Source organism: Methylocystis sp., assembly GCF_050246715.1.
GTDB lineage: Bacteria > Pseudomonadota > Alphaproteobacteria > Rhizobiales > Beijerinckiaceae > Methylocystis.
On sequence record NZ_JBFWVN010000001.1, the window covers coordinates 112164 to 166186 of the forward strand.

Genomic DNA, 54023 nt, shown 5'->3' on the forward strand with positions numbered 1-54023 from the left:
GAGCAATGTCGGAATGCGCCAGCACGCGCTCAGGGGGAATGGCGTGGCGCCGGCAGATGTCCTTGGCGAGCGCCGCCGTCGCCTCGATCTGCGCCGCCGTATAGGGACGCGGGTCGAGGTAACCGGGATGAACGACTTCGATTCCGATCGACGCGGAATTCATGTCCGTTTCGCCGGCCCAGAAGCTTATTCCCGCGTGCCAGGCGCGCCGCGACTCGGGCACGAGCTGCAGCACGCGGCCATCTTCCTCGACGACATAATGCGCCGAGACCTTCGAGTGGGGGCTGCAGAGAAGGGCGAGCGCCGATTCTCCGGTTTGCATTCCGGTGTAATGGAGCACCAGAGACGAGATCGGCCGCAGCCGCGGCCCGTGATTGGGCGAAGGGCATATGCTCGCGCCGGCGAAATCCGGCGCGAAGAAGCCATCGCCAACGCGCCAGGGCTGCGTCGCGGAGAGCCATTCCTGCGTGCGCGCCTCTGGCTCAGGGCTGCGCAAAATATCGGTGACGACGCAGGCGCTGTCGGCGCCGGCGGCGAGCGCGGCGATGGCGCGCTCGGGAGTCAGTCCGCCGATGGCAACCAGCGGCGTGTCCCCGATCGCCGCCTTCCAGACGCCGATCCGGGCGAGCCCCTGGGGCCCAAATTCCATCTGTTTAAGAAGCGTCGGATAGATCGGCCCGAGCGCGACATAGTCCGCTGCGAGGGACAGCGCGCGGTCGAGCTCGGCTTCGTCATGGGTCGATACGCCGATCCTTACGCCGGCGCGGCGCAGCGCTGGAATATCCGCCCCGTCGAGATCGCCCTGGCCGAGATGGACGAAGTCGCAGCCTTCATCGATCGCGAGCCGCCAATGATCATTGACGACGAGCTGCGCGCCTTGTCGCGCACAAATGTCCCGCGCCATCGCGATTTGCGCGCGCGTCTCGGCCTCGTCGCGGTCCTTCACGCGAAGCTGCACAAGGTTGGCGCCCTGCGGCAACAGGCGGAGAAGCCAGTCGGCGTCGTCAACGATGAGGTAGAAGGGATCGAGTTTAATCGCCGCCACTCGCCGGTTCCCTCAGGCCAATCTGTCGAAGGGACGGCCGATCACGGGCGTTGAAGGCTCGGCCATGTCGCGCGGGGTCATCGGCTCGGCGCGGAAACCGGTCCTTCCCGCTTCGATCGCGAGGGCGAAGGCGCGCGCCATTAAGACGGGGTCGCCGGCGCGCGAAACAGCGGTGTTGAGCAGCACCGCGTCATAGCCCATTTCCATGACCAGCGCGGCGTGGGAGGGCGCGCCGATCCCGGCGTCGACGATGAGCGGCGTGTCGGGAAAATGGGCGCGCAGCGCCCGCAGCGCGAAAATATCGTTGACGCCTCGCCCCGAGCCGATCGGCGCCGCCCAGGGCATCAGCACGCGACAGCCGGCGTCGAGCAGTTTTTCGGCGACGACGAGATCGTCGGTCGTATAGGGGAAGACCTTGAAGCCGTCGTCGACGAGAACCCGCGCCGCCTCGAGGAGCCCGAAGACGTCGGGCTGGAGCGTATCCTCTTCGCCGATCACTTCGAGCTTGATCCAGTCGGTCGCGAAGACTTCTCGCGCCATCTGCGCCGTGGCGATCGCCTCCCTGGCGGTGCGGCAGCCGGCGGTATTGGGCAGCACCCGGACGCCGATGTCGCGAATCAGGCTCCAGAACGCCTCGCCCGCCCGCGCCCTGCCGGCCTCGCGCCGCAGCGAAACCGTGACGATTTCACAGCCTGACGCGCGAATGGATTCGGCGAGGATCGCGGGCGACGGATAGCGCGCCGTCCCGAGCAGCAGCCGCGAGGACAACGCGATGTCATAGAGCCCCAGGGGGTCGTTCATTCAGGCTCGCTTACCCGCCCTGTCTCGGAGTCACGATTTCGACGGTGTCGCCTTCGCGAAGAGGCGTCTCGGCGCGGTCCTTGGCGCGCACGAACTCCTGGTTCAAGGCGGTGCCGACCGTCTTTTCGTCATACCCCAGTTCCTGCAGCAGCGTTTGCAACGTCGTGGCGCGGACGTCCTGCGGTCGTCCGTTGATTTGAATCAGCATCCATCACCTCTGGGAAGAGCTCGTCGTTCAAGACGACCTCAGCAGCACGGCGCGCCAAAGCTGGCGCGAGCAGGAACCCGTGGCGGTAGAGCCCATTGATATAGAGCGTGCGATCCCTTTTCAAAAGACGGGGCAGATTATCGGCGAAAGCCGGCCTCAGATCCGACCCCGTCTCGACGATTTCGGCCTCGGCGAAGGCCGGGTGGATGGCGAAGGCCGAATTGACCAGTTCGACGACCGAGCGCGCGGTGACCCGCGCCCGCTCCTCATTCTCGATCATCGTCGCGCCGACCATGAACAGTCCCTCGCCGCGCGGAACGACGTAAACCGGCCGGCGCGGATGCAGCATACGCACCGGACGCGAGAAAGAAATCTCTTCGCTGCGCAAGATCAGCATTTCGCCTTTAACGCCGCGAAGGCCGGGAAGCGCGTCGCGCGCGGCGAACCCGCGGCAGTCGACAGACCAATCCGCCACGGGCGCCGGCTCGGCGCCGTCCTGCGCAAAACGAAAAACCACATTCGGCATTCGCGTAAGACGCTTGGCGAGCGCGGACATCGCCGCGCGGGGATCAAGATGCGCTTCCTTGGGAAAGAACAGCCCCGCCTCGAAGCGACGGGAAAGCTCCGGCTCCAGAGCCGCGATTCCCTCGCCGTCCAAAGTTTCGAACTGGCGGGTGCGCCGGGCGAAATCAAAAATTTCGGCCCGCTCGCGCCAGGGCGCCACGACAAGGCTGCCGGCGACCGTCGCAACGCCGATTTCGCGCGACCAGAAATCGAGCGCTTCTTCGCCCAATGTCGCAACCAGGGGCTCAGCGCTTTCCAATTCGCACCACGGCGCGATCATGCCGCCAGCGAAGCGCGAACACCCCAGGCCAGGCCCCGGTTCGCGTTCGACGATCTCGACGTCGACGCCCCTCTTGGCAAGCGCATAGGCAGCGCACAGGCCGGCGACGCCGGCGCCGATCACGCGCGCGGGCATGAACGACGCCCATCTACGGAATTTGTCGACACCATCCCTCCGCCAGTCTCAACTGGATCAGGTTCAAAGGGTCGCCGCTCCTGCGCCTCCTGGCGCATCTTGCGGCCTCTCAGCCCCTTGGCGGCGGCTTTGACGCGCGCCGCCGGGCGGGGCTCCCCCGGCGCTCACAGGCTCGCGCGAAAACGTGGCGGCAGTCAAGCGTTGCGCGCCCGGCATCTCGTTACGGCGCAGCGCTTCGGCACTTGCCAGAATTCAATCGATAGCCCAGTTTGATCGAGAAAAGCGCATGGAAAAGCGCTGCATATGGGGAGAGAAATCATGAACTTCCGTCGCAAAACGGCCGGCCTCCACGGGACGTTGGCCCTCTTTGGCCTGATCGCCTGCGCGACTTGGCTTGGCGCAACTGTCGCCACGCCCGCCGCCGCCGCGCAACTTGGTCAATACTTCCCCATTCCGAATTCCTTAAGCATCAGCGGGGTGCCGCGCGACTCGCTTCTCAAACTCCAGTCGAAATGGCTGCAGAACGGCCTCGACAATCTCAAGAAGGCGCACGCCGAGGCGGAAGCGGCAGTGGAAAAGGCGAAATCCGGCGCAGCCGACCAGCTCGCCGCCGCTGAAGAAAACCTCAAGAAGATCGACGGAATGATTGAGCAGACCCAGGAAGAACTGGCGCTGTCCGACAACAATGATTCGTCGCATGAGATTCAAAGAGAGCGCAAACGGAAGCTGATGCTCCATCTCAATCAATGGATCAATGAGCTCAATCGTCTCGCCACCGAGCAGATGAAGATCGCGATCATGTCGGACGGCGCCGAGGCGATGACGGCGCAGCATCTCAATTTTCAATTGTCCGAACAGGCGGACAATCTCGAAAAGGCCAAGACCGACCCGAGCATTATGGACTGGGCGGCGAAGTAGTACGGATTCCGGTTGATCCGTTTGATTGGACCATGTCATTCCCGGCGGGCCAAAGGCCCGACCGGGAATCCAGTGCCGTGGCAGGAATGCTGGTTTTGCTCTGGATTCCCAATCGCGCGCATTGCGCGCGTCGGGAATGACAGCCGAACCGATCAAACGGATATCGTTTAATTCAAAAGGCCTATTGAAAACCCTTCTATAGAAGATCGTCCGCCGGCGCGGCCGGCTTCGACAGATCGCCGTTGAGCTTTGCGAGCCGGCGCGCCGCGTCCTTGAGCGCCTCGGACGCCCGCGCCGACAGCGCGTCATTCGCCTTGCGCGCGGCGTCGAGTTCGGCGCGCAATTCGGCGAACTCCGCTTCCACCGCCTGCGCTTTGGCGCGTGCGTCGGACGCCTCGTCGGCGATGGCGAGCGCCGCCATCACGATGATGCGCTGCTCGCCGATTTCGCCGAAATTCGCGCGCATCGACCCGATCTTACCCTCGAGATAATGGGCAAGCGCTTCGATGCGCTGCTCCTCGCCGTCCTCGCAGGACATGCGATACGTGCGGCCGGCGATGGAGAGGACCACGGAGCCCATGTCAGTCCTCCCGAACCGGCGCCGCGACCGCCGCGCCGAGCGCGGCGGCGACGCCTTCGCTCGCGGCATCGAGCCGCCGCAACACTTCGTCGCGGCTTTTCTCCAACGCGTTTTGCCGCGCCAGGGCGGCGTCGAGATCGAGCGCGAGTCGCGAACGGTCGTCCTGCATGATGGCGAGTTCTTCTAAAAGTTCGGCGTTGGAGAGCTCGTCTTCGAGCTTGTCGGCGACAATGCGCTCCAATTGCGCGATCGCCATCTGCAGTTCGGCGATGTCGGCCTCTATCCTCTTGGCGTTTTCGTTGTCGCGCTTATCTGAGTGGTTCATCGCCGGTCGCCGGAGTCGCAAGGCTTTTGGTCGCGACGAACCGCGCCGGGCGATTCGCGCGCCTGCCTGTTCCTATCATGAATCAAGCAATTCGAAACCGCTCGCAATGGCGCGGCCTCGGCGCGTTGACAGGGGGGCGCGAGGTGCTATCACACCCCGGCCTTCGATGCCCCAGGGCACGAAAAGCGAAAGCCGCGCAAGTTTGCCGCGGCGCAAGGAGAGTTATGAAATGACGGTGAGAGTGGCGATCAACGGCTTCGGGCGCATTGGCCGCAATATCCTGCGCTTCATCATCGAGACCGGGCGCACGGACCTCGAAGTCGTCGCCATCAACGATCTCGGCCCGGTCGAGACCAATGCGCATCTGCTGCGATATGATTCCGTTCACGGCCGCTTTCCGCATGAAGTGAAAGTCGCCGGCGACACGATCGACGTCGGCCGTGGCCCGATCAAAGTGACCGCCATCAAAAATCCGGCCGAGCTTCCTTACAAGGAGCTCAAGATCGACATCGCGCTGGAATGCACCGGCCTCTTTACCGCGCGCGACAAGGCGAAGCTGTTGCTCGACGCCGGCGCGAAGCGCGTGCTGGTCTCGGCGCCGGGCGACGGGGCCGACATCACCGTCGTCTATGGCGTCAATCACGACAAGATCACGAAGGACCATCTTGTCATTTCCAACGCCTCATGCACGACCAACTGCCTCGCGCCGGTCGCCAAGGTGCTGCATGAGGCGATCGGCATCGACAAGGGGATCATGACGACGATCCACGCCTATACGGGCGATCAGCCGACGCTCGATACTATGCACAAGGACCTTTATCGCGCCCGCGCGGCGGCGCTGTCGATGATTCCGACTTCGACCGGCGCGGCGAAAGCCGTTGGGCTGGTGCTGCCCGAACTCAACGGCAAGCTCGACGGCTTCGCCATGCGCGTGCCGACGCCCAATGTCTCGGCGGTCGATCTGAAGTTTTTGGCGAAACGCGCGACGACGAAGGACGAGGTGCACGCCGCGATCAAGGCCGCCGCCGACGGCCCGCTCAAAGGCGTGCTCGGCTATACGAGCGAGAAACTCGTGTCGATCGATTTCAATCACAATCCGCTGTCGTCCTGCTTCCATCTCGACCAGACCAAGGTGATGGACGGCAATCTCGTGTCGATCCTGTCCTGGTACGACAATGAATGGGGCTTCTCCGGCCGCATGACCGATGTGGCGGCGACGATCGGCAAGCTTCTGTAAGCTTCGCCAAACATGCCGGCGCGGACCTTGCGGTCCGCGCCTCTTTTTCAAGCCGCGATTGGACGCTTCCTATGACCGCCTTCCGCACTCTCGACGACGTCGACGTCAAAGGAAAGCGCGTGCTGCTGCGCGTCGATCTCAACGTGCCGATGGAGGACGGCCGCGTCGCCGACGCGACGCGCATCGAACGCGCGCTGCCGACGATCGACGAGATCACAAAAAAGGGCGGCAGGGTGATTCTGCTTTCGCATTTCGGCCGGCCGAAAGGCCAGCGCGTCGAGGAGGACTCGCTGCGCCAAGTGCTCCCGGCGCTCGAACATGCGCTCAAGCGCAAAATCGCTTTCGCCGACGACTGCGTCGGAGAGAAGGCGGCGCGCGTCGTCAACGCGCTCAAGGACGGCGACGTCGCGCTGCTCGAGAACACGCGCTTCCACAAGGGCGAAGAAAAGAACGCTGACGATTTCATCGCGGCGCTCGCGGCGAATGGCGACATTTTCGTCAGCGACGCATTTTCGGCGGCGCATCGCGCCCATGCCTCCACCGAAGGAATCGCACATAAACTCCCGGCCTTCGCCGGCCGCGCCATGCAGGCGGAACTCGAAGCGCTTGAATCGGCGCTCGCCCATCCGCAGCGCCCGGTCATGGCGATCGTCGGCGGCGCGAAGGTTTCAACCAAGCTCGAACTCCTCGGCAATCTCGTCGCGAAGGTCGACTATCTCGTCATCGGCGGCGGCATGGCGAACACTTTCCTCGCCGCGCAAGGCAAAGCCGTCGGCAAGTCGCTGTGCGAACATGATCTCGCCGGCGCCGCACAGGAGATTCTCGCCAAGGCGGAAAAGGCCGGCTGCGAGATCGTGCTGCCGATCGACGCCACGGTCGCGCAGAAGTTCGAGGCGCATGCGCCGTCGCATATCGTCTCGGTCGATCATGTCGGCGAAAGCGACATGATCCTCGACGTCGGGCCGAAGTCGATCGCCCATGTCGAGGCGCTTCTCGCCAAATGCAAGACGCTGGTGTGGAACGGCCCGTTCGGCGCGTTCGAACTACCGCCTTTCGACGAAGGCACCAACGCTGTGGCGCAGACGGCGGCGCGGCTCACTGTCGAGGGGAAGCTGCTCTCGGTCGCCGGCGGCGGCGACACGGTCTCGGCGCTCAATCAGGCGCATGTCGCCCAGGAATTTTCCTATGTGTCGACGGCGGGCGGCGCCTTTCTCGAATGGCTCGAAGGCAAGATTCTGCCGGGCGTCGCCGCGCTGATGCGCTAGATCACGCTGCGTTTAGGCGGAATCGTCTAAACGCAGCGTGATCGATTCAAAAAGTTTGGAGCGCGCTCTATGCGAAAAACCGATTCCCGCTTTTTCGCGAGCCGCGCGCTAGTCGCGCGACCGCCGTCAAGCGCCCACCAGTTTTTTCCGGTCAGTGGATATTTGAACGCACGCGCCGCGTTGGACAGCAAGCTTCGGCCGCATTAGTTAAGAATGCGGTCCCATCTTGGCCCTGCTGTCGCGGTAGGCGGCGGGGGCGAGGAAAGCGTCATCCCCGGAGGCGGATTTGCCCGGCAGCCCAATCCCTATGGTCCCCAAGGACATCGAGCACGAAAATCTCAGCCGCGAGGAATTGCTCGCGCTCCTGCGCGATGTGACGGAGCAGCGCGACAACTTACTTACTAAATATGAGGCCATGGCGCTGCAAGTCGACGAGTCGGTTAGAGAAATCGCCGCCGATGTGCTGATCGCGCAGCGCAGCGAAAAAAAGGCCGAGGCCAGCGAGCGCCATGCGGAGCAGGAAGCGACGCACGCCAGCGAGCTTTCTCGCCAACTCGATGAAGAGCGCCGCAAGGAGTCTGAGATTGCGGCCGAGTTCGCTCGTTTTCGCGACGCGGTGGCGCGCGCGCCGGTTGAAGATCCGTGGGGCGTGTTGGGGCGCGCGGCGTCGCAGATCGGCAACGACTGGGTCGCCTGGGCGCGGGCGAAAATCCCGCCTGACAGCTGGTTTTTGCCATGGTTCGACCGAGCGGTTGAATTGGTGAAAACCGTCAGCCGCCTGGCGTTCAAAAGCGCGAAGGCCCTCTTCGAATGGGCGAGGCCGCACGTCATCGACTTATGGAAGCGGCTGAAAAGCAAACTCTAACGGCAATAGGTCATCTGCATTTGCGCGATCGCGCCCAAATGCAGCGTGAGCTACCGGTTCGTGAACGCCTTTTCGCCACAACCGCCGAGCGCGACGCAACAGTCGAGACACAGTCACGAAAAATGGCGGCGGCGCCGTCGTGCTATGACGCGCCAACCACTCAAGGTGGGAACTGATAGCAGGCGTCCGTCCCCCCGTTTTCAGGCGTCAGCTATCGACTAGCGGCGGACTTTAACGAGGCCGCCGCTTTTCGTTGGAAGCAATCGCATTTCACTCGAAGCTGTCGCTTCTCACACAAAAATTCCCAGTTGCGTCAGCTTTGCGTGGTATCGGCGGCCCTTTCACGAACGCCTTTTCGGCGCGGCTGCTCGAATGCGCGCAACATTCGCGACACACTCGCGAAAAAGGGCGAACACGCCGATTTGCTATGAGAAGCGCTCCACTCGTATTCGGACTGGTCGCGGAACCTTCAACTCTACGATTTATAGAGGTCATGCGGGATTATAGGCCCGCCGCTTTTCTCGCGACGATCCGGTTTCGAAGACGCATAATTCACCGCCAAGGAGCAGGCATGTTGCAATTGCTGGATCTCGCCGTCGGCGAGATTGATCCGCCGACAACGCATTATCGCGATGGCCGGGCCTATTATTTTTGGGAAGCGCAGTACGGCGCCCAATTGGTCCGCGTCTATGTCAGCCGCACGGCGCTGGAACACAGGTTCAGCCTCGCGCCCGGCGAGGGGCTTCGCCATGTGCTCTTGAGATCGCATCGAAGAATTCAGGATGCGGCAAACACCAAGTGGCGGCCTCAAGAGTGCAACGTGTTTCTCGAAGACGATGATTTTTGATGGCGGCGCGCAGGCGCAAAGCGCCCGCGCAGCGCCTCATTGAGCGCCCGGCGTCGCGGTTGCGTCCCTGATGCATTTCTTGGTGAAGCTCGCCTTGGCGGCGCCGGCCAATTTCTTCTCGGCCGCGGCGGCTTCGCAGGTAGCGGCGGCGGCATCCCTGTCGCACTTTTTCATGAAACTGTTCAGCGCCGCGCCATGCAGCTTCTTTTCCGTCGCCCGCGCCGCGCAATCCGGAGCCGCCGGCGGCGTCTGTGCGAGTGCGACGGTTGAACATGCCGCGACGGCGGCGAAGATCGTAAGAGCGACTGGCCATTTCAACATGTCATTGTCCTCAAAAAACGCGCGCCATTACGGCTAAAAGAGCCAAAGAAGCGCGACCAGCGACGCCATGCCGATGGCGTCAAACACAATTCCTTCCCAAGTCGGTCCAATCCAAATTCCCAGCGTCAGAAGGCCAACGCCGGCAACAAGAGCAATAAAGGATCCCTGGATTCCGCGGCGAGTCGGGGGTTCGGCCATGACATCCTCTCCATCATTGCAAGATGGCGATAGGCGGCCTCCCGATATCGCTGTCGTAAATCCGCAAGCGCCTCCATTGTTGAGAAACCGTGACCTCATCCGAGCGGCGGGCGAGCCGCAGAAAACCGCCGCTCGTCGCCGAGCGCAGAGAGCGGCAGGCGCAGGCTTACCTAGGAGCGGGTCTGGAAAGGGCAAGCGGCTGCGCCCATTACGGGCGTCATGAACAAGCCGCCGATGGGCTTCCCAATCGCGCTCGCGAATTCGCGCATCGGAGCCGTGCCCCCGTCGAGCCGACGCCGCTCGATGAATTGAAGAGCGAAGCTGCAGAGGCTCGCGACCGCCAAATTCATGATCGAACCGACAAATCGCCGCCGACGCTGGGCTTAGGTCATTTCAATCTCGATCGCAGGGCGCGTCTCCCTCTCGAAGCCTCAGGCGTTCCAGCGTGTCCTTAAGTCGCGGGGTGACGAAGTCGAGAAAAGCCCGCAGTTTGGGCGCGATCAGCCGGTTTTGCGGATAGACGAGATGAACCGGAACGGGCGGCGGCGCGAGGTCATCGAGCACGGTCACAAGGCGGCCCTCCCGGATGTGGTCTGCGACCATGTAGGACAGCGCGAGGGTGATCCCGTCCCCCATCTCAGCCGCCGCGATCGCAGCCGCCGCATCATTGATCTCGAGGCGCGGCGCGATGGAGACGGCGGCGCCGCTTCTCCCATCAAGAAAACGCCATTCTCGATTGGGCGTCAGCCCGGTGAAGGCGATCATCGAATGCAGGCGCAGATCCGCCGGCAATGCCGGCGCGCCGCGGCGAGCGAGATAGCCAGGGCTGGCGACCAAGACGCGTCGAACCGTCCCGACTCGCTTGGCGACGAGACTGGAGTCGGGTAGCGGTCCGATGCGAATGGCGAGATCGATGCCTTCTTCGACCAGATTGGCGATCCGATCGAGGAGCACGACCGAGATCGAGACGCGTGGATGCTGGGCGAGGAAGCTGCAGACGATGGGCGCCAGCGCCAATCGGCCGAAAGTGATTGACGCCGTCACCGTGAGGTGTCCCTGAGGCGCGCCCGTTTCCCCAACCGCCTCCTTTTCCGCGCTCTCCAGATCGATCAGGATACGCCGCGCGCTTTCCAGAAACCGTTGCCCGACATCGGTAATGGCGAGGCTGCGCGTGGTCCGGTTGAAGACCCGCGCGCCCAACCGATCCTCAAGCGCCGAGATGGCTCGCGTGACAGCCGGCGGCGAGAGCCTGAGACGAGCGCCGGCCTTCGCAAAGCTACCGGCGTCGGCGACCGCGACAAAGACCTCAATCTCGTGCAGACGATCCATACTGTTCCGATCGACGGAATAATGAATTGCATATGTCGCATATTCTTTCAAACAGCGCGATGAACCACAGTGAAATCGAGCGATGCAGAGCGCATCGCCTGACCAATCAGTTGAGGATGATCCCATGGCTCGTGTCGCCGTTATCGACCCTCAGACCGCCACCGCCGAGGCCAAACAGCTTCTGGACGCCGTCCAGAGCGGACTCGGGTCGGTTCCCAACTTCATCCGGGCGCTGGCAAATTCGCCGGCCGCCCTGAGCGCCTTCCTCGGCATTCACGGCATTGCCGGCGCGGGCGTTCTCGACCCGAAGACGCGTGAGCGCATCGCGCTGACGGTGGCCGAGCAGAATGCCTGCCAATATTGCGTTTCGGCTCATACGGCCATTGGCCGCAAGGTCGGTCTCGACAACCAGGAGATGCTCGCCAATCGCCTCGGCCGCTCTTCGGACGCCAAGGCGGAAGCGGCGCTCTCCTTCGCGCGCGCCTTGGTCGAGCATTCAGGCGAGGTGACCAAGGCTGAGTTCGATGCGGTGCGCGACGCCGGTCACTCGGACGCGGAAATCGTCGAGATCATCGCCCATGTGGCGATGAACATCTTCACCAACCTTCTCGGCAAGGCGACGCAGATCGAGATCGACTTCCCGAAAATCGATCTGAACAATGCCGCCTAATCCTCGACCTCCATTCAGACGGCGCGGCGTAAACTGCGCCGTCGATCACGCGCAAGGACAAATCTTATGATCGACTCGACGACATCTGCAGCGCGCCCGCCATTGCCGCCCTTCACGCGGGAGACGGCGATCCAGAAGGTGCGGATGGCCGAGGATGCGTGGAACACACGCGACCCAGAACGCGTCTCGCGCGCCTATACGGAAGACAGCCGCTGGCGCAATCGCGCGGAATTCCCGACCGGACGGGCGGAGATCGTCGCTTTCCTGCAGCGCAAATGGACGCGTGAGCTCGATTACCGTCTCATCAAGGAACTATGGGTCTTCGCCGAGAACCGGATCGCGGTGCGCTTTGCCTACGAATGGCGCGACGACGCCGGCAATTGGTTTCGATCGCACGGCAACGAGAACTGGGAATTCGACGAGCGCGGCCTCATGCGGCTGCGCTTCGCGAGCATCAATGATCAACCTATTCGCGAAGGCGACCGCAGGTTCTTCTGGCCGTTAGGGCCGCGGCCGGCGGATCACCCGGGCCTGTCGGATCTGGGCCTGTAAGGCGCGGACGAATATCCGCAGGAGGAACGCATGTCGCATCATTTCGCGGACATCGCCTTCACGTCGACAGTGAAGAAGGTCCAGGAAGAACAGGGAAGCCGAAAGGCCTATGCGCGCATGGAAAGCGTGACGCAGGCGACAAACCGTCATCTGACGCAGGCGGAGGCCGGCTTCCTTGCGGCGCGCGATTCGCTTTACATGGCGACCGTCAGCGAGACGGGTTGGCCCTACGTCCAACATCGCGGCGGACCCACCGGCTTCGTGCGGGTTCTTGACGAAGGCAGGATCGGCTTCGCGGATTTTCGCGGCAATCGGCAATATGTCAGCGTCGGCAATCTCATGGCCGACGATCGGGTTTCGCTGTTCTTTATGGATTACCCGAACAAAACGCGCCTGAAGCTGTTCGGCCGGGCGAAGATCATTGACCTTAAGGACCAGGAACTGCTGTCGCGCCTCGAAATCCCCGACTATCGGGCGCGGATCGAGCGTGGTTTCATCATCGCGGTCGAAGCCTTCGACTGGAACTGCCCGCAGCACATCACTGAGCGATACACGCTGGATGAGGTGCGCGCATTGACGACGCCGCTGACCACCCGGATCGCCGAGCTTGAGGCCAGACTCAGGCAGCATACCCAATAGATGCGGTCAGAGCTTCATGAGTTACGATCTGGGACTCGTCGATCTCGAGCAGAAAACGCGCGCCTCTCGATGACCCATTCGGCGTGACGTTGTCGCCCCCGTCTTGGGAACAATCCGTCACCTATGTCCTGAGACCGGACAGTTCCGAACTGGCGGCGCGTAGCAAACGAATTTCGAACCTGCCTACCGGATTTCGCTAAAATTATAAGCCACAAAATCAATTACGTCAGCAGCGATATTATTCAGCAATTAGCGGCTTTTTAGTTTATGCCATTCCTGCTTGGTAAGTTCCCAAACTTCGCGCTGCTCGTATTCGGGGTTTACATATTCTGCTGGCTCAAGGCGGAGCAATCGTGCCCCTGTCTTTTCTTTAACACGACGAGAACGTTTATTTCCTGCTGCGTTGGCAAAAATGAGTTTTTCGAATCCGAGTGAGTCAAATGCATAGTTCATTACTGGCGTTACCGCCTCGGTCATAATGCCTTGGCCCCAGTATTTTTTACCAAGAAAGAACCCTCTATTTTCAGGTTTGCCTTCTCTCCATAAATCTATAACGCCAATAACTTCGTCAGGGTTCTCTTTGAAAGTAATGCCCCATACCCATCTATCTTTGCCTTATTTAGGAAGTATCTCAGTTCTGATATATTCTAAAACGCCACCTTTAGGATAAGGCCAAGGAACAGTCTTTGTTAATTGGCTAATGACATCGTAAGTGGCGAAATTTTCTTCGTAAGAAGGCGCATCTGCCTCGGTAATTTCACGGAGAATTAAGCGCTCAGTTCGAAATGTAGGAAATTCGGATTCTTTCATAATTTTGACTTTTCGAACCTATCGAACCCTTGGATGAGATTCGAACTCCGAGTATTCAATCTCGTTTCGTTTCAAATGGCGGAGAGGGAGGGATTCGAACCCCCGATACAGTTGCCCGTATGCCGCATTTCGAGTGCGGTGCTTTCAACCACTCAGCCACCTCTCCGCAGCCATGGGCTGCCGCAAATAGCATGCGCCGGAAGCGGCAATCAAGTCGACTGCGGCTGTTCTGGAAAGCGGCGAACCAAGTCAACGAGCGCCTGGCTTTCTGCATCATGGCCGCGCTGATCGCGTCGATCCTCGCCGGGACGAATGACGCCTATGGCGCCGAGACCAGTCGGCCGGCGCAAGGCCGGCCATGACGGCAACCTCTGCACTATTGACAAATCGGACTTGGAGCCTTCCGAAAATATATACGTAGATTGACACATCGGGATTCTGGCGTCACATTTGCGTCATGAGCGCGACTCGCATTTTCAAGTCCGGCAATAGTCTCGCGGTCAGACTGCCGCGCGGCATCGCCTTCGAGGAGGGGGCCGAAGTCGTCGTGCGCCGCCAGGGCGGGAGTCTCGTGGTGACGCCGCTGCGGCTCGACATGGCCGAACTCGTGGCGCAGCTGAGAATTACGCCGCCTCCGGTCGCCATCGCGCGCCCCGAGTTCAAGCCGCCCAAGCGCCTGTTCGAACCACGCTAGCGCGATGGCCCGCTACCTGCTCGACACCAATGTCGTCATCGCCGCGGCGCTCGGCCTTCCCGGCGTGCTCGATCGGCTGTCCGCGCTCGAGATCGGCGATGTGGCGATTTCGGCGATCAGCCTTGCGGAAACGCTCGCCGGCGCGACCGGCGCAGAAACTCACGGACGGCTCGCCGAGAACATCGCGCTCATCGCCAAAAATATTGACGTGCTGCCCTTCGATCGCGGCGCCGCGGACGCCTATGGGGCGCTGCTCGGCAAGGTCGACCAGAAGCGCCGGCGCGCGCTCGACCGGATGATCGCCGCCCAGGCGCTCGACCTTGGCCTGACGCTGGTCGCGGCCAACACTGACGATTTCGACGATATCCCCGGCCTGACGGTCGAAAAATGGGCCTAGAGCGCGGCCCGCGAAAAAGCGAAAGCGGGAGCCGGTTTTTCGCGTGGAGCGCGCTCTAAACCTTCGGAATCGATCACGAGTCCCCTACTCGACGTCCTCGACCTTCTCCGGACCGCCGCCGTATATACGCTGCGCCAGAGAGGCCTGCATGAAATCGTCGAGTTCGCCGTCGAGCACCTCGGAAGGCGTCCCCGAGGTGAAGCCGGTGCGCAAATCCTTCACCAGCTGATAGGGCTGCAGCACATAGCTGCGGATCTGATGGCCCCAGCCGATCTCGGTCTTCGAGGCCGCGATCTTATTGGCCTCCGCCTCGCGCTTTTCGATCTCCAGCTCATAGAGCCGGGCGCGCAGCATGTTCCAGGCGGTGGCGCGGTTCTTGTGCTGTGAGCGCTCGGCCTGGCAGGCGACGACGATGCCGGTCGGCAGATGGGTGATGCGGATCGCCGAGTCGGTCGTATTGACGTGCTGGCCGCCGGCGCCCGACGATCGATACGTGTCTATACGACAATCCGATTCATTGACGTTGACTTCGATGCGATCGTCGACGACCGGATAGACCCAGACCGAGGCGAAGCTGGTATGGCGCCGCGCGTTCGAATCGAAGGGCGAGATGCGCACCAGACGGTGCACGCCGGATTCGGTCTTCGCCCAGCCATGGGCATTGTGGCCTTTGACCAGAATCGTTCCCGATTTGATGCCGGCCTCTTCGCCCGGCGTCTCCTCGATCACCTCGACCTTGAATTTATGGCGCTCGCCCCAGCGGGCGTACATGCGAAACAGCATGCGCGCCCAATCCTGACTCTCGGTGCCGCCGGCGCCCGAATGAACCTCGATAAAAGTGTCATTGGCGTCGGCTTCGCCCGAAAACAGCGCCTCAATCTGACGTGCGCGGGCCTGTTTCAGCAGGCTTTTCAGCGCCTCGACGCCCTCTTTCTCGGCGTCGGCGTCGCCTTCCGACTCGCCAAGCTCAACGAGGGTCAGCGCGTCGTCGAGTTCGCGCGCGAGGCCTGACAGCGCGCCCATCTGCTCCTCGAGCTGGGTGCGCTCGCGCATGAGCTTCTGCGCGGCTTCGGGATCGTTCCAGAGCGCGGGGTCTTCCGCGCGGACGTTCAATTCGGCGAGGCGCCGTTGCGACGTGTCGACGTCAAAGATGCCTCCTCAGCAGTCCAATGGACTGCTCAATGTCGGCTTTGAGCGCAAGCGGTTCGGCACGCATGATCTTTCCAGTTGTGGGTATGCAAAGCGGCCTCGCCGCAGTCGGCGCGGAAATTAGGCGGCGCGCGCACGCATGTAAACCCCGCAACTCCCGCCGCTAACCTCAAAAACTCCGGTCGGCCGGGCGGTCCTGGCGCTCGCGCCGGGGGCGCGGCTCGTCGCCCTCCGGCGCGCCGGCGAGACCCCAACGGCGCATCAAAAAAAGCGCCGTCGCCGAAGCCAGCACGCAGAGCATCGTCGCATAGAGCGTGCCATTGTCGGTCTCGAGAAACAGCAGGTCCTTGGTGTTCATGCCGAAAAATCCGGTGACGAAGGTCGCCGGCAGCAGCAGCATCGTGGTCAAGGTCAACACATAGAGCCGGTCGTTGGTCTCAAGGCTCAGCAGCGCGTTGAGCTCGTCCTGCAGCAGACGGGCGCGCTCCTGAAGGCTGGTGACATCCTGATTCAGGCCGCCGGCGTGTTGAACCAGTCGCGCGGCGGCCGCCCGCAAATCATCGTCGCGCTGCTCGCCGATTTCCTCGTCGATGGCTTCGAGCCGCGCCACCGTCGTCGACAGGCCGTTGATCTGGCGCGCTAGGCGCACCGCGTCGCGGCGCGCGGCGCTGAGCGCCGGCCGCGCCAGACGCCCGCGCTGATCGATGATGCGGTCCTCGACGCGATCGAAGGCCGCGCCAAGCTCGGCGGCTTTTCGCGCCAGCCCGTCGATCAGCGCATGGGTCAGCTGTTCGAAAAGATCGATCGGCGAGTAAAGGCGGGCGCCGCGATCGACGGCGATGCGCGTCGCCTCGACACTATCCATCGGCAGTCGGCGCGCGCTGATGAAGAAGCTCGCGCCCGAAACGAAGCGGACATAGTCGGTGCGAGACGTCGGTCCGCTCAAATCGCGTTCGTAATCGAGCAGCGCGCCGCTGACAATTCCGTCCGAATATTCGATGTGCTGGTGGTCGACCGGATCGCACAACGAATCGCGCGCGTCTTCGGGAAGCGCCGTAATCCGCGCCAGCAGCGGGCGCGTGCGCACGTCGGCGAGATCCATGTGCAGCCACAAGAATCCCTCTCGCGGCGCGCAGATCGTATCGAAATCCTCGGCGGTTCCCGGCGCAGCTTCGCCCTCGCCGTTAAACCGCAGGAGCCACAGACATCCTGGAATATGCGAATAGGGCGCGATGGCGAGGCGGTCTGGCATTTTGGCGGCGCTCACGGGAAGACTCGAAAACAGAGCCCGGCGGAATATGACAGGCTCACGACAGGCGCGGCGTCAATCCTCGGATAGCCGGGTCTTGCCCGGCCCATGCGGCTCGACGAGCGCGCCGAAATCATGCGGCTCCTTGCGGGCGCGCCTGAGCGCGGCTTCGAGAAATTGGGCGAAGGCGTCGATGTCACGTTCTTCGGTCCGGTGGTTGATGATCGCAGCGCGGATCGCCGGAACGCCGTCGAGGATGGTCAGCGACGGCGCCGCTTCGCCGCGCTCATGCAACTCCATGACGATTTCGCGGGCGAGCGAACCGTCTTCATCGTCCTTGACGCCGAAACAGACAATGTTGAGCGTCACCGGCGCCCGCAGCACGAAGGCGTCCGATTGGACGATCCAAGATTCGAGCCGCTTCGCCATGCGGCAGGTCTGCTCGATACATTGGCCGAGACGCTTCGCGCCGAAGGTTTCGATGGTGAACCAGGCTTTGAGCGCGCGAAAGCCGCGCGAAAGATCGGGTCCAAGATCGCAGGGCCATGTGTCGCCGGCCGCGAGGCCGCGCGGCGCGCGGGTCAGATAGGCGGCGTTGGCGGCGAAGGCGCGCTTATGAGCCTTAGGATCGCGCACCAGAAAGAAACCTGCGTCATAAGGGACGTGGAGCCATTTGTGGAAGTCGAAGGCGATGCTGTCGGCGCGCTCCAGCCCCTTGATCATCGGCTTCAGCGTCGGCGACAGCGCCGCCAGCGCGCCGAAGGCACCGTCGACATGGAACCACATGTCCTCGCTATGGGCAACATCGGCCAGCCGATCCAAGGGGTCGATCGCGCCGGTGTCGACGGTTCCCGCCGTGCCGACGATCAGAAAAGGCCTGAACCCCGCCGCCCGGTCGGCGGCGATGGCGCGGCGAAGATCGCGCACGCGCATCGCTCGGCGCTCGTCGGAGGGAATGAGGCGCAGATGCCGCGCGCCGAGTCCCGCGAGCTCCATCGCCTGGCGGACGCAATTATGCGCTTCGGGCGACGCATAGGCGATGAGCTGACCTGTTTGCGCGCAAAGTCCGTTGAGCCGCACGTCGTTATCGCCATAGGCCTGGTCGCGCGCGACGAGCAGACACAGGAAATTGGCGATCGAGGTGCCGGTGACGAAAATGCCGCTCGCATCCGCCGGAAAGCCGAAGGCCTCGGCCATCCAGGCGGCGATCTGGCGCTCGACGTCGATGGCGATGTGATTGCGTCCGCCGCAGTTCGAATTCATGCCGGCGGAGAGCATTTCCGCGATCATGCCGACCGGGGTGCCGGCGCCCTGCGCCCAGCCCATGAACATCGGATGGGTGTTGCCGGTCGCGAAGGGCTTGATATAGCGGTCGAAATCCTCGAGCACGGCGGAGAAATCGCGCCCCTCCTGCGGCAGCTCACGCTTGAAACGCGCCAACGCCTCTCCGCTCGGCTCGGTCCAGACCGGGCGTTCGCGCAAATTCCGCAGATGGTCGAGCATCATGTCGAGCGCGCGATGGCTCTCGGCGCGAAATTCGTCCCAGTCTTCAGGGTCGAGATTGACCGGCATGTCCTGAGCCTCGCGCGCCGGCGGCGCGGGGGAGGCGCAACGACGGCTGCGATAGGTCGCGCGAAGGCGTTTCACGCTCCTGCAAATAGCCGGGTTTCCCCGTCTGGCGCAACCTCATCTATTTTCCGATGCTTACGGCCACAGACCCGACATGCTCGACCTCGCCTTCGACAAGGTCGCCGGGAAGGAGGGGGCCGACGCCCGAGGGCGTGCCGGTGAAGATCAGATCGCCGGGCGCGAGCGCGACATTCCGAGAAAGCGCCGCGATGATTTCGGGCACGCTCCAGATCAGATCGCCAAGATCGCCGGCCTGTCGATTGACGCCATTGACGGACAGCGCGATGCGCCCGCGCGTCGGGTGGCCGATCTCAGCAACGGGGCTTATGGCGCCGATCGGCGCGGAATGATCGAAACCCTTCGACATGTCCCAGGGGCGGCCGGCATTGCGCGCCGCGGTTTGCAGGTCGCGCCGCGTCAAATCGATGCCGGCCGCATAACCGAAGACGCAGTCGAGCGCCTGCTCGACGGGGATATCAGCGCCGCCGCGGGAGAGCGCCGCGACCAGTTCGATCTCGTGGTGAAAATTATTCGTCAGCGTCGGATAGGGAATCGTCGCGCCGCTCTCGACGACGGCGTCGGCGGGCTTGGCGAAGAACACCGGCGGCTCACCGCCCTCGCCCTTCGCCGCCTCTTTTCCCATCTCTCTGGCATGCGCGGCGTAGTTCAACGCGATGCAGAATATCCGCCGCACCGGAAACCGCCGCGCGTCTTGCGCGATGGCAACGCTCGGGCATGGCGGCGGCGGGAAGATGAATTCAGCGGACATGTCTTTGCTTCCGCCTCCAGGTCAATCGTAATCGGCAGGATTGAAGCTGCGCAGCGTGCCGCAGAACTCGCAGGTGACGCCGATGCGGCCGTCGTCGCCGATCATGTCGCGGCGCTCTTGCGGCGAGAAGCTTCTCAACAGCTTGTCGATGCGCTCATGCGAACAGCGGCAGAATTCCTCCAGCGCGCGTTCAGCGAAGACCTTGACGCCGCGCTCATGGAACAGGCGATAGAGCAGGCGTTCGCTCGACAGCGCCGGATCGACGAGCTCGTGATCTTCCAGAGTCGCGGCGAGCGCCTGGCCCTCGGTCCAATGATCATCGTCGTCGTCTTCCATAAGCTCCAGCGCGCCCTCGGGCGCGTCGCCAGGGGGAAGATCGCGGGCGCGCGCGCCGCCGGACGGCAGATATTGCAGCAGCAGGCCGCCGGCGCGCCAGCTGCGGCCTTGCGGCGTGACGCTTTCGGCGACGGCCAGTCTGACGAAAGACGGAATCTGCTCCGATTGCTGGAAATAAAGATGCGCCGCCTCGGCGAGGCTTTCTCCCTCGAGCGGCACGACGCCCTGATAGCGCGCGGCGTCTTCCTCCCGCTCGATCGTCAGCGCGAGATGACCCCGCCCAAACAGCGCCGCCGGCGCAACATCGTGGATGTGCGCGACGCGCTCAGCGTCGAAACGGGCGAAACCCCGGAGTTTCCCCGGCGCGTCATAATCGACGACGAGCATGTCGACCGGACCGTCGCTGCGCGTCTGCAATTGAAAGCGCCCATGCGATTCGAGAATCGAGCCGAGCAGCGCGGCAAGCGTCACCGCCTCGCCGAGGAGACGCGCGACCTGCAGCGGATAGGCGTAATGATTGAGGATGGAATCGACGGTGGGGCCAAGGCGCGCGACCCGGCCGCGCAGGTCGAGCGCCTCGACCGCGAAGGGCAAAACCCTGTCATCCTCGGAATAAAACGCCGCCGGGCGACTCGGCGCCGGGTCGCCGCCTTGCCGCATCAGACCTGCCCCGGCGCGAGACACCAGCACAACACGCCCTTCTGGGCGTGCAGTCGGTTTTCCGCTTCGTCGAAGATGACCGACTGCGGCCCGTCGATCACTTCCGCGGCGACTTCCTCGCCGCGATGCGCCGGCAGACAATGCATGAACAGCGCATGTTTCGCCGCCGCGCGCATCAGTTTCGCGTCGACCTGATAGGGCGTGAGCGCGGCGCGGCGCTGCTCCTCGTCGGCGTCGCCCATCGACACCCAACAATCGGTGATCACGGCGTCGGCGCCCGCGACCGCCTCATAGGGATCGCGCGTCAGATTCATCTTCGCGCCATTGGCTTTCGCCCAGCCGACGAGTTCTTCCGACGGCGCAAAATCTTGCGGCGTCGCGACATTGATCGTGAAGCCCAGCCGGCCGGCCGCATGGACCCAGCTTGCGAGCACATTATTGGCGTCGCCGCTCCAGGCCACCGTGCGGCCTTCGATCGGACCCAGATGTTCCTCGAAGGTCATGACGTCCGCCATCACCTGGCAAGGATGCGACTGCTTGGTCAGCCCGTTGATGACCGGCAGATTGCCGTAGCGCGCCAGCTCCATGAGATCGGGATGCGAGAGAATGCGCACCATCACGGCGTCGAGAAACCGCGCGAGCACGCGCGCCGTATCGGCGATGGTTTCGCCGCGGCCCAGCTGCATTTCGGCGCCTGTCAGCATGATCGTTTCGCCGCCGAGTTCGCGCATCGCGATATCGAAGGAGACGCGCGTGCGGGTCGACGGCTTGTCGAACACCATGCCAAGATATTTGCCGGCGAGCGGCCGTTCGGTCGGCTCGACGCCCTTGACGCGACGCGACTTGAGCGATTTGGCGATATCAAGAATGTAACGCAGCTCTTCGCCGGAATGATCGGAGAGATCGAGAAAGCTGCGCGGCCGCGTCAGCGAATGGGCGGTCATCACGCGGCTCCGAGCTTTTCGGCGGGCGTGGCGAGCCGCGCGCATGCGGCGGAGAGGCGCGCCGCCGCTGCGGCGATGTCGTTCTCGTCGATGACGAGCGGCGGCAACAGGCGCACGACATTGTCTCCGGCAAGCACCGTCAACAGGCCCTCGGCGCGGGCGGCGGCGGCGAAATCGACGTTGGGAATTTTCGTCTTGAGGCCGAACATCAGACCTTCGCCACGAATCTCCTCGATCAGCGACGGATAACGGTCTTCGAGTTCCGCAAGCCGCTGGCGCAGCAGCGCGCCGAGACGCGCGACGCGCGCCATGAAGCCGTCGGCGAGCACGACGTCGAGCACGGCGCCGCCGACCGCCGTCGCCAGCGGATTGCCGCCGAATGTCGAGCCATGAGCGCCTAGCGTCATGCCTTTGGCGGCCTCGCGCGTCGCGAGACAGGCGCCGAGCGGAAAGCCGCCGCCAAGCCCCTTGGCGAGCGCCGCAATATCGGGCGCGACGCCGGCGTGTTCGCAGGCGAGAAACTTGCCGGTGCGGCCGACGCCGCACTGCACTTCGTCGACAACCAGGAGCAGACCGCGCGCGTCGCAAAGCGCCCGCAGCCGCGCGAGGAATGAGGGCGCGAAAACCCGCAGCCCGCCTTCGCCTTGAATGGGTTCGAGCAACACGCCGGCCGTTTCTTGCGTGATCGCCGCTTCGACGGCGTCGTAATCGCCGAATGGAACCTGATCGAAGCCCTCGACCGGCGGTCCGAAGCCGTCAAGATATTTGGCGTTGCCTCCCGCGGCGATCGTCGCGAGCGTGCGGCCATGGAAGGCGCCTTCGAAGGTGATGAGGCGATAGCGTTCCGGGTTGCCGTTCACCGCGTGGAACTTGCGCGCGGTCTTGATCGCGCATTCCACGGCCTCGGCGCCGGAATTGGTGAAAAAGACCAGATCGGCGAATGTGGCTTGGCAGAGCCGCTCGCTGAGGCGCTCGGCTTGCGGGATGCGAAACAGATTGGAGACATGCCAAGGCGCGTCAGCCGCGCGCTTCAACGTCTCGACGAGATGCGGATGATTGTGGCCGAGCGACAACACGGCGACGCCTGCGCTGAAGTCGAGATAGCGGTCGCCGTTTTCCGCGGTCAGCCACGCGCCTTCTCCCTGTTTGAACGCGAGATCGGCCCGCGGATAGGTCGGATAAAGCGCTGAGGTCAACAGCCCTGCTCCACGCCTCCTGTCGCCGGCATCGGCTGGGGGAAGCTCAAAAAAACAAAGCGCCGCCCTGTTGAGGGCGGCAGTTCGATGGGGATTTTAAGCGCGCCGCCCTACGCGGTCAAATCCTAGACGCCGCAGGAATATTAGAGCCCGCAGCGAAAAAGCGGATGCCGGTTTTTCGCGCAAAGCGTGCTCTAAGCTTTTGGAATCTGTCGCGTCATCTGCGCTTTGGCGATTCCGTCCAACCGCAGCGCGATCTAGCGTCGAAGCCGCGTCGCGCCGTCGCGCAAGGGTGAGTCTCTCATGCAACAGTCTTTGTGAAAGGCTGTTGAGAACGCGAGCGCGCGCTTGCCAGCGCGACTCGCGCGTGATTCAAAGTAAACAGAAAGTTTCTAGTCGGCGCCCGCATCGTTAATTCGGGCGCGTTCTCTCGAGTGTTGATGCGCGTCACATCGCGGCTGGGCTTCAGGCCTGCGCAACGGTCGGAGGCAGACTCCGATCCGCGCTCGACCCGAAAGAATGGAGAAGCCTAATGTCATGGACCGACGAACGCGTCGAACTGCTCCGCAAACTCTGGAGCGACGGGCTGAGCGCCAGTCAAGTGGCGGCTGAACTCGGACCGGGCATCACGCGCAACGCCGTCATCGGCAAGATCCACCGGCTCGGGCTCGCCGAGCGCGCCAAAACGGTCAGCGCGCAGCGGCCGCGGGTCGCCAAGGCGCCCCGTCAGACGCAGCCGCGCATGAACGGAACCGCGTCGCACGGCAATCTCGCGCTTGCTTTCGCGCCACATGCGCTGGCCGCGCCGCGGCATGCGCCTGAAGAAGAAGTGGTGATCCCGATGTCGGAGCGCGTCACGCTCATGGAGCTGCGCGAATCCATGTGCCGTTGGCCGATGGGCGATCCGACGTCTGCGGAATTCCGCTTCTGCGGCGGCAAATCAAGCATCGGCGGCGGGCCATACTGCGCTTATCATGCGCGCGTCGCCTATCAGCCGGCCCAGGATCGCCGCCGCGCGCGCGATCAGTTCAGGGCGCAGCGCTACGCGTAAGCCGTGACGGCGGTCATTCGTGGCCGAAGGTTTCGTCGAAGGAATAGCCGGCGCCGCGCACCGTGCGGATCGGATCCTTTTCGCGGCCGCGGATCATGGCCTTGCGCAGACGTCCGACATGGACGTCCACCGTGCGCTCGTCGATTTCCGCCGACATGCCCCAGACGCTGTCGAGCAGTTGCGCGCGCGTGAATACCCGGCCCGGCTTCTCCATGAAATATTCGAGCAGCCGGAACTCGGTCGGTCCGAGGTGAATTTCGCGCCCCGACCGCCGCACCCGACGCGTGTCGCGATCGAGATCGATGTCGCCGAGGGTCAGCCGCGAGGCGACGCGCTCGGGCCGCGCCCGGCGCAGCAGCGCGCGCACCCGCGCCATCAGCTCCGGCGTCGAAAACGGCTTGACGACATAGTCGTCGGCGCCGACCGAGAGCCCGCGCACGCGCTCCCCCTCTTCGCCGCGGGCGGTCAGCATGATCACCGGCATGTCCTTGGCGCTGTCGCGGGCGCGCAGCCGCCGGCAGATTTCCAGACCGGACACCCCCGGGAGCATCCAGTCGAGAATGACGAGATCGGGCGGCGACTCGGCCAGTCGCAGCTCCGCCTCGTCGCCATTGTCGACATGTTCGACCTGGTAGCCCTCAGCCTCGAGATTATAGACAAGCAGCGTCGCAAGCGAGGTCTCGTCCTCGACGACGAGGATGCGCGGCGCTCGATCGCTTTTGCCGTTGCGCTGTACGACGGAAGTCACTTCGTTCATTGCGCCGCCTCATCCTTCACGCCGAAATCGGGAACGCGCGATTTCGGTCGTTCGGTGGGCATCGACTCTCCGGTGACGAGATAAATCACTGTTTCCGAAATATTGGTCGTGTGATCGCCGATCCGCTCCAGATTCTTCGAACAGAACAGGAGATGGGTGCAAAAGGAGATGTTGCGCGGATCCTCCATCATGAAGGTGAGAAGATCGCGGAAGACGGAATCCTCGAGCGCGTCGAGATCGGAATCATTCTGCCACACGGCGTGCGCGCGCTCCGTGTCGCGCAAGGCGTAGGCGTCGAGCGCGTCCTTAAGCTGCATCGCGGCGACTTCATGCATCGACTTCAGGCCGACGATGGCGCGCGGGACTCGGGCCTCCGAGACGATCTTGAGCGTTCGCTTGGCGATGTTTTTCGCGAGATCGCCGACGCGTTCGATATCGCCGGAGATGCGGATCGCGGCGATGCATTCGCGCAGATCGACCGCCAGCGGCTGACGACGCGCGATGGTGAGAATGGCGTTTTCCTCGATTTCGCGCTGAAGCGCGTCGAGCCGCGGATCGCTGGAGACAACGCGATGGGCGAGGTCGACGTCGAAGCTCGACAGGGCGTCCATCGCCTCCGCCAGCATTTTTTCGGCGACGCCGCCCATTTCAGCGATGCGCCGTCCGAGGGACTCAAGATCCCGATCGTAGGATTTGACAATATGATCGCTCATGAGCGCCGTCCTTGAGTCGCTGTTAGCCGAAACGGCCGGTGATATAGTCGAGCGTTCGCTTCTCTTTCGGCTTGTTGAACACGTCGTCCGTCTCGCCGAACTCGACGAGCTCGCCGAGATACATGAAGGCGGTGTAATCGGAGACGCGAACCGCCTGTTGCATGTTGTGCGTAACGATCGCGATCGTGTAGCGGTTCGTCAGCTCGTCGATGAGCTCCTCGACCTTCGCCGTCGAGATCGGATCGAGCGCGGAACAGGGCTCGTCGAACAGGATCACTTCCGGCTGCACGGCGACGCTGCGGGCAATGCAGAGACGCTGCTGCTGGCCGCCAGAAAGCCCAAGGCCGCTTGCCTGAAGCTTATCCTTGACCTCGTCCCAAAGCGCCGCGCCGCGCAGCGCCGTTTCGACGCGCTGGTCGAGATCGGCGCGCGACAGTTTCTCATAGAGCCGAATGCCGAAGGCGATGTTCTCATAGATCGACATTGGGAAAGGCGTCGGCTTCTGGAAAATCATGCCGACGCGCGCCCGCAGGGCGTTGAGGTCGATCGCAGGGTCGAGGATGTTTTCGCCGTCGAGGAGCACCTCGCCCTCCGCCCGCTGTCCGGGATAGAGGTCGTACATGCGGTTCATCACCCGCAGCAAGGTCGACTTGCCGCAGCCCGAAGGACCGATGAAGGCGGTCACCTTATTGGCGTGGAGCGGCAGGCTGATGTTCTTGAGCGAACGATCGGCACCGTAAAAGAAATCAAGACCGCGCACCGTAACTTTTGTCGGCGGTTCTTTCGGAGATTGGACGGCGGCGTTCATTTCGATTTCCTCCGGCCGGCGCTTAACGTGCGCGCGGCGATCGACAGGGCGAGAACTGCGACAGTGATCAGCAGCGCGCCGGTCCAGGCGAGTTGCTGCCAGTCCTTGTAGGGCGAGAGCGCGAACTGGAAGATGACCACCGGCAGGCTCGCCATCGGCGCCGCCAGATCGGTGCTCCAGAACTGATTGTTGAGCGCCGTGAAGAGAAGCGGCGCGGTCTCGCCCGACACGCGCGCCACGGCCAGCAGCACGCCAGTGACCAGCCCCGCCTTGGCGGCGCGATAGGCGACCTGGCTGACGACATGGGAGCGCGGCGCGCCGAGCGCCGAAGCCGCCTCTCGCATTGATCCGGGCACGAGCAGCAGCATGTCCTCGGTCGTTCGCACGACGACCGGAACAACGAGCAGCGCAAGCGCCACCGCGCCCGAAATCGCCGAGAAATGGCCCATCGGATGCACAAGAATTGTGTAGACGAACAGGCCGACGACGATCGAGGGGGCGCTGAGCAGAATGTCGTTGATGAAGCGAACGACGAGCGTCAGCTTCGAATAACGGCCGTATTCGGCCATATAGGTTCCGGCCAGCATGCCGAGCGGCGTGCCGATCGCCACGCCGATGACGGTCATGATCAGCGAGCCGGCGATGGCGTTGAGCAATCCTCCGGCGCTGCCGGGGGGCGGCGTCATCTCGGCGAAGACCGCCGGAGACAGGCCGCGGACGCCTTCGTAAAGAAGCGCGACGAGGATCAGAAACAGCCACGCCAGCCCGAACAGGGCCGCGACCCAGCAGAGCGTCGTCGCGATGGAATTGGTGCTGCGTCGAGTTGCGTAAAGCGACATGGGCGTCTCCCTACGCTGACTTTTGTTCGATGCGCATCAGCATGTAGCGCGCAATCGCCAAAACGATGAAGGTGATGACGAAGAGGATGAGGCCGAGTTCGATCAGCGCCGACGTATAGAGGTCGCCGACCGCCTCGGTGAACTCATTGGCGATGGTCGCCGAAATCGTCGTGCCGGGCGCGAGCAGAGACCCGGAAATTTTATGCGCGTTGCCAATGACGAAAGTGACCGCCATCGTCTCGCCGAGCGCCCGACCGAGACCGAGCATGACGCCGCCGATCACGCCGACGCGCGTATAGGGCATCACCACATAGCGCATCACTTCCCAGGTCGTGCAGCCGATTCCGGTCGCCGCTTCCTTCAACACCGGCGGCACCGTCTCGAAAACGTCGCGGGAGATTGAAGCGACGAAGGGCAACACCATGATCGCGAGAATGAAGCCCGCCGTCAGCATGCCGATGCCGTAAGGCGGGCCGGCGAAAAGCGCCGAGAACACGGGAATGTCGCCAAAGGCCGCGATCAGCGCCGGCTGCACATGCGACTGCAGAAACGGAGCCAGCACGAAGAGGCCCCAAATGCCGTAGATGATCGACGGGATGCCGGCCAGGAGTTCGATCGCCGTGCCGATCGGCCGGCGCAGGATATAGGGGCAAAGCTCGGTGAGGAAGATGGCGATGCCGAGTCCGACGGGAACGGCGATCAGCATGGCGATGGCCGAGGTCATGATCGTGCCGTAGATCGCCGGAAGCGCGCCGAAATTTTCGGTGACCGGATTCCAGGACTGCGTCACGAGGAAGCCGAAACCGAAGGCCTTCATCGCCGGCCACGAGCCGTAGACGAGGGAAATAATGACGCCGCCCAGGATCACCAGGACGATGACGGCCGCGCCGCGCGTCGCCTCGCGGAACATCCGGTCGACAAGCGCCATCCTGCTCAGCGCACGCGATCGATCGGCGGTGGCTGACGGCGAGGCCGCCTGGTGCAAGACTACTTCCGACATTTCCGAATCCGCCTCCCCGCCAGCTGCGTTCGCGCTTCGCTGGCTCGGTTCGATCGAGAACATTCGCTCAACTCCCGGCGCCGTCCTGCTTGGATGGGCGCCCATGTTCCCAGACGGCCGCCCACGGCGGCCGTCCGAGTCTGTTGAAGCAAGCCTCGGCTCGCCGCGTCAAAGCGACGAGAGCGGCTTACCGTCGGTCCCTTTGACGCCGGTCCAGGTCTTCTTGATGAGCTCGACGACCGATTTCGGCATCGGAATATAGTCGAGTTCTTCAGCCATCTTGGCGCCATGAGCGAAGGCCCAGCCGAAGAACTTCATGGCTTCGCCCGCAGCCGCCTCATCCTTGGGCTCCTTGGGCAGAAGAATAAAGGTCGCGGCGGTGATCGGCCACGCCTTCGCGCCGGGCTCATTGGTCAGGATCTCATAGAATCCCTCAGCATGGGCCCAGTCGGCGCCCGCCGCGGCCGCCTGGAACGAGTCCATGCTCGGCGCGACAGCCTTGCCGTCCTTGTTGACCATCTTGGTATAGGTCAGCTTGTTCTGCTTGGCGTAGGCATATTCGACATAGCCGATCGCGCCCTTGGTGTTGGCGACATTGTTCGCCACGCCTTCATTGCCCTTGGCGCCGATGCCGACCGGCCATTCAACCGAAGTGTTCTCGCCCACTTTCGACTTCCAGTCGGGCGAAACCTTCGAGAGGTAATTGGTGAAGTTGAAGGTCGTTCCCGATCCATCGGAGCGATGGACGACGACGATCGGCTCCGACGAAAGCTTCGCCTTCGGATTGAGCTTCTTGATCGCCGGATCGTCCCATTTGACGATCTCGCCAAGGAAGATCTTGGCCACGGTATCGCCGTTGAGCGTGAGTTCGCCGCCCTTCACGCCAGCAAGATTGACGACCGGCACGATGCCGCCGATCACCTGGGGCCATTGAATGAGGCCGGCGGACTCGAGGTCTGCGGCCTTCAGCGGCTGGTCGGAGGCGCCGAAAGTGACCGTCCGCGCCTTGATCTGCTTGATGCCGCCGCCGGAGCCGATCGACTGGTAGTTCAGCCCGTTGCCGGTGTCTTTCTTATAGGCCTCGGCCCATTTGGCGTAGATCGGATAGGGGAAGGTGGCCCCAGCGCCGGAAATGTCCAGCGCGCTAGCCGCGCCGGCCATGACGGCGAGCGCCAGCGCTGCGCCAGCGCCGCGCCTGAAAATCTTCGAGATCATATGAAGGTCTCTTTCGCTCGAGAACAGACTAAGCGATGCGCGCCCCGCGTCATCGCGCGCCAGAAATTAGCGGCCCGACAATAGGTTTTTGTGACACAAAGATTACAGTTTTATGACATTTAAGTTATTTCAATATCAGAATCTTGTAAAGTGAATTAGCCGACCTCGCTTCCGGGCAGGATGACGCGAAACAGCGTCCCCTCGCCGAGCGCCGACTCGATCGCGAGCCGACCGCGATGTCGTAACACGATATGTTTGACGATAGCGAGTCCCAGACCGGTGCCGCCCTTGGCGCGGCTCTTGCCTGCGTCGACGCGATAGAAGCGCTCGGTCAGTCGCGGAATGTGCTCCGGCGCGACTCCGGGTCCGTAATCGCGCACCGACAGAACGACGAGCGCGCCCTTGCGGACAAGCGAAATGTCGATGGGCTTGCAGGCGCCGTGTTCGGCGCATCCATATTTCAGCGCGTTTTCGACGAGATTTTCGATGACGCGGGCCAGTTCGTCACGGTCGCCCGGCGCGACGACGTTCGGCTGGAGATCGAGATTGATGGCGACGCCCCTGTCCTCGGCCATCTGCGACAGCGTATCGACGATGTGAGCGACGAGCAGCGTCAGATCGACAGGCGTCGCCGGCCGAAGATGCATATGTTGCTCGATGCGCGACAGGGACAGAAGATCGTCGACCAGCCGCGCCATGCGCTGCGCCTGTTCGCGCATGATGGCAAGGAATTTGTCGCGCGTTTCGCTGTCCTCGCGCGCCGGGCCCTGCAGCGTCTCGACAAAGCCGAGCAGCGAGGCGAGCGGGGTTCGCAGCTCATGGCTGGCGTTCGCCACGAAGTCGACGCGCATGCGCTCGACGCGCCGCGACTCGGTGAGATCGCGCAGGCTCACGATGGCGGCGGGCTCGAAGCCTTCGATCTGCATCGGCGCGATATGGGCCTCGAACCAGCACTCCACCGGCAGGCGCTCGACCCAGACGGTTTTCTCGGCCTCGCCGCCCTCGAGCACGCGGGCGACGGCGTCGAGCATGTCGGGAGAGCGAAGACTGCGGGACAACGGCTCGTTCAGCCGAATCGCCGGCGCGAGGCTTTGCGCCGCAGCGTTCACGGCGACGACATGGGTTTCGGAGTCGATGACGAATATCGGCTCCGGAAGCGCATTGATCACCGGCGCCAGCAGATCCATCGCCTGATCGCGCCATTTGCGTTGCTGAGCCGATAGGGTCATGGCGACTGGCCCCGCGCTATTCAATTTGAGCGCTCCTCCAAAATGCGGGCGATCGCCTCGCGCAAGGTCGTCCAGCGGCGCGCGCCTTCGTCGGCGCCCAGAAGCGCAAGCGCGACGACAAACGGGATGAAGTAATAGACCATGCGAAACAAAAGCAACGACGCCAGAACGCTTTCCTGCGAAGCCGCCGGAATGGCGTGCAGCATGGTCGCTTCAAAGACGCCGATGCCGCCCGGCGCATGGCTGATCACGCCAAGAATGCAGGCGACGATATAGACCGCCACGAAGGGCACAAAGTCCAACGGAACGCCGACCGGAAGCAGCACATAGAGCGCGCCAGCGGCGCAACATAGATCGGCGACGCCAAGCGCGAACTGCGCCGCAGTCGGGACAAAACCGGGCAGATCAAGCGCGTGGCCGCGAAGCACGATGCTGCGGCGCTCGAAGGTCACCCAACCAAAATAATACAGCACGCCGCCAAGGATCAGCACGCCCGGAATGACGTGAAGAAGCGCTGGCGCGCCGTCGAGCGCGGATAGCGCGCTCGCGCCGTAAACGAAGCCTATGCCCATCATCAGCGTCATGCCGAGCCAGAAGGTGACGCCGGCGAACACGGTGATGTTGGCGACCTGCAACGCGCTCAGCGAGACGCGCGAGTAAATCCAATAGCGGACGGCCGCGCTGGTGATGATCGCAAATCCCAGATTGAAGGAAATCGCGTAGCTGGCGAAGGAGGCAAGGGCGGCCACTCTGTAGGGCGCATGCGCGCGCATGTGCCACAGCGCGACGACGTCATAGCCGGTTAGGAAAAGATAGGAGAGGGCGGAAAGCGCCAGCGCGGCGAGAATTTGCGTGGCGCTCGTCGCGCGAAAGGCGTTCAGCAGATCGGCGTAGCTCAGGTTCGAGAGCGTCGTTCCGAGAATATAAGCGGCGAGCGAAAAGACCGCGAGACTGGCCGCGACGCCCAGCGCGCTCAACGCGCCTTTGGGCAGCCGGTTGCGAAGGGTCTCAAAAAATCCTGCGTTTTCTCGTGGCCTCACGACCGGCAGCCCCGGCGTGGCGGCCTGCATCAGTTCGTTATCCTGCTGAGTCACGCTGCCCCCGCGCCAGCCGCCGCCAGGTTCTTGGAGCATTCAATCGACAAGCCTCGCAATCGTCATTTCGCTTGATGTTCGTTTTTCTCATCGCTTCTCGCCTTGTCCGGTTCAATCCCTCAATCATGTCATGGCGATGACTGGCAGGCGATGGCTGGACAGAGCGACAATCGGGAACGTTCGAGCCTTCAATGAGCTTGGCGTCGCACGCGCCGGCGTCAAGCCCTAACCGCCTTTGAACCCACGAATCTTGACTGACGAACGCGTGTTCTGGATGTACGCTTTCTAAATCGGGGTGAAACGCCGCCGAAAAAAGGGCTGTCATTGTTTACAGGACAGTCGTCAACCGATTGCCGGCCCTTTCAGTTCGACGACATTTCCTTCGGGATCCTTGATGTAGATCGACGGTCCCGGGCCCTCCGCGCCATAGCGTGAAGCGGTTTCGCCGGCCTCCACGTTGTGTGCGGCGAGGCGGCTGCGGATATCGCTCTCGTCGAAAGGGTCGACCCGGAAGCAGAAGTGATCAAGATTGCGTCCATCCCTACCCCGCGCGCCGCCGCCGGCGCGGCCGAGTTGGCCGTCGACTGGCGCGAGATCAAGCAGCGAGCGCCCCGCCCTGAGCTGCACGATGCCGAGGGCGTCGTTTCGCCGTTCGATCGCGCAGCCCAGCACGTCGCAATAGAATTTCAGCATCGCGTCGAGATCAACAACTCGAAGCACGAGATGATCGATTTCCCGGATCCGCATCTTGGCGCCTCCTTTCGAGTCGTCAGATGGGTCGATGCTCGCCGATCGCCGTAGAGAGTGTCAATCTTCGGCTTCGCGCCGCCGCTTGCTTCATCGCCGCAGCTTCTCCAAGGCCGAAACCGATCAGATCTCGACATGGAGCTTGCCGAGGAAGGCCGCTCGTTCGAAAGAATTTCGTACTCGGCATCACCGCCGTCGTTCGAGACAAGCCCCATGAAGACGCCCGCCTCGACATCAAGGCAAAAGGAAAGTGGCGGCGGGCTATTTTCCACCAAGCCCCAAAATATAGCTGGCAAGCGAGTCGATCTCTTCACGCCCGAGAATGAAGTTCGGCATGTTCCTGTGCGACGAGCGCAGGAACACTTTGAGCGACAATTCGGTCGTCGACGACATTTTGGCTACGTCGATGAATCGGGGCGCTTTCGGATCGGGGCTCTTGGCGTCAGCGGCGCGTCCGATTGCGTGGCACGACGCGCATTCGGACTTGGCGATTTTCTCGCCGGTCGACGGATCGGCGCTCGCGGCCATCGCCGGCGTCGCAATCAGGGCCAGGGCCAAGGGCACCGCAATCCTCATTCGATCACTCCTCGCCGTTGAGGTCTTCGGGACGCGGCTGCAACATGATGTTGTAGCCGGCGTCGACGAGATGGACCTCGCCGGTGACGCCCCCCGAAAGCTCGGACAAGAGATAGAGCGCCGAGCCGCCGATTTCATCCAGCGTGATCATTCGACGCAGCGGACAGTGCTTCTTTTGAAACGAACCCATCGCGCGCGCCCCAGTGATGCCGGCGCCGGCCATGGTGCGCACTGGACCGGGCGACAGCGCATTGACCCGAATGCCGCGATCGCCGAAATCGGCGGCGAGATAGCGCACCGATGAATCGAGCGCGGCTTTCGCGACGCCCATGACATTGTAATTCGGCATGACATGGGTGCCGCCGCCGAAACTCACCGTCAGCAGCGACCCGCCCTTCTTCATAAGCGAGGCGGCGCGGCGCGCGGCTTCGGTGAAGGAGAAGCAGGAAATCACCAGCGTGCGGATGAAATTCTCGCGTGAGGTGTTGGCGTAAAGCCCCTTCAATTCGCTCTTGTCGGAATAGGCGATGGAATGGACGAAAAAGTCCATTTCGCCCCAATCATATTCGAGACGGGCGAAGACCTCATCGACCGTCGCAACATCCTCGACGTCGCAAGGCAGAACAAGACTCGACCCAAGCCCCTGGGCGAGCGGCTTGACGCGCTTTGCGACCGCCTCGCCCTGATAGGTAAAGGCGAGCGTCGCGCCGTGGCGCGCAAGCACGCGCGCGATGCCATAGGCGATCGAATGATCATTGGCGACGCCCATGATGAGCCCGCGCTTACCCTGCATCAAATTGCTGGCGACCGTCATAGACAAACATTCCTCGGAAAGATGGCGCGCCCGCCAAGCATCGCAGTTATGCGACCGCAGGCGCGCGGCGCGCGTTACGCTGTTCTTGAGAGTTGACGCACTGCCGCGCGAGAAGAAGCAATCTTAAGTCATCAAGCGTCCGGATGCTTAAACACCAATGTCGCATTGGTGCCGCCGAAACCGAACGAATTCGACAGCACCGCGCCGAGCTTCACGTTGTCGCGCCGTTCGCGAAGGATCGGCATGTCGGCGAAATCCGGATCCAATTCTTCGATATTGGCGCTTTCGCAGATGAAGCCGTTCTGCATCATCAACAGCGAATAGATCGCCTCCTGCACGCCAGTCGCGCCAAGCGAATGGCCGGTGAGCGATTTCGTCGCCGCGATCGGCGGACATTTATCGCCGACGCCGAAGACTTCGCGCAACGCTTCAATTTCCTTGGCGTCGCCGACCGGCGTCGCGGTGGCGTGCGGATTGATGTAGTCGATCGGGCATTTCACCGTCGCCAGCGCCTGTTTCATGCAGCGCACCGCGCCTTCGCCCGACGGCGCGACCATGTCGTAACCATCCGAAGTCGCGCCATAGCCGGCGACTTCAGCGTAAATTTTCGCGCCCCGCGCCTTGGCGTGTTCGAGCTCTTCCAGCACCAGCACGCCTGCGCCGCCGGCGATGACGAAACCATCGCGATTCTTGTCATAGGCGCGCGAAGCCGTCGCCGGACGATCATTATAGGAGGACGACATCGCGCCCATGGCGTCGAAAAGGACCGACAGCTCCCACTCCAATTCCTCGCAGCCGCCGGCGAAGATCATGTCCTGCTTGCCGTACTGAATCAGCTCATAGGCGTTGCCGATGCAATGGTTCGAGGTGGCGCAGGCCGATGAGATCGAATAGTTGACGCCCTTGATCTTGAACCAGACGGCGAGCGTCGCCGAGGCGGTCGAGGACATGCATTTCGGCACGGCGAAGGGGCCGACGCGCTTGGGTCCTTTGGTGCGGGTGATGTCCGCCGCCTCGACGAGCGTATGGGTCGAGGGGCCGCCCGACCCCATGATGATGCCGGTGCGCTCGTTCGAGACGTCGTCTTCGGAAAGGCGTGCGTCGGCGATCGCCTGATCCATGGCGACATGGTTCCAGGCGGTGCCGGCAGCGTGGAAGCGCATCGCCCGGCGATCGACGACTTCGCTCGCGTCGAGGGTCGGCATGCCATGCACCTGCGAGCGAAAGCCGAGTTCGGCGTATTTTTCCGCGCGCACAATGCCGGATTTCGCTTCGCGCAGCGAGGCCACGACCTCCTGCGTGGTGTTGCCGATCGAGGACACGATGCCCATGCCGGTGACGACGACTCGTCTCATTGCTCCAACTCCTCCGGCGCCGGGTCCATGTTCGCCGTCGCCTCCGTTAGCGTTCAGGCCGCCGTCGCCTCTTTGGCGAGGCAGACCTTGAGGTCCTTGGCCTCGTATATGCGCTCGCCATCCGCCGCGACCCAGCCGTCGGCCAACCCGATCACGAGCTTGCCGGTGCGCAGGCGCGTGAAGTCGACGCCATAGGTGACGAGCTTGGTATGCGGTCGCACCTGGCCGGAGAATTTCACCTCGCCGACGCCGAGCGCCATGCCGCGCCCCGGATTGTCGAGCCAGGCCAGATAGAACCCGACCATCTGCCACAGCGCGTCAAGACCAAGGCAGCCAGGCATCACGGGATTGCCCTTAAAATGGCAGTCGAAGAACCAAAGGCTCGGTTTGATGTCGAGTTCGGCCCTCATGTAGCCTTTGCCATGCTCGCCGCCCTCTTCGAAAATTTCCGTGATGCGGTCGAACATCAGCATCGGCGGCAACGGCAGCTGGGCGTTTCCCGGGCCGAACAGCTTCTCCTCGCCGCACGCCAGTAAATCCTCGTAGCCGAATGAGGAGCGCCTCTCGCCCATATTTCCTTGTTCCTCGCATTTTGGGCTCTAAAGCCCATCCTCCCTGAGCGCCATCAGGCGCGCCCTTATTTTTTCGGCACCGGCATGGGCGCCGCTCTTAGGCGAAGCGATCCGTAACATAGCCTCGCGCGGGCCGAAAGCGTCGTGGCGAAGCCGATGCAACGGCCGAGCGGCGTTGAATTTTCCGCCATTGTCCCTATGATGCCAAAGGAAAAACGACCGCAGAAGGCCGCGAATGGATGCCGACCAAACTCTGATCGCTCCGCCCCGAGAGGTTCCACGCAGGCCGGTCGCCGAACTGCTGGCGGACGCCGGGCTGCGACCGACGCGGCAGCGGCTGGCGCTCGGCGAACTGCTGTTCGGTCAGGGCGGCGACCGTCACGTAACGGCGGAGCGACTCTATGAGGAGGCGCTCGCGGCCGATCTCTCAGTCTCGCTCGCCACAGTATACAACGCGCTCCACCAGTTCACCCAGGCGGGCCTGCTGCGCGAAATCGCTGTCGACGGGGCGCGCGTGTATTTCGATACTAACACCGCGGACCACCATCACTTTCTGCTTGAAGACGACGGGGAGCTATACGATATAGCAGGGGCGAATATATCGGTCTCCGATCTTCCTCAGCCGCCGGCGGGGCTGCGCGTCGCGCGCGTTGACGTCGTCGTGCGTCTGCGTCGCGCCTGAGGCGCTTTATTTTAGGAAAGGAAGCAAATTTCCAAGGAGTTCGGCGTAATTTCAGGGAGCGCCGACCTCGTCGAGAGTGGGGCGGGCGAAAATGTCGCGAACGGCGACGGAAATCGAAGCTGATCTGAGCTACGCGCAGCTCAAAGCGCTCGCGAACTCGATCCCGAACCTCGTCTGGATGGCCCGACCGGACGGCTGGAAATTCTGGTATAATCAGCGCTGGCATGAATACACTGGCACGACGCCCGAGGAGATGACGGGCTGGGGCTGGCAATCCGTCCATCACCCCGATGTGCTGCCCAAAGTGCTCGAGCGCTGGACGCATGCGCTCGAGCATGGCGAATTCTTTCAGATGATCTTTCCGCTGAGGGGCTCCGACGGCCTCTATCGGCCCTTCCTGACGCGCGTCGAACCATTGCGCGAGAATGGCGCGATCGTCGGCTGGTTCGGCACGAGCACTGACGTCACCGAACAGGAACGCGATCGCGAGCGGTTACAGCTTCTCGTTCAAGAGCTCAATCATCGCGTCAAGAACACGCTGGCGACCGTTCACTCGCTCGCTATTCATTCGCTGCGCGAACTCAGGCCCAATTCTGCGGAACTGTTCGAGAGGCGCCTGCTGGCGCTCGCCGCCGTGCATGACGTTCTCACGCGCGAAAATTGGGCGAAAGCGCAAGTCCACGAACTCGTGGGCACGGCGATTGCGCAGTCGGGCCATGAAAATTTTGAAATCTCCGGGCCCTCAGTCCACGTCAGCCCGCGCATCGCGTCGAGTCTCGCGATGACGCTGCACGAATTATGCGCCAACGGCGTCGTTCATGGATCCCTGTCAAAGCCCGGCGGACGGGTCGCCATCGATTGGACGCTTGAGTCCGACCGGAAGACGCCCCTGCTCCGTCTTGTCTGGCGCGAGCATGGCGGGGAGCCGATCTCGCCTCCGACCGAGAAGGGATTCGGCATGCGACTGATCGAGAAAACGCTTGCGTCCGACGCCGACGCTCGGGTCTCGGTCGAATTTCCGCCCGAAGGATTGCGTTGCGCGATGGACATTCCTCTCGGCGCGGAAGCGCTCAAATGAACGCCCCGCGGGTCTTGATCGTGGAAGACGACGCGGTCATCGCCATGGCGCTCGAAATGTTCCTCGAAGAGCTCGGCGCGCAGGTCGTCGCCGTCGCCGGCAATGTGCAGGACGCCTTGCAAAAGGCGACATGCGAAGACTTCGACCTCGCTTTTCTCGACATCAACCTCAATGGCCAGAAGGCGCATGTTCTCCCCAGCGTCCTGGAGCGCCGGCACAAGCCCTTCGCCTTCGTCACCGGCTATGGCGAGCAAGGCGTGCTCGGCGCGCACGCCGATGCGCCGGTGGTCGCCAAGCCCTTCAGTCGAGGCGCCATTTCGACGGCTCTCGAGAAACTCAAGGGCCGCCTGTCGGCGACACCGTCCGCGTGACTATTCGAATTTCTCGCCCGGATAGACGCCCCAGAGATTTTCCTGGTGCATGTAGCCGTCGAAACCCTTGCCGGCGATGCGACACCATTTGCCGTCACAGCCGCGCAAATTGCCGATGACGCCTGGGCCGAGCTTCGCCACCGGGGTCTGATGATCCTCGGCGACGAGCAGTTGCGGCTCCTTTTTCCATGGCGCGACCAGCGCGGTGCGCCGTCCCGACAGCAGCGAATGCAGCACCCAGCCCTCCGTGCCCTCGGAATCGCGAATCTTGCGCCAGGTTTCGAATTCGGCGGTGATCTCGACCGGCAGCGCAGCGCGTTCGTAGATCCACAGGGTCGGATGTTCCTTGCTCGGCCCCTCGCGCACATTCACGCGATCGGATTTGAGGCTGACATAGCGCGGCAACGGCAGACCGCTGACCGGGCCCTTTTGAGGCTCCAAAGCTTGCGCGTGCATTGCGCAACAAAACGCCGAGAGGATCGCCGCGGCGCATGCCGCCACGACGCCGCGCGGACGATATTGGAAATGTTTCGAAGCCCCTGTGAAAGCGGTCGAAATTGGCGCAAATTCTGCATTTATTCGCGTCATGGTGGACTGATCGCTCGCTTGTCTTTGGCCCGTCATCTGCTAGGAAGTCGGACGCGTCCGCTAGAGGGGACGTATTGGTTTTGTCGCTGACCGCCGTTAAGACCCGGTTGAAGCCGGCGGAACTCGCCGGCGCCTTTTCATCCGCCGCCGCTAAGCGGCGAAGATCATCGTCGCAATCGCAGAAACGCTGCTGCAACACAACATAAACGCGGAGGCGGACCAGGGATATGCCGAAAAAGAAGCCGCTCGTTGTCGTGTCGCGCCGGCTGCCCGAGGTGATCGAAACCCGCATGTGCGAGCTGTTCGATACGCGCCTCAATGAAAGCGACAAGCCGCTCACTCATGAGGAACTCGTCGAGGCCATGCGCACCGCCGACGTGCTGGTGCCCACCATCACCGATCGCATCGACTCTCATCTCATCGCTCAGGCCGGCGAGCAAATGAAGCTCATCGCCAATTTCGGCAATGGCGTCGATAACATCGACGTCGCCTCGGCGCTCGACCGCTCGATTACCGTCACCAACACGCCCGGCGTTCTGACCGAAGATACGGCCGACATGACGATGGCGCTGATTCTTTCGGTGGCGCGCCGTCTCGTCGAAGGCGCGAACGCGATTCCGGACGGCTCCTGGCCGGGCTGGTCGCCGACCTGGATGCTCGGCCATCGGATCACCGGCAAGAGATTGGGCATCGTCGGCATGGGCAGGATCGGCCAGGCTCTCGCGCGGCGGGCGAAAAGCTTCGGCCTGTCGATCCACTACCACAACCGCCGACGGCTCGGCGCCGAAATCGAGGAGCAGTTGGAGGCGACCTACTGGGAGTCGCTCGATCAGATGCTGGCGCGCGTGGATATCGTGTCGATCCACTGCCCGCACACGCCAGCGACCTATCATCTCCTCTCCGCGCGCCGACTTTCGCATCTGCGTCCTCACGCCATCATGGTCAATACCGCACGCGGCGAGATCGTCGACGAGAACGCCCTTGTGCGCATGCTGGAAGCCGACGAGATGGCCGGCGCGGGCCTCGACGTCTTCGAACATGAGCCCGCCGTCTCGCCGAAATTGTTGAAGCTCGCCAAGGCTGGAAAGGTGACGCTTCTGCCCCATATGGGCTCCGCGACCATAGAAGGCCGTATCGATATGGGCGAGAAGGTGATTATCAATATCAAAACCTTCATGGACGGCCACCGCCCGCCTGACCGCGTCCTGCCAAGCATGCTATAAGGCGCCGTTGCGCGGCGCGCTGGAGGCGGCCGCGGCCGGCCGCCTGACAGGAGGATGATTGACGCGATGAACAGGATTTTGCTCGCCTTAGCCGCCTCGCTCTGCGCCATTGCGCTCGCCGCCGCGCCGGCCGACGCCAAGAGCCGCGCAAAGCCGCCACAGGGGACGGAACAGCCGAAGGACGAAGACAAGGAGACCGGCGGCATTCCCCGCTATCAGCCGTTCCCGCACAACCAAAATTTCGTGCTCAAGGAGATCAATGGCAAAGCGCCGCCGGTCGAAATGTGGATATCGATCGACTCGACGGGCCGCGCCAACGGCTTCTCCGGCTGCAAGAACTGGTCGGGCATTTTTGTCATCGGCCCCAACCGGCTCGGACCACGCACCATGCCGGCGGTCAATGAACGCAAATGCGAAGGCCCGCTCGCGGCCTTCGAACGGGATTATTGGGCGGTCCTGCTCTCCGGACCTTATTGGGACACGAAGGGCGACGACCTGATTTTGAAGGGCGCGCAAGGCGGCGTGCTGCGTTTCCAGCGCTCGCTGTAATACGACATCCGCTTAAACTGCTTGGTTGTCATTCCCGACGCGCGAAGCGCGATCGGGAATCCAGGGCAAGACCAGCATTCTTGGGTTGGCTTTAGATTCCCGGTCAGGCCTTCGGCCTGCCGGGAATGACAAGGTCCAAGCGAACGGATCAGGTGGAATTCGCATAAGGCTTGCGCCTCGCAATCACGGCGAATTACTTCACTGGCGAAGCGAGCAGCGGACAGGGCGCCTCATGCAGCACGCGCTCCGTCGTCGAGCCGCGGAGCGCCTCCAGCAGGCCTTTTCGGCCGCGTGTCGGCATGGCGATCAGGTCCGCCTTGATCTGCTTGGCGTAGGACAGAATCGTCTCGACCACCGGTCCCTGGCGCAGTTCGATGTGGGGGAGCAGCCCTTCGAAAATCGGCAGCTCCTCGCCGACATGCAGCATCATGACGTCGGCGGCCGGATTGAGACGATGCGCGATGTCGGCGACATGGCGAAAGGCGTCGAGCGGCGAGACCGTCGCCTCGACCGGCATCAGCACGGTGTTGAGCGATACCGCGCCTGTCTCGCGATCGACGAATCCATTTTGGTCCTCGCGCAGGAACAGCGCCGGCACATGGGTCTCGCGCGCCGTCTCCTCCGCGATTGAACCTTCGAGCAGCCGCTCCAGGGCGCTACGCGGCCGGGTCATCATCACCAGAAGGTCGCACAGGTGCCGCTCGGCGTAGGCGGAAACGCCCATCACCGGCGATTCGGATTCGACCGCGGCCTTGACGAATTTGACGCCGAGCTGTTCGACCGCCTCGGCCCGCGTCGCGGTCGGCGAAATCATCTTCCAGCGCGCCAGCATTTCGCGCACCTGCGGAAAGCGATCCCAATCATCCTCCTCGGTCTCGGGCGCCTCGATATGCAGAATGTGCAACATGCTCTTGCAGGCCACGGCGATGCGCAGCGCATGCGCAAAGGCGTCGAGGCTCGCGAAGGAGAGATCGGTCGGATGAACGATTGATCTGGGCGTGTCGCCATTCATATCGGTTTGCTCCTCTTTCGCTTCGCAAAGCCTATACGCGCCGGCGCGCGTGGCAATGACGGGTTTCGCCGCAGGCTAAATTTGTTCTTGAAGCGCCTTTTGCACCTCTTCGACGAGATCGGCCTCCGGAACGGCGAATTGCGCGGGGCGAAGCGCCTTCCACTGTTCGTTGGTGGCGATATTGGCGGCGGCCTTGGCGCCGGCGACCAAGTCCTTGATTGTGACCTCCCCACGCGCCTTTTCATCAGAGCCCTGGATGACGACGAGCGGGCTGTTGCGCCGGTCGGCGTATTTCATCTGGGCCTTCATCCCCGCCGCGCCGAGATAGAGTTCTGCGGCGATCCCGGCGCTGCGCAGCTGAGCCGCCATCCGCTGATAATCGGCAAGCCTGTCGCGGTCGAGGACAAGCACGACCACCGGACCGACATGGGGACGGGCCGAGACGATCCGGCTGCCGATCAGCTTTAGGGCGGCGAAGAGCCGCGAGACGCCGATCGAAAAGCCGGTGGCCGGCGTATTCTCCGGCCTGAACCGACCGACCAGCCCATCGTAACGGCCGCCGCCGCCGACCGAGCCGAAGCGCACCGGATGTCCTTTCTCGTCCTTGGTCTCGAAGGTGAGGTCAGCCTCGAAGACGGGGCCGGTGTAATATTCGAGGCCGCGCACGACCGAAGGATCGATGCGGATGCGATCGGGCCCGAAGCCGGCGTCGCGCGCGAGGTCCTCGATTTCGAGCAGTTCCTCTGCGCCCTGGGCGCCGACCTCGCTTTTGCCGAGCAGGCCGAAGAGATCGAAAGCGGGCGCGCCGTCGCGATATTGCCCGCCCAGGCTGAAGGAGAGGATCGTGTCGATCGCCGGCAGATCGAGACCGGCGCCTTTGGTGAAATCCCCGCTTTCGTCCTTGCGGCCCGCGCCGAGCAATTGCCGGACGCCGTCGGGGCCGAGCCGGTCGAGCTTGTCGATCGCACGCAGCACGACGAGGCGGCGGCCGGCGTTCTCCTCGCCCGCGAGGCCGATCGACTGCATGACGCCGTCGAGCACCTTGCGGCTGTTGATCTTGATGACGTAGTCGCCGCGCGCGATCCCCAGCCGCTCTATGGCGTCCGCCGCCATCATGCAGATTTCGGCGTCGGCGGCGGGCGAGGCGGAACCGACCGTGTCGGCGTCGAATTGCATGAATTGCCGGAAGCGCCCCGGCCCCGGCTTTTCGTTGCGATAGACCGGACCGACGCGATAGGAGCGATAGGGCTTGGGCAGCCGGTCGAAATTCTGCGCGACGAAACGCGCGAGCGGCGCGGTCAGGTCGTAGCGCAGCGACAGCCATTGCTCGTCGTCGTCTTGAAAAGAGAAGACGCCCTCGTTCGGCCGGTCCTGGTCGGGCAGGAATTTGCCGAGCGCGTCGCTATATTCGATCGCCGGCGTCTCCAGCGCCTCGAAGCCGTAAAGCTCATAGACTTCGCGGATCACGTCGAGCATCCGCGCTGTCGCCGCGAGTTCGCCCGCCTCGCGATCGGCGAGGCCGCGCGGGGTTCGCGCTTCGACCTTATTCTTGGTTTCTTCCTTTGACATGCCTGATTCCGCTATCGCAACGCCCACCCTCCCCTTTAGGGGGAGGGTCGCATCGCAAAGCGATGCGGGGTGGGGCGAACGTCCGCGATCGCGGAAATCACCCCCGCCCCCGCGGCCAAGCCCCGCCTCCGCCCCCCGCGAGGGGGGGGCAGGATTCGGCCGCCTTCCTAGCATTTTCCCAGTCGGAAGGAAGCGCCGCGCCCTTCGGCCAGAGCCGCAAATGCGCGGCGCAACGGCGGCAGTCGGAAGAGCCGAAGCCGGGCAGCGGAATTGGCAGGGCGTCGAGCGCGGCGTTAAGCGCGCATTCGTCGCCGTCTTCGAGAATGAAAGCGCCGAGAATTTCGCCCGCCAGGGTCAACTGATCGACATGCCAGTGGGCGCGCTTGTTTTTCCGCATGTGCCGGGCGAGCCGCGCGCGCATTCCGCCGGGGCCTTTGGCTGAGCCGCAGTAGAGATAGTCGCCGGAGGGAAGCCTCGCTGTGATTTTGCCGACGCGAACGTCAAGCAGTGCGCCAAGACGCAACGCCAGAACATAGGCGCCGGGCGTGGCAGGCGCGTCCGCGGCGGAGGCGACAAAAATCATCGGCCTTACGGGCGTAACCCTTTCCCAGAGTGAGAGGGAAGCGTCGCGTCCTCAGGCGATCATGACCCGCGCAGCGCCCTTTTCATCGCCCAAAAGCTCGAGCGCCTTGGCGACGATCGCCTTGCTGTCGAGCATCGCCCTGGCGACCATCAGCTCATGCTTGTCGTGGTCGATATAGGCGTCGGGCAGAGTCATGCTGCGGAACTTGAACGCGCCGCGCGCGCCGTCAAGCATCCCGTCTTCGGCGAGCGCCTGGAAGACCTGTGCGCCAAAGCCGCCGATCGCGCCTTCTTCGATGGCGATGAGCGCCTCGTGGTTGGCGGCGAGCCGGCGCAGCAGGTCGCGATCAATCGGCTTGGCGAACCGGGCGTCGGCGACGGTGGTCGAAACCCCGCAATTTTCGAGCTCCGCCGCCGCCTTCATCGCGTCGGCGAGACGCGTGCCGAGCGACAGGATGGCGACCCTCGAGCCTTCCCTCAGGATGCGGCCCTTGCCGATCTCGAGAATGTCGCCGCGTTCCGGCAATTCGACGCCGATCCCCTCGCCGCGCGGATAGCGAAAGCCGATCGGCCCTTCATCATAGGCCGCCGCCGTCGCCACCATATGCATCAATTCGCCCTCGTCGGAGGGCGCCATGACGACGAAGCCCGGCAGGCAACCAAGATAGGCGAGATCGAAGGCGCCGGCGTGGGTCGGCCCGTCGGCGCCGACCAGGCCGGCTCGGTCCATGGCGAAGCGCACTGGCAAATTCTGAATCGCCACGTCATGGACGACCTGATCATAGCCGCGCTGCAGGAAGGTCGAATAGAGCGCGCAGAACGGCTTGTAGCCCTCGCAGGCGAGACCGGCCGCAAAGGTGACGGCGTGCTGTTCGGCGATCGCCACGTCGAAGGTGCGGTGGGGAAAGGCCTTGCCGAAAATATCCAAGCCCGTGCCTGACGGCATCGCCGCGGTGATCGCGACGATCTTGTCGTCATGTTCGGCTTCGGCGATCAGCGCCTTGGCGAATACATTGGTATAGGTCGGGGCGTTGGCCTTGGGCTTGATCTGAATGCCGGTCGCGACGTCGAATTTATTGACGGCGTGGCATTTGTCGGCCGATTCCTCCGCCGGTCCGAAGCCCTTGCCTTTCTGGGTGACGACATGGACCAGCACCGGGCCGTCGTCCTTATCGCGGACATTCTTGAGCACGGGCAGCAGATGGTCGAGATTATGCCCGTCGATCGGCCCGACATAGTAGAAGCCGAGCTCCTCGAACATGGTGCCGCCGGTGATGAAGCTGCGCGAAAACTCCTCGGCCTTGCGCGCCTTGTCGTAGATGAAGCGCGGCAGATGGCTGGCGAGCTGTTTGGCCGCCTCGCGGATCGAGCGATAGGCGCCGCCGGAAACGAGGCGGGCGAGATAGGCCGACATGGCGCCCGTCGGCGGGGCGATCGACATGTCGTTGTCGTTGAGGATGACGATCAGGCGAGAGTGCAGCGCCCCGGCGTTGTTCAAGGCCTCATAGGCCATGCCGGCGGACATCGAACTGTCGCCGATCACCGCAACGACGTGATTGTCGCCGCCGGCAAGGTCGCGCGCCACGGCCATGCCGAGCCCGGCTGAAATCGAGGTCGAGGAATGGCCGGCGCCGAAGGCGTCATATTCGCTTTCTGCCCGCTTGGTGAAGCCGGACAACCCGCCACCCATGCGCAGGGTGCGGATGCGGTCGCGCCTGCCGGTGAGGATTTTATGCGGATAGGTCTGGTGGCCGACGTCCCAGATCAGCTTGTCGCGCGGCGTGTCGAAAACATAGTGCAGAGCGACCGTCAGCTCGACGACGCCGAGGCCCGCCCCCAGATGCCCGCCGGTGACCGAGACGGCGTCGATCGTTTCGTGGCGCAACTCGTCGGCGACCTGCTTGAGCTCATTGGGACGCAGCTTGCGCAAGTCTTTGGGGGTGGCGATCCGGTCGAGGAGGGGGGTCTTGGATGTCGTCAACGGCTCTACTCTGCTCGGTCATCAACAAGCGCCAGAAATCCGAGCATTACCCGCTAAGTGACGCCCCAGCAAACGCGCCGCGCCCTTCACAGCGATTCTGTCGATGACTGTTGCCAAGATGCAACGGCGGGCGTCGGTTAGAAGGGGAAGTCTCCAAAATAGGATTGGTAGGCCGGCTCTTGGTACGCCGGGCGGTACATGGGCTGCTGCGCGGAGCGCTGCGGGCGAGCCGCGCGCGGGCGATCGACCTCTTCGCGGGCGATCGCCCGACCGCCGCCGGCGCCGCCAGTGATTTCGATCGTCGCGCCATGCTTTTCGACCCACTCGTAGAGTTGGCGCGCGTTGGGAACCGCGAGCCGGACGCAGCCATGGGAGAGCGGACGGCCCAGACCGCGCTCGTAACTGCCGTGGATGGCGAGGCCGCGCGGAGAAAAGAAGATCGAATAGGGCATCGGCGCCTGCTCATATTCGTCCGAATGATGGTCGGCCTCCATGCGCATGACGCCGTAATGTCCCGTAGGCGTTTCGTACCCCCGGCGGCCGCTTGAGATTTTCCAGGTCACGGTCTCGCCCTGCGGCGTGACCGCCTCGAGCCTCTGCGCAGCAAGGTCGATTCGGATGCGCACCGCGGCGCCCGCGGGGAGGGTCGTCAGAAGAACGACCGCGGCGAGAGTGGCGAATAAACGCAGAACGCTGGCCATTCCCGACCTAACCACGGCAACGCCCAATCGTAAAGGAGAACCGGTGAATAGCCTGGATATTCGAGCTTTTTCGATTAACGGGGCTCGGACCAAAGCGATCTCCCCAGTCGACCGCTTCAGCCGCTTCCTGGCGCGTCGCGTTTCAGAGCCTCGGGATCGATCAACGACTTCTTAAGCATGTTATGAGGATGTCGCCTTGACCGGCGCGGGTGTCGCCCGGCCGGAATCGATCGCAAGTAGAGCCCTCTTCGCGCGAAAAGAGACGCTCGGCGCTTCGCGCCGGCGCCCTCGCCTTTTTCTGCTTCATCGCTATAGTGCGCCGGCATTCCCTTGGGACGAATCGCCGTGACGCCTCGATTGCCGCTCCTCACCCGCCGCTGCGTGGCGGCTCTTGCGCTGGCGCTCATCGCCGCGAGCCTTGGCGCTTGCGGCCGGCGCGGCCAATTGGAGCTTCCGCCCGAGACCCAGGCGCGCGGCGCGATTCTTCGGTCTGAAGCCGAAGCCGCGCAAGCCAAAGCCGCGGCGCATGGGGCGCCTCCGCCTTCCAACGCCCCGGCGCCGCCAATTCCCGGCACCATCGGCAATCGACCGCCGGATCAATATCCCTTCCCGCTCGACCCGCTGCTCTAGTCCGATGCATCTTTTCGCCTACCGGAACGGCGCGCTCCACGCCGAGGAGATCGCCGTGGAAAGGCTCGCCGATGAGGTCGGGACGCCCTTCTACTGCTATTCGGCGGCGACGATCCGGCGCCACTACCGCGTGTTTTCGCAAGCCTTCGCAGGTCTCGACGCGCTCGTCTGCTATGCGGTGAAGGCCAATTCCAATCAGGCCGTGCTGCGCCTTCTCGCGCAAGAAGGCGCCGGCATGGATGTGGTTTCCGGCGGCGAGCTGGCGCGGGCGCTCGCCGCGGGCGTTGCGCCGGAAAAAATCACCTTTTCCGGGGTCGGCAAGACGGCGGAGGAGATCGCCGCGGCGCTTCGCGCCGGCATCTTCTGTTTTAACGTCGAGTCGGAGCCGGAGCTTGAAGCCCTCTCCCAGGCCGCGGTCGCGCTGGGGCGCGCCGCCCGCGTGTCGCTGCGGGTCAATCCGGACGTCGACGCGCGGACCCATAAGAAGATTTCCACCGGCCTCGCCGAAAACAAATTCGGCGTGCCGCTGTCGCGCGCGCGGGAGGTCTATGCCTTCGCGGCGAAGCTCGCTGGCATCGAGATCGTGGGCGCCGACATGCATATCGGCTCGCAGCTCACCGATCTCGCGCCCTTCGACGAAGCTTTTTCGCTTCTCGCCGAACTGGTGCGCGACCTGCGCGCTGACGGCCATGCGATTTCGCATGTCGACCTCGGCGGCGGCTTAGGCATTCCTTATCACGAGGGCGACGATCCGCAGTCCTACCATCCCGAAGAATACGCGAAGATCGTCCGCAAACATTTCGGCGGTCTTGGCTGCAGGCTGGCGCTTGAGCCGGGACGGCTCATCGTCGGCAACGCCGGCGTGCTCATTACGCGCGTCATCTATGTGAAGCATGGCGACGCCAAGACCTTCGTCATCGTCGACGCCGGCATGAACGATTTGATCCGCCCGACGCTCTACGACGCCTGGCACGACATCATCCCGGTGCGCGAGCGCGCCGATAGGCAAAGAATCGTCGCCGACGTCGTCGGGCCGGTCTGCGAGACCGGCGACTATCTCGCCCATGGACGCGAATTGATCGAACCGCGCGCCGGCGACTTGCTCTGCGTGCTGACGGCGGGCGCCTATGGCGCGGTGCAGTCGGGCACGTACAATACGCGCCCGCTGGTTCCGGAAGTTTTGGTCGACGGCGCGCGTTACGCCGTCATTCGCAAGCGCCAAAGCGTCGAAGAAATCATCGCGATGGACCGCGTCCCGGACTGGCTTGCGTGAAGCCACGCATCACCCTCGAAAGGCAGGGTGATCGGGCGCTCGTCATTCAAGCAAAGCGTCAATACGCCAATTCCCCATGATCGCGGCGATACTCCCGATACCAGTCGACGAGCGCCACGACGCCTTCGTCGATCGACGTATGCGGGCGGTAGCCCGTCAGTCGCTCGAGCAAATCGGCGCTGGCGAAGGTGCGCGGCACGTCGCCGGGCTGCATGTCGAGATAATTGCGCTTCGCCTTTTTGCCGAGCGTTCTTTCGATCGTGTCGATGAAGTCGAGAAGCTTCACCGGCGCGCCGCGGCCGATATTGACGATGCGATAGGGCGCGACCGGCGAAACGCTGTCGTCGCCGGAGTCCCGTTTTGGAACGCAATCGATCAGGCGAACGACGCCTTCGACCAAGTCCGACACATAGGTGAAGTCGCGCGACATGTCGCCGTGATTATAAATGTCGATGATCCGGTCGTTCTCGATGGCGTCGACGAATTTCAACGGCGCCATGTCCGGCCGGCCCCAGGGACCGTAAACGGTGAAGAAGCGAAACATCGTCGTCGGGATCGACCACAAATGCGCATAGGAATGCGCCATGGCTTCGCCGGCCTTCTTCGTCGCCGCATAAAGAGTGAGAGGGAAATCGGTCCGATCGCTCTCCTGAAAAGGCACGGTGGGGCTCGCGCCATAGACCGAGCTTGTCGAAGCGAAGAGAAAATGACGCGGCTTCAGGAGTCGCGCGATCTCCAGGACGTTGAAGGCGCCGACGAGATTGGCGTCGACATAGGCGCGCGGATTTTGCAGCGAGTAGCGCACCCCCGCCTGCGCCGCGAGATGGATGATGACGTCGGGCGCCGCCTGCTCGGCGGCGCGGGTCAGCGCCTCCATGTCCTCGAGCATCGCGATCGTGTCGCGATAGCCGTTGGTCCGCAGCAGAATGGCGCGTCGCGCTTCTTTGAGATTGGGATCGTAATAGGGCGTCATGCCGTCGAAGCCATCGACAAGATGGCCGGCGTCGAGCAATCGCTTCGCCAGATGAAAGCCGATGAAGCCCGCCGTGCCGGTAACGAAGACGCGCATGAGCCGCCATATTCCCGCGTGATAAAAGCTTCGCCGTCATGGGCGAAGGCGGTCGGCCTGTCAACGCGGCGGCGCGTCCCTGGGCTTTCGGCCCTGCACGCCATATGTTGGCTCGCAAAGAGGAGAAGCCGCGATGGCTGATGCGGCCCGCACAACGACGCCGCGCGCGATTCACCCGCTCTTCATCCGGGTGACGCATTGGGTGAACGCCTTGGCGATTTTCGTCATGGTGCTGAGCGGCTGGCGCATCTACAACGCCTCGCCGCTCTTTCGCTTCGAATTTCCACCTGGTTTTACGCTTGGCGGCTGGCTTGCCGGCGCGCTTGCCTGGCATTTCGCCGCCATGTGGCTCTTAGCTCTCAACGGGGCGGCCTATGTCGCTTACGGCATTGTTTCAGGTCATTTCCGGCGGCGCTTTCTGCCGATTTCCTTCGGGCGCGCGCTCGACGATGTCGTTCACGCGAGCCAGGGACGACTCGAACATGCGCCGGGCCGCTACAACGCCGCGCAGCGGCTGCTCTATGTCGGCGTCATTCTTGCCGTGATCGTCGCCATTCTCTCCGGTCTCGCCATCTGGAAGCCCGTGCAGCTTCAAGGGCTGACGGCGCTGATGGGCGGCTATGAGACGGCGCGGCTCGTGCATTTCTTCGCCATGGCCGGCATCGTCGCCTTTCTTGTCGTCCATATCGGCCTCGCCGTCGGCGTCAAAGGCGTGCTCGCGCCGATGTTCACCGGCCGCGCGCAGGAGTCGCGATGAAGCGGTCGCCTCTTCCCGCCTTCCGGCCGCAGATTGCGCGGCTCGAGCGCCGGCTCTTTCTCAAGCAGGGCCTGTCGCTTGGGGCGCTGTCCCTGCTCTCTGGCTGCACCTTAAAGGACGATGACGCCGTCGATCGGCTGCTTTTCGCCATGTCGCGCTTCAACGACAAAATGCAGGCGGCGCTGTTCGACCCCTCAAGACTTGCGCCGACCTATGCCGAAGCCGACGTCGCGACGCCCTTCCCCTTCAACGCCTATTATGAAGAGAAGGATATTCCCCGCATCGACGGCGAGAGCTACCGGCTGCAGCTTTCCGGACTCATCGCCGACAAGCGGCCCTGGAGCCTCGCCGAATTGCGCGCGCTGCCGCAGTCGAGCCAGATCACTCGCCTGGTCTGCGTCGAGGGCTGGAGCGCGATCGGCAAATGGCGCGGGGTCTCCTTCCGGCATTTTCTGGAAAGAATTGGCGCCGATCTCACGGCGCGCTACGTCGGATTCAAATGCGCCGACAAATATTATTCGAGCATCGACATGCCGAGCGCGCTGCATCCGCAAACGCTGCTGGCGCTCGATTTCGCGGACGCCAAATATGGCTATCCGCTACGCCTGCGAATTCCGACCAAACTTGGATTCAAGAACCCCAAATTCATTCATGAAATCTTCGTGGCGAACGACTATTCTGGCGGCTACTGGGAGGACAAGGGCTACAACTGGTTCAGCGGCTCTTGAACTGGGGCTGGCGAGCGTCCATCTAATCTCGACGCTTTCTCGCCACTTTTTTGACTCTCAATGCGCGCAGCGGCAGCTGAGTCGGGGCCGTGATATCGAGGGAGGACACATGACCAATCGTCGGCCCTGCGTAAACGGCATTCTCGCCGCGGTCCTGTCCGCGAGCATCATCCCTATTCACGGCGCGCTGGCGCAGGAGAAGACTCCGACGGCGCAGCGGCCGGTCGTCCGGATTCCCTCCACCTTGCCGGTCAAGAACGAATCATCGCCAAGCGAGGCGATCAAGCCGGAAGAAACTGAATCGGCCGACGGCTAAACATCAGCGCCTGTTTTTCTTAGGATTTGATTAACCATTTTCATCGACCTGCAGCGAATTGTGCGAATTGCGTCATGAAATCACCGCAACGCAGGCGTGACCGCGACCCAACTTCATCATCGTTGAACCGCCTGATGTCTGCCGGGCGGGCCGATTGATTCGGCGGGGGCTCTCATCTTTGAGGGGACCATCAAGTGATGAATCAGCGACCCTGCGTGAACGGCGTCTTGGCTGCGGTGTTGTCCGCGAGTTTCCTCCCCATTCACGGGGCGCTCGCGAAGGAAGAAAGATCCGCTAACCCCTCCGGCGCCCGAAAATTTCCAGCAAAGAAGCCGCCAGCGTCAAAACACGGGGACAAGCTCTCGCCCGACGGCGCTGCGGGAACGGACGACAAGCGGTGAGGGGCGGCGGCGCTCGCTAATAATCGACAGCGACAAGGTAGAGACCGTGCGGCGGCGCGACCTGTCCGCAGCGCGCACGGTCTTTCGCGTGAAGCGCCAGCGCCAGATCCTCGATGCGCCACTTGCCGCTGCCGACATGCTCCAGCGACCCGACCATCGAGCGCACCTGATGATGCAGGAAGGAGCGCGCCGAAGCGACGATCTCGATGCGTTCGCCGTCGCGACGCACGTCTAGACGTTCCAGCGTGCGCAACGGCGAATTCGCCTGGCATTCGGCGGCGCGAAAGGTGGTGAAGTCGTGGCGGCCGACAAGCGACTGCGCCGCATCATGCATCGCTTGCGCGTCGAGCGGCCGCTTGACATGCCAGGCGCGGCCGAGGCCGAGCGCCAGCGGGGCGCGGCGATTTTCGATGACATAGAGATAGTGGCGGCCAATCGCCGAAAAGCGCGCTTCGAAATCATCGCCGACCGCGCGCACGGACAGCACTGCGATCGGATCGGGCTTCAGATGCGCGTTGATCGCGTCGCGCAGCCGATCGGCGCGCCAGTCGCGGGAGAGATCGACATGCGCCACCTGTCCGAGCGCGTGAACGCCGGCGTCGGTGCGGCCCGCCCCCTGCACGATTGCGCGCGCGCCGCCGTTGATCGCGGCGACGGCCTCTTCGAGCCGTTGCTGGACGGAAATCCCATTCGCCTGCCGCTGCCAGCCGACGAAAGGCGCGCCGTCATATTCAATCGTCAGTGCAAAGCGGGGCATTTACGCTGTCGGAAGCTGTATCGAATTCGCGGAGTCTCATCGACGGAATGCGGGTTCACTTCAATTTTCCGACGATAGCACTCGAGAAACGCCGTCGACGAATTCCGCCGCGCTTTCGATCGCCTGTGCCGCTTCAGAAAGGCTGATGCGCCCGTCGGCGCCAATGGCGTAATCGGCCGTGGCCTTGAGATTGTATGCGCGCGCCAAAAAAGTAACGAACTGCCTATCGATGCGCGGTTCATCCCTCGCGAGGCGCGCGAATTCGCTGCGGACGCCATTGTGACTTTTTGCAGCCTTTCCGCTGCGTTCAAAAATAAGCGCCTGCGCAGCATGGTAGGCGGCGAGATAGGCTGCTCGCCCAGCAGCCTCGGCGAGATGGTTGGCGGCGACGATGCGCGCTTCCTTCAAAGCCTGTTGCGCTTTGGCGAGATAGGCGACTGTTTCAGGCTGCGTCACAGATCGAGGCCGTCGCGCCGAATCTCATGCATGAGCGGGGTACGCGCGCCATAGGCTCCGGCGGAAAAGGGCAGTGCGTTGATCACCGCTCCAGTGTCGTAAAGAATGTCGGTCTCAATCTCGGCGAGACGTCCGCTTTCTTGCCAGAAGCTCTCTGGCTCTCGTAAGAAAACCGCGACGTCGTAATCAGAATCAGGCTGAGAGTCGCCTCGCGCCCGCGAGCCGAACAAGACAGCGCGCTGCAACCGCTCGCCATAGGCCTGCGCGAGCGCGGATCGGAAGCGCGCCAGGATCGGATCGGGAGCGGGCGGTTTCGTCATACTGAAAACATGACACATTCACGATGAATTTCACACTCTATTCGAGCTGAAATCTCTCGCGATCCGGGGCGCCGAAGGCGGACGGGCGTCCCCTTATGCGGGCGAGCCCGTCGACGGGAGCGTGACGCGCGCAAGTCGAGCATCAAACTCATGCCAACGCCACGCCCTTCGTCAGTCGGCGGCCGCGCGCGAATTCGCCAAAATCCATCTCGCCCTTGCCGGCGCGCTGGACGCGCAACAGCCGCAGCGCGCCCGCGCCGCAGGCGATGAGGCCCTCATCGTCGAGGGCGGCGCCCGGCGTCCCCTCTCCTGCTTCGACATGCGTGCGCAAAACTTTCACGCGTTCCACGCCATGGCCGAGATCGGTTTCGAAAAACGCCCCCGGAAAGGGCGAGAGGCCGCGCACGAGATTGTGGAGCTCCTGCGCCGGACGGCGCCAATCGATCCGCGCCTCGCCCTTTTCTATCTTTTGCGCATAGCAGGCGCCCTCTTCGGACTGCGGCGCGTAACGCAATTCGCCCTTCGCGAGCAGGTCGAGCGCCTCGCCCATCAGCGGCGCGCCGAGCTCGGCGAGACGGTCGTGCAATTCGCCCGCCGTCATCTCGGGGTCGATCGGGGTCTTTGCCGTCAAAGCAACGGGGCCGGTGTCGAGACCGGCCTCCATCTTCATCACCATAACGCCGCTCTCGGCGTCGCCCGCCATGATGGCGCGCTGGATCGGCGCGGCGCCGCGCCAGCGGGGCAGCAGTGAGCCATGCAGATTGAGGCAGCCATATCGCGGCGCATCAAGGATCGGCTGGGGGAGCAGCAGGCCATAGGCGGCGACGACCGCGACATCGGCGTCGAGCGCCGCAAATTCCGCCTGCGCCTCGGCGGTCTTCAGGCTTTTCGGCGTGCGGACAGGAAGCTTAAGACTCTCCGCCATAAGATGCACGGCGGACTTCTTCTCGCCCATGCCGCGGCCGGCAGGACGCGGCGGCTGCGTATAGACCGCCGCGACCTCATGGCCCCGCGAGACGATTTCGGTGAGCAGGCGGGCGGCGAATTCAGGCGTGCCCATGAAGACGACGCGCATGCCGTTGCGCAATCGTCAGGCCCCGGCTTGTTCCGACTGACGCTCGGCGGCGGCGCGACGCTCGGCGGCGATTTCGTCAAAGCGCGCCGCCTTGTTGAACTTCTTGACCACCCGCTCGCGCTTTAAGCGCGACAGATGGTCGATGAAGAGACCGCCTTCGAGATGCTCGAGCTCATGTTGCACCACGGTGGCTAGCAGGCCGTCCGCGTCGAATTCCTGGGCCGCGCCGTCCCGGTCAAGATGGCGCACGCGCACCCGCGTCGGCCGCTTCACGTCCTCGTAATAGTCGGGCACCGAGAGGCAGCCCTCCTGATAGACGCGCAGCTCCTCCGACGCCCAGATGATTTCCGGGTTGATCAAGAAAAGCGGCGATCGCGTCTCCTCGGTCTTGCCGATATCGACGACAACGATGCGCTTGGCGACGGCGACCTGGATCGCGGCCAGGCCGATGCCCGGCGCCTCGTACATCGTCGCCAGCATGTCGTCGAGCAGACGCCGCACCTCGTCGTCAACCCGGTCGACC

Annotated in this window: 61 protein-coding genes, 1 tRNA gene, 1 pseudogene and 1 riboswitch (2 of these 64 cut by a window edge); of the genes and pseudogenes, 21 read left to right on the top strand and 42 right to left on the bottom strand. The window is 63.2% G+C overall.

Annotated elements, in window-relative coordinates; translation table 11 throughout:
• The 4 genes in view from AB7I51_RS00545 to AB7I51_RS00560 are tightly spaced (at most 12 nt apart) and all read right to left on the bottom strand, a layout consistent with a single transcriptional unit that may run on beyond the window.
• Positions 1 to 1045, bottom strand: the 5' portion of a protein-coding gene (locus tag AB7I51_RS00545) for a thiamine phosphate synthase (protein ID WP_428402605.1). It extends 326 nt beyond the left edge of the window; the window shows 1045 of its 1371 coding nt (coding positions 1-1045); it begins with the start codon at positions 1043 to 1045; its stop codon lies off the left edge, out of view.
• Between the two features lie 12 nt (positions 1046 to 1057).
• Positions 1058 to 1846, bottom strand: a complete 789-nt coding sequence (locus AB7I51_RS00550) for a thiazole synthase (protein WP_428402604.1) — start codon at positions 1844 to 1846, stop codon at positions 1058 to 1060.
• Positions 1847 to 1856: 10 nt separating this feature from the next.
• On the bottom strand, positions 1857 to 2006 hold the full coding sequence (thiS, locus tag AB7I51_RS00555; protein WP_428402603.1) for a sulfur carrier protein ThiS: 150 nt from the start codon (positions 2004 to 2006) through the stop codon (positions 1857 to 1859).
• Positions 1975 to 3033 carry an FAD-dependent oxidoreductase gene (locus AB7I51_RS00560; protein WP_428402602.1) on the bottom strand — a complete coding sequence of 353 codons (1059 nt, stop codon included), beginning with the start codon at positions 3031 to 3033 and terminating at the stop codon, positions 1975 to 1977. Before AB7I51_RS00560 ends, thiS begins: the two co-directional genes overlap by 32 nt.
• Positions 3034 to 3049: 16 nt before the next feature.
• A riboswitch (TPP riboswitch) is annotated at positions 3050 to 3202 on the bottom strand.
• 149 nt (positions 3203 to 3351) lie between these two features.
• Between AB7I51_RS00560 and AB7I51_RS00565 the strand changes: the two genes are divergently transcribed.
• Positions 3352 to 3951, top strand: a complete 600-nt coding sequence (locus AB7I51_RS00565) for a hypothetical protein (protein ID WP_428402601.1) — start codon at positions 3352 to 3354, stop codon at positions 3949 to 3951.
• Positions 3952 to 4147: 196 nt separating this feature from the next.
• On the opposite strand, the gene AB7I51_RS00570 is transcribed toward AB7I51_RS00565, so the two are convergent.
• Both AB7I51_RS00570 and AB7I51_RS00575 read right to left on the bottom strand, forming a co-directional pair.
• Positions 4148 to 4531, bottom strand: coding sequence for a cell division protein ZapA (locus AB7I51_RS00570; RefSeq protein WP_428402600.1), 384 nt, complete (start codon positions 4529 to 4531; stop codon positions 4148 to 4150).
• Between the two features lies 1 nt (position 4532).
• Positions 4533 to 4856 carry a DUF4164 family protein gene (locus tag AB7I51_RS00575; RefSeq protein ID WP_428402599.1) on the bottom strand — a complete coding sequence of 108 codons (324 nt, stop codon included), beginning with the start codon at positions 4854 to 4856 and terminating at the stop codon, positions 4533 to 4535.
• Between the two features lie 229 nt (positions 4857 to 5085).
• On the opposite strand from AB7I51_RS00575, the gene gap reads away from it, so the two are divergent.
• The 4 genes from gap (at position 5086) to AB7I51_RS00595 (ending at position 9070) form a co-directional block, all read left to right on the top strand.
• On the top strand, positions 5086 to 6093 hold the full coding sequence (gap, locus tag AB7I51_RS00580) for a type I glyceraldehyde-3-phosphate dehydrogenase (RefSeq protein WP_428402598.1): 1008 nt from the start codon (positions 5086 to 5088) through the stop codon (positions 6091 to 6093).
• A gap of 71 nt (positions 6094 to 6164) precedes the next feature.
• A complete protein-coding gene (locus tag AB7I51_RS00585) occupies positions 6165 to 7358 on the top strand; it encodes a phosphoglycerate kinase (RefSeq protein WP_428402597.1) in 1194 nt (397 codons plus the stop codon).
• A gap of 286 nt (positions 7359 to 7644) precedes the next feature.
• The gene (locus tag AB7I51_RS00590) at positions 7645 to 8223 is read left to right on the top strand and encodes a hypothetical protein (protein WP_428406094.1); all 579 of its coding nucleotides are present in this window, start codon (positions 7645 to 7647) and stop codon (positions 8221 to 8223) included.
• A 571-nt stretch (positions 8224 to 8794) separates the two neighbouring features.
• Positions 8795 to 9070, top strand: a complete 276-nt coding sequence (locus tag AB7I51_RS00595) for a hypothetical protein (RefSeq protein WP_428402595.1) — start codon at positions 8795 to 8797, stop codon at positions 9068 to 9070.
• A 36-nt stretch (positions 9071 to 9106) separates the two neighbouring features.
• On the opposite strand, the gene AB7I51_RS00600 is transcribed toward AB7I51_RS00595, so the two are convergent.
• Positions 9107 to 9391 carry a PsiF family protein gene (locus AB7I51_RS00600; RefSeq protein WP_428402594.1) on the bottom strand — a complete coding sequence of 95 codons (285 nt, stop codon included), beginning with the start codon at positions 9389 to 9391 and terminating at the stop codon, positions 9107 to 9109.
• 591 nt (positions 9392 to 9982) lie between these two features.
• Positions 9983 to 10918, bottom strand: a complete 936-nt coding sequence (locus tag AB7I51_RS00605) for a LysR family transcriptional regulator (protein WP_428402593.1) — start codon at positions 10916 to 10918, stop codon at positions 9983 to 9985.
• Between the two features lie 124 nt (positions 10919 to 11042).
• Here AB7I51_RS00605 and AB7I51_RS00610 point away from each other — a divergent pair, with 124 nt between their 5' ends.
• The 3 genes from AB7I51_RS00610 to AB7I51_RS00620 all read left to right on the top strand — a co-directional run bounded on the left by AB7I51_RS00610 (position 11043) and on the right by AB7I51_RS00620 (position 12779).
• Positions 11043 to 11588 carry a carboxymuconolactone decarboxylase family protein gene (locus AB7I51_RS00610; RefSeq protein WP_428402592.1) on the top strand — a complete coding sequence of 182 codons (546 nt, stop codon included), beginning with the start codon at positions 11043 to 11045 and terminating at the stop codon, positions 11586 to 11588.
• Between the two features lie 66 nt (positions 11589 to 11654).
• A complete protein-coding gene (locus tag AB7I51_RS00615) occupies positions 11655 to 12140 on the top strand; it encodes a DUF1348 family protein (protein WP_428402591.1) in 486 nt (161 codons plus the stop codon).
• 30 nt (positions 12141 to 12170) lie between these two features.
• A complete protein-coding gene (locus tag AB7I51_RS00620; protein ID WP_428402590.1) occupies positions 12171 to 12779 on the top strand; it encodes a pyridoxamine 5'-phosphate oxidase family protein in 609 nt (202 codons plus the stop codon).
• 249 nt (positions 12780 to 13028) lie between these two features.
• On the opposite strand, the pseudogene AB7I51_RS00625 reads toward AB7I51_RS00620, so the two are convergent.
• Together AB7I51_RS00625 and AB7I51_RS00630 are read right to left on the bottom strand one after the other, a co-directional pair.
• Positions 13029 to 13376, bottom strand: a pseudogene (locus AB7I51_RS00625) (GNAT family N-acetyltransferase); the annotation flags it as partial.
• A 289-nt stretch (positions 13377 to 13665) separates the two neighbouring features.
• Positions 13666 to 13755: transfer RNA gene (locus AB7I51_RS00630), tRNA-Ser, on the bottom strand.
• A gap of 291 nt (positions 13756 to 14046) precedes the next feature.
• Here AB7I51_RS00630 and AB7I51_RS00635 point away from each other — a divergent pair.
• Both AB7I51_RS00635 and AB7I51_RS00640 read left to right on the top strand, forming a co-directional pair.
• Positions 14047 to 14283 (top strand): antitoxin, encoded by a 237-nt coding sequence (locus AB7I51_RS00635; RefSeq protein ID WP_428402589.1) that lies wholly within the window; start codon positions 14047 to 14049, stop codon positions 14281 to 14283.
• A gap of 4 nt (positions 14284 to 14287) precedes the next feature.
• Entirely contained in the window at positions 14288 to 14680 is a 393-nt protein-coding gene (locus tag AB7I51_RS00640) for a PIN domain-containing protein (protein ID WP_428402588.1), read from the top strand.
• Between the two features lie 84 nt (positions 14681 to 14764).
• Here the strand turns inward: AB7I51_RS00640 and prfB are convergent.
• The 7 genes from prfB to AB7I51_RS00675 all read right to left on the bottom strand — a co-directional run bounded on the left by prfB (position 14765) and on the right by AB7I51_RS00675 (position 22612).
• A protein-coding gene (gene prfB, locus AB7I51_RS00645; protein ID WP_428402587.1) for a peptide chain release factor 2 occupies positions 14765 to 15896 on the bottom strand; the annotation gives its coding sequence in 2 pieces (ribosomal slippage) (positions 14765 to 15826 and positions 15828 to 15896; 1131 coding nt in all).
• A gap of 102 nt (positions 15897 to 15998) precedes the next feature.
• On the bottom strand, positions 15999 to 17096 hold the full coding sequence (locus tag AB7I51_RS00650) for a CorA family divalent cation transporter (protein ID WP_428402586.1): 1098 nt from the start codon (positions 17094 to 17096) through the stop codon (positions 15999 to 16001).
• Between the two features lie 57 nt (positions 17097 to 17153).
• Positions 17154 to 18650, bottom strand: coding sequence for a pyridoxal phosphate-dependent decarboxylase family protein (locus tag AB7I51_RS00655; RefSeq protein ID WP_428402610.1), 1497 nt, complete (start codon positions 18648 to 18650; stop codon positions 17154 to 17156).
• Positions 18651 to 18768: 118 nt separating this feature from the next.
• Positions 18769 to 19476 (bottom strand): fumarylacetoacetate hydrolase family protein, encoded by a 708-nt coding sequence (locus AB7I51_RS00660; protein ID WP_428402585.1) that lies wholly within the window; start codon positions 19474 to 19476, stop codon positions 18769 to 18771.
• Positions 19477 to 19497: 21 nt separating this feature from the next.
• On the bottom strand, positions 19498 to 20472 hold the full coding sequence (locus AB7I51_RS00665; RefSeq protein ID WP_428402584.1) for an Hsp33 family molecular chaperone: 975 nt from the start codon (positions 20470 to 20472) through the stop codon (positions 19498 to 19500).
• Entirely contained in the window at positions 20472 to 21416 is a 945-nt protein-coding gene (gene argF, locus AB7I51_RS00670; protein WP_428402583.1) for an ornithine carbamoyltransferase, read from the bottom strand. Before argF ends, AB7I51_RS00665 begins: the two co-directional genes overlap by 1 nt.
• A complete protein-coding gene (locus AB7I51_RS00675; protein WP_428402582.1) occupies positions 21416 to 22612 on the bottom strand; it encodes an aspartate aminotransferase family protein in 1197 nt (398 codons plus the stop codon). The genes argF and AB7I51_RS00675 overlap by 1 nt, the downstream gene beginning before the upstream one ends.
• 532 nt (positions 22613 to 23144) lie before the next feature.
• Between AB7I51_RS00675 and AB7I51_RS00680 the strand changes: the two genes are divergently transcribed.
• Positions 23145 to 23663 carry a GcrA family cell cycle regulator gene (locus AB7I51_RS00680; RefSeq protein WP_428402581.1) on the top strand — a complete coding sequence of 173 codons (519 nt, stop codon included), beginning with the start codon at positions 23145 to 23147 and terminating at the stop codon, positions 23661 to 23663.
• Between the two features lie 13 nt (positions 23664 to 23676).
• On the opposite strand, the gene phoB is transcribed toward AB7I51_RS00680, so the two are convergent.
• From phoB to fabA, 13 genes are all read right to left on the bottom strand, one after another.
• A complete protein-coding gene (phoB, locus tag AB7I51_RS00685) occupies positions 23677 to 24420 on the bottom strand; it encodes a phosphate regulon transcriptional regulator PhoB (protein WP_428402580.1) in 744 nt (247 codons plus the stop codon).
• Positions 24417 to 25133 carry a phosphate signaling complex protein PhoU gene (gene phoU / locus AB7I51_RS00690; RefSeq protein WP_428402579.1) on the bottom strand — a complete coding sequence of 239 codons (717 nt, stop codon included), beginning with the start codon at positions 25131 to 25133 and terminating at the stop codon, positions 24417 to 24419. Before phoU ends, phoB begins: the two co-directional genes overlap by 4 nt.
• A gap of 22 nt (positions 25134 to 25155) precedes the next feature.
• The gene (gene pstB, locus AB7I51_RS00695) at positions 25156 to 25941 is read right to left on the bottom strand and encodes a phosphate ABC transporter ATP-binding protein PstB (protein WP_428402578.1); all 786 of its coding nucleotides are present in this window, start codon (positions 25939 to 25941) and stop codon (positions 25156 to 25158) included.
• Entirely contained in the window at positions 25938 to 26780 is an 843-nt protein-coding gene (pstA, locus tag AB7I51_RS00700; RefSeq protein ID WP_428402577.1) for a phosphate ABC transporter permease PstA, read from the bottom strand. Before pstA ends, pstB begins: the two co-directional genes overlap by 4 nt.
• A gap of 10 nt (positions 26781 to 26790) precedes the next feature.
• Positions 26791 to 27780: a phosphate ABC transporter permease subunit PstC gene (gene pstC, locus AB7I51_RS00705; protein WP_428402576.1), complete on the bottom strand. Its 990-nt coding sequence runs from the start codon at positions 27778 to 27780 to the stop codon at positions 26791 to 26793.
• A 168-nt stretch (positions 27781 to 27948) separates the two neighbouring features.
• Positions 27949 to 28995 (bottom strand): phosphate ABC transporter substrate-binding protein PstS, encoded by a 1047-nt coding sequence (pstS, locus tag AB7I51_RS00710; protein WP_428402575.1) that lies wholly within the window; start codon positions 28993 to 28995, stop codon positions 27949 to 27951.
• A gap of 155 nt (positions 28996 to 29150) precedes the next feature.
• Entirely contained in the window at positions 29151 to 30224 is a 1074-nt protein-coding gene (locus AB7I51_RS00715; RefSeq protein WP_428402574.1) for an ATP-binding protein, read from the bottom strand.
• A 20-nt stretch (positions 30225 to 30244) separates the two neighbouring features.
• A complete protein-coding gene (locus tag AB7I51_RS00720; protein ID WP_428402573.1) occupies positions 30245 to 31357 on the bottom strand; it encodes a lysylphosphatidylglycerol synthase domain-containing protein in 1113 nt (370 codons plus the stop codon).
• 303 nt (positions 31358 to 31660) lie between these two features.
• Positions 31661 to 32065, bottom strand: a complete 405-nt coding sequence (locus tag AB7I51_RS00725; RefSeq protein WP_428402572.1) for a VOC family protein — start codon at positions 32063 to 32065, stop codon at positions 31661 to 31663.
• A gap of 261 nt (positions 32066 to 32326) precedes the next feature.
• The gene (locus tag AB7I51_RS00730) at positions 32327 to 32641 is read right to left on the bottom strand and encodes a c-type cytochrome (protein WP_428402571.1); all 315 of its coding nucleotides are present in this window, start codon (positions 32639 to 32641) and stop codon (positions 32327 to 32329) included.
• 4 nt (positions 32642 to 32645) lie between these two features.
• On the bottom strand, positions 32646 to 33455 hold the full coding sequence (gene fabI / locus AB7I51_RS00735) for an enoyl-ACP reductase FabI (RefSeq protein WP_428402570.1): 810 nt from the start codon (positions 33453 to 33455) through the stop codon (positions 32646 to 32648).
• A 131-nt stretch (positions 33456 to 33586) separates the two neighbouring features.
• Positions 33587 to 34810 carry a beta-ketoacyl-ACP synthase I gene (gene fabB, locus AB7I51_RS00740; protein ID WP_428402569.1) on the bottom strand — a complete coding sequence of 408 codons (1224 nt, stop codon included), beginning with the start codon at positions 34808 to 34810 and terminating at the stop codon, positions 33587 to 33589.
• A 53-nt stretch (positions 34811 to 34863) separates the two neighbouring features.
• Positions 34864 to 35382 carry a 3-hydroxyacyl-[acyl-carrier-protein] dehydratase FabA gene (gene fabA / locus AB7I51_RS00745; protein ID WP_428402568.1) on the bottom strand — a complete coding sequence of 173 codons (519 nt, stop codon included), beginning with the start codon at positions 35380 to 35382 and terminating at the stop codon, positions 34864 to 34866.
• A gap of 235 nt (positions 35383 to 35617) precedes the next feature.
• On the opposite strand from fabA, the gene irrA reads away from it, so the two are divergent.
• The 3 genes from irrA to AB7I51_RS00760 all read left to right on the top strand — a co-directional run bounded on the left by irrA (position 35618) and on the right by AB7I51_RS00760 (position 37513).
• Positions 35618 to 36064: an iron response transcriptional regulator IrrA gene (gene irrA, locus AB7I51_RS00750; RefSeq protein ID WP_428402567.1), complete on the top strand. Its 447-nt coding sequence runs from the start codon at positions 35618 to 35620 to the stop codon at positions 36062 to 36064.
• Between the two features lie 91 nt (positions 36065 to 36155).
• A complete protein-coding gene (locus AB7I51_RS00755) occupies positions 36156 to 37142 on the top strand; it encodes a sensor histidine kinase (protein ID WP_428402566.1) in 987 nt (328 codons plus the stop codon).
• Positions 37139 to 37513 carry a response regulator gene (locus tag AB7I51_RS00760; protein WP_428402565.1) on the top strand — a complete coding sequence of 125 codons (375 nt, stop codon included), beginning with the start codon at positions 37139 to 37141 and terminating at the stop codon, positions 37511 to 37513. The genes AB7I51_RS00755 and AB7I51_RS00760 overlap by 4 nt, the downstream gene beginning before the upstream one ends.
• Here AB7I51_RS00760 and AB7I51_RS00765 read toward each other — a convergent pair whose 3' ends face one another.
• Positions 37514 to 37969: an SH3 domain-containing protein gene (locus AB7I51_RS00765; RefSeq protein ID WP_428402564.1), complete on the bottom strand. Its 456-nt coding sequence runs from the start codon at positions 37967 to 37969 to the stop codon at positions 37514 to 37516.
• Between the two features lie 359 nt (positions 37970 to 38328).
• Here AB7I51_RS00765 and AB7I51_RS00770 point away from each other — a divergent pair, with 359 nt between their 5' ends.
• Positions 38329 to 39324: a 2-hydroxyacid dehydrogenase gene (locus AB7I51_RS00770; protein WP_428402563.1), complete on the top strand. Its 996-nt coding sequence runs from the start codon at positions 38329 to 38331 to the stop codon at positions 39322 to 39324.
• A 66-nt stretch (positions 39325 to 39390) separates the two neighbouring features.
• Positions 39391 to 39873 (top strand): META domain-containing protein, encoded by a 483-nt coding sequence (locus AB7I51_RS00775; protein WP_428402562.1) that lies wholly within the window; start codon positions 39391 to 39393, stop codon positions 39871 to 39873.
• Between the two features lie 193 nt (positions 39874 to 40066).
• Here AB7I51_RS00775 and AB7I51_RS00780 read toward each other — a convergent pair whose 3' ends face one another.
• From AB7I51_RS00780 to AB7I51_RS00800, 5 genes are all read right to left on the bottom strand, one after another.
• A complete protein-coding gene (locus AB7I51_RS00780) occupies positions 40067 to 40885 on the bottom strand; it encodes a universal stress protein (protein WP_428402561.1) in 819 nt (272 codons plus the stop codon).
• 75 nt (positions 40886 to 40960) lie between these two features.
• Entirely contained in the window at positions 40961 to 42454 is a 1494-nt protein-coding gene (gene hisS / locus AB7I51_RS00785) for a histidine--tRNA ligase (protein ID WP_428402560.1), read from the bottom strand.
• A gap of 97 nt (positions 42455 to 42551) precedes the next feature.
• Positions 42552 to 43037, bottom strand: coding sequence for a GIY-YIG nuclease family protein (locus tag AB7I51_RS00790; RefSeq protein ID WP_428406095.1), 486 nt, complete (start codon positions 43035 to 43037; stop codon positions 42552 to 42554).
• 51 nt (positions 43038 to 43088) lie between these two features.
• A complete protein-coding gene (gene dxs, locus AB7I51_RS00795; RefSeq protein WP_428402558.1) occupies positions 43089 to 45017 on the bottom strand; it encodes a 1-deoxy-D-xylulose-5-phosphate synthase in 1929 nt (642 codons plus the stop codon).
• Between the two features lie 137 nt (positions 45018 to 45154).
• The gene (locus AB7I51_RS00800; RefSeq protein WP_428402557.1) at positions 45155 to 45733 is read right to left on the bottom strand and encodes a L,D-transpeptidase; all 579 of its coding nucleotides are present in this window, start codon (positions 45731 to 45733) and stop codon (positions 45155 to 45157) included.
• 330 nt (positions 45734 to 46063) lie between these two features.
• Here AB7I51_RS00800 and lptM point away from each other — a divergent pair, with 330 nt between their 5' ends.
• Both lptM and lysA read left to right on the top strand, forming a co-directional pair.
• Positions 46064 to 46348 (top strand): LPS translocon maturation chaperone LptM, encoded by a 285-nt coding sequence (gene lptM, locus AB7I51_RS00805; protein WP_428402556.1) that lies wholly within the window; start codon positions 46064 to 46066, stop codon positions 46346 to 46348.
• Positions 46349 to 46352: 4 nt separating this feature from the next.
• The gene (lysA, locus tag AB7I51_RS00810; protein ID WP_428402555.1) at positions 46353 to 47621 is read left to right on the top strand and encodes a diaminopimelate decarboxylase; all 1269 of its coding nucleotides are present in this window, start codon (positions 46353 to 46355) and stop codon (positions 47619 to 47621) included.
• Positions 47622 to 47679: 58 nt separating this feature from the next.
• On the opposite strand, the gene AB7I51_RS00815 is transcribed toward lysA, so the two are convergent.
• Positions 47680 to 48690 carry an NAD-dependent epimerase/dehydratase family protein gene (locus tag AB7I51_RS00815; protein ID WP_428402554.1) on the bottom strand — a complete coding sequence of 337 codons (1011 nt, stop codon included), beginning with the start codon at positions 48688 to 48690 and terminating at the stop codon, positions 47680 to 47682.
• A gap of 133 nt (positions 48691 to 48823) precedes the next feature.
• Here AB7I51_RS00815 and AB7I51_RS00820 point away from each other — a divergent pair, with 133 nt between their 5' ends.
• From AB7I51_RS00820 to AB7I51_RS00830, 3 genes are all read left to right on the top strand, one after another.
• Positions 48824 to 49447, top strand: a complete 624-nt coding sequence (locus AB7I51_RS00820) for a cytochrome b/b6 domain-containing protein (protein ID WP_428402553.1) — start codon at positions 48824 to 48826, stop codon at positions 49445 to 49447.
• Positions 49444 to 50175 (top strand): molybdopterin-dependent oxidoreductase, encoded by a 732-nt coding sequence (locus AB7I51_RS00825; RefSeq protein ID WP_428402552.1) that lies wholly within the window; start codon positions 49444 to 49446, stop codon positions 50173 to 50175. The genes AB7I51_RS00820 and AB7I51_RS00825 overlap by 4 nt, the downstream gene beginning before the upstream one ends.
• Before the next feature lie 109 nt (positions 50176 to 50284).
• The gene (locus tag AB7I51_RS00830) at positions 50285 to 50491 is read left to right on the top strand and encodes a hypothetical protein (protein ID WP_428402551.1); all 207 of its coding nucleotides are present in this window, start codon (positions 50285 to 50287) and stop codon (positions 50489 to 50491) included.
• Positions 50492 to 50908: 417 nt separating this feature from the next.
• Here AB7I51_RS00830 and truA read toward each other — a convergent pair whose 3' ends face one another.
• The 5 genes from truA to def all read right to left on the bottom strand — a co-directional run.
• Complete coding sequence (gene truA / locus AB7I51_RS00835; RefSeq protein WP_428402550.1) at positions 50909 to 51649, bottom strand: tRNA pseudouridine(38-40) synthase TruA; 741 nt, start codon at positions 51647 to 51649, stop codon at positions 50909 to 50911.
• A 60-nt stretch (positions 51650 to 51709) separates the two neighbouring features.
• On the bottom strand, positions 51710 to 52105 hold the full coding sequence (locus AB7I51_RS00840) for a HEPN domain-containing protein (protein ID WP_428402549.1): 396 nt from the start codon (positions 52103 to 52105) through the stop codon (positions 51710 to 51712).
• Positions 52102 to 52425 (bottom strand): nucleotidyltransferase family protein, encoded by a 324-nt coding sequence (locus tag AB7I51_RS00845; protein WP_428402548.1) that lies wholly within the window; start codon positions 52423 to 52425, stop codon positions 52102 to 52104. The genes AB7I51_RS00840 and AB7I51_RS00845 overlap by 4 nt, the downstream gene beginning before the upstream one ends.
• A 148-nt stretch (positions 52426 to 52573) precedes the next feature.
• Complete coding sequence (gene fmt, locus AB7I51_RS00850) at positions 52574 to 53500, bottom strand: methionyl-tRNA formyltransferase (protein ID WP_428402547.1); 927 nt, start codon at positions 53498 to 53500, stop codon at positions 52574 to 52576.
• 15 nt (positions 53501 to 53515) lie between these two features.
• Positions 53516 to 54023, bottom strand: partial view of a peptide deformylase gene (gene def / locus AB7I51_RS00855; protein ID WP_428402546.1) — the 3' portion only. The gene runs 59 nt beyond the window's last position; 508 of the gene's 567 nt are visible here — the last part of the coding sequence; the start codon falls outside the window, past its right edge; its stop codon occupies positions 53516 to 53518.

Bases quoted from the DNA above. Each gene is read 5' to 3' on its own strand.
- AB7I51_RS00550 (WP_428402604.1), bottom strand. From the start codon at position 1,846: ATGAACGACCCCCTGGGGCTCTATGACATCGCGTTGTCCTCGCGGCTG.
- fabA (WP_428402568.1), bottom strand. From the start codon at position 35,382: ATGGGCGAGAGGCGCTCCTCATTCGGCTACGAGGATTTACTGGCGTGC.
- AB7I51_RS00825 (WP_428402552.1), top strand. From the start codon at position 49,444: ATGAAGCGGTCGCCTCTTCCCGCCTTCCGGCCGCAGATTGCGCGGCTC.
- AB7I51_RS00760 (WP_428402565.1), top strand. From the start codon at position 37,139: ATGAACGCCCCGCGGGTCTTGATCGTGGAAGACGACGCGGTCATCGCC.
- AB7I51_RS00570 (WP_428402600.1), bottom strand. From the start codon at position 4,531: ATGGGCTCCGTGGTCCTCTCCATCGCCGGCCGCACGTATCGCATGTCC.
- AB7I51_RS00605 (WP_428402593.1), bottom strand. From the start codon at position 10,918: ATGGATCGTCTGCACGAGATTGAGGTCTTTGTCGCGGTCGCCGACGCC.
- AB7I51_RS00615 (WP_428402591.1), top strand. From the start codon at position 11,655: ATGATCGACTCGACGACATCTGCAGCGCGCCCGCCATTGCCGCCCTTC.
- AB7I51_RS00775 (WP_428402562.1), top strand. From the start codon at position 39,391: ATGAACAGGATTTTGCTCGCCTTAGCCGCCTCGCTCTGCGCCATTGCG.
- AB7I51_RS00765 (WP_428402564.1), bottom strand. From the start codon at position 37,969: ATGCACGCGCAAGCTTTGGAGCCTCAAAAGGGCCCGGTCAGCGGTCTG.
- AB7I51_RS00755 (WP_428402566.1), top strand. From the start codon at position 36,156: ATGTCGCGAACGGCGACGGAAATCGAAGCTGATCTGAGCTACGCGCAG.
- AB7I51_RS00715 (WP_428402574.1), bottom strand. From the start codon at position 30,224: ATGACCCTATCGGCTCAGCAACGCAAATGGCGCGATCAGGCGATGGAT.
- phoU (WP_428402579.1), bottom strand. From the start codon at position 25,133: ATGAGCGATCATATTGTCAAATCCTACGATCGGGATCTTGAGTCCCTC.
- argF (WP_428402583.1), bottom strand. From the start codon at position 21,416: ATGACCGCCCATTCGCTGACGCGGCCGCGCAGCTTTCTCGATCTCTCC.
- AB7I51_RS00575 (WP_428402599.1), bottom strand. From the start codon at position 4,856: ATGAACCACTCAGATAAGCGCGACAACGAAAACGCCAAGAGGATAGAG.
- AB7I51_RS00845 (WP_428402548.1), bottom strand. From the start codon at position 52,425: ATGACGAAACCGCCCGCTCCCGATCCGATCCTGGCGCGCTTCCGATCC.
- AB7I51_RS00655 (WP_428402610.1), bottom strand. From the start codon at position 18,650: ATGCCGGTCAATCTCGACCCTGAAGACTGGGACGAATTTCGCGCCGAG.
- AB7I51_RS00770 (WP_428402563.1), top strand. From the start codon at position 38,329: ATGCCGAAAAAGAAGCCGCTCGTTGTCGTGTCGCGCCGGCTGCCCGAG.
- fabI (WP_428402570.1), bottom strand. From the start codon at position 33,455: ATGACGGTCGCCAGCAATTTGATGCAGGGTAAGCGCGGGCTCATCATG.
- AB7I51_RS00600 (WP_428402594.1), bottom strand. From the start codon at position 9,391: ATGTTGAAATGGCCAGTCGCTCTTACGATCTTCGCCGCCGTCGCGGCA.
- pstC (WP_428402576.1), bottom strand. From the start codon at position 27,780: ATGTCGGAAGTAGTCTTGCACCAGGCGGCCTCGCCGTCAGCCACCGCC.
- AB7I51_RS00780 (WP_428402561.1), bottom strand. From the start codon at position 40,885: ATGAATGGCGACACGCCCAGATCAATCGTTCATCCGACCGATCTCTCC.
- AB7I51_RS00660 (WP_428402585.1), bottom strand. From the start codon at position 19,476: ATGTCCGCTGAATTCATCTTCCCGCCGCCGCCATGCCCGAGCGTTGCC.
- AB7I51_RS00565 (WP_428402601.1), top strand. From the start codon at position 3,352: ATGAACTTCCGTCGCAAAACGGCCGGCCTCCACGGGACGTTGGCCCTC.
- AB7I51_RS00620 (WP_428402590.1), top strand. From the start codon at position 12,171: ATGTCGCATCATTTCGCGGACATCGCCTTCACGTCGACAGTGAAGAAG.
- AB7I51_RS00610 (WP_428402592.1), top strand. From the start codon at position 11,043: ATGGCTCGTGTCGCCGTTATCGACCCTCAGACCGCCACCGCCGAGGCC.
- pstB (WP_428402578.1), bottom strand. From the start codon at position 25,941: ATGAACGCCGCCGTCCAATCTCCGAAAGAACCGCCGACAAAAGTTACG.
- AB7I51_RS00720 (WP_428402573.1), bottom strand. From the start codon at position 31,357: ATGCTCCAAGAACCTGGCGGCGGCTGGCGCGGGGGCAGCGTGACTCAG.
- AB7I51_RS00665 (WP_428402584.1), bottom strand. From the start codon at position 20,472: ATGCGGCAAGGCGGCGACCCGGCGCCGAGTCGCCCGGCGGCGTTTTAT.
- fabB (WP_428402569.1), bottom strand. From the start codon at position 34,810: ATGAGACGAGTCGTCGTCACCGGCATGGGCATCGTGTCCTCGATCGGC.
- AB7I51_RS00560 (WP_428402602.1), bottom strand. From the start codon at position 3,033: ATGCCCGCGCGCGTGATCGGCGCCGGCGTCGCCGGCCTGTGCGCTGCC.
- AB7I51_RS00725 (WP_428402572.1), bottom strand. From the start codon at position 32,065: ATGCGGATCCGGGAAATCGATCATCTCGTGCTTCGAGTTGTTGATCTC.
- AB7I51_RS00820 (WP_428402553.1), top strand. From the start codon at position 48,824: ATGGCTGATGCGGCCCGCACAACGACGCCGCGCGCGATTCACCCGCTC.
- AB7I51_RS00640 (WP_428402588.1), top strand. From the start codon at position 14,288: ATGGCCCGCTACCTGCTCGACACCAATGTCGTCATCGCCGCGGCGCTC.
- pstA (WP_428402577.1), bottom strand. From the start codon at position 26,780: ATGTCGCTTTACGCAACTCGACGCAGCACCAATTCCATCGCGACGACG.
- hisS (WP_428402560.1), bottom strand. From the start codon at position 42,454: ATGTCAAAGGAAGAAACCAAGAATAAGGTCGAAGCGCGAACCCCGCGC.
- AB7I51_RS00585 (WP_428402597.1), top strand. From the start codon at position 6,165: ATGACCGCCTTCCGCACTCTCGACGACGTCGACGTCAAAGGAAAGCGC.
- irrA (WP_428402567.1), top strand. From the start codon at position 35,618: ATGGATGCCGACCAAACTCTGATCGCTCCGCCCCGAGAGGTTCCACGC.
- truA (WP_428402550.1), bottom strand. From the start codon at position 51,649: ATGCCCCGCTTTGCACTGACGATTGAATATGACGGCGCGCCTTTCGTC.
- AB7I51_RS00815 (WP_428402554.1), bottom strand. From the start codon at position 48,690: ATGCGCGTCTTCGTTACCGGCACGGCGGGCTTCATCGGCTTTCATCTG.
- pstS (WP_428402575.1), bottom strand. From the start codon at position 28,995: ATGATCTCGAAGATTTTCAGGCGCGGCGCTGGCGCAGCGCTGGCGCTC.
- AB7I51_RS00680 (WP_428402581.1), top strand. From the start codon at position 23,145: ATGTCATGGACCGACGAACGCGTCGAACTGCTCCGCAAACTCTGGAGC.
- AB7I51_RS00790 (WP_428406095.1), bottom strand. From the start codon at position 43,037: ATGATTTTTGTCGCCTCCGCCGCGGACGCGCCTGCCACGCCCGGCGCC.
- phoB (WP_428402580.1), bottom strand. From the start codon at position 24,420: ATGAACGAAGTGACTTCCGTCGTACAGCGCAACGGCAAAAGCGATCGA.
- AB7I51_RS00730 (WP_428402571.1), bottom strand. From the start codon at position 32,641: ATGAGGATTGCGGTGCCCTTGGCCCTGGCCCTGATTGCGACGCCGGCG.
- lysA (WP_428402555.1), top strand. From the start codon at position 46,353: ATGCATCTTTTCGCCTACCGGAACGGCGCGCTCCACGCCGAGGAGATC.
- gap (WP_428402598.1), top strand. From the start codon at position 5,086: ATGACGGTGAGAGTGGCGATCAACGGCTTCGGGCGCATTGGCCGCAAT.
- AB7I51_RS00830 (WP_428402551.1), top strand. From the start codon at position 50,285: ATGACCAATCGTCGGCCCTGCGTAAACGGCATTCTCGCCGCGGTCCTG.
- AB7I51_RS00635 (WP_428402589.1), top strand. From the start codon at position 14,047: ATGAGCGCGACTCGCATTTTCAAGTCCGGCAATAGTCTCGCGGTCAGA.
- fmt (WP_428402547.1), bottom strand. From the start codon at position 53,500: ATGCGCGTCGTCTTCATGGGCACGCCTGAATTCGCCGCCCGCCTGCTC.
- AB7I51_RS00595 (WP_428402595.1), top strand. From the start codon at position 8,795: ATGTTGCAATTGCTGGATCTCGCCGTCGGCGAGATTGATCCGCCGACA.